General features: G+C 72.1%; 36 protein-coding genes and 1 pseudogene. 18 read left to right on the top strand and 19 right to left on the bottom strand.

The window, feature by feature from the left end:
• Positions 1–132 precede the first annotated feature (132 nt).
• On the bottom strand, positions 133–1380 hold the full coding sequence (locus tag IF67_RS0114095; protein ID WP_030985564.1) for a M6 family metalloprotease domain-containing protein: 1248 nt from the start codon (positions 1378–1380) through the stop codon (positions 133–135).
• A gap of 425 nt (positions 1381–1805) precedes the next feature.
• On the opposite strand from IF67_RS0114095, the gene IF67_RS0114090 reads away from it, so the two are divergent.
• Entirely contained in the window at positions 1806–2468 is a 663-nt protein-coding gene (locus IF67_RS0114090; protein ID WP_030985563.1) for a TetR/AcrR family transcriptional regulator, read from the top strand.
• Positions 2469–2661: 193 nt separating this feature from the next.
• Complete coding sequence (locus tag IF67_RS0114085; RefSeq protein WP_030985562.1) at positions 2662–4224, top strand: MFS transporter; 1563 nt, start codon at positions 2662–2664, stop codon at positions 4222–4224.
• Between the two features lie 197 nt (positions 4225–4421).
• Here IF67_RS0114085 and IF67_RS0114080 read toward each other — a convergent pair whose 3' ends face one another.
• The gene (locus IF67_RS0114080; RefSeq protein WP_030985561.1) at positions 4422–4919 is read right to left on the bottom strand and encodes a MarR family winged helix-turn-helix transcriptional regulator; all 498 of its coding nucleotides are present in this window, start codon (positions 4917–4919) and stop codon (positions 4422–4424) included.
• Positions 4920–5081: 162 nt separating this feature from the next.
• Between IF67_RS0114080 and IF67_RS0114075 the strand changes: the two genes are divergently transcribed.
• The gene (locus tag IF67_RS0114075; protein ID WP_030985560.1) at positions 5082–5849 is read left to right on the top strand and encodes a DODA-type extradiol aromatic ring-opening family dioxygenase; all 768 of its coding nucleotides are present in this window, start codon (positions 5082–5084) and stop codon (positions 5847–5849) included.
• Between the two features lie 85 nt (positions 5850–5934).
• On the opposite strand, the gene IF67_RS0114070 is transcribed toward IF67_RS0114075, so the two are convergent.
• Together IF67_RS0114070 and IF67_RS44870 are read right to left on the bottom strand one after the other, a co-directional pair.
• Positions 5935–6177, bottom strand: coding sequence for a hypothetical protein (locus IF67_RS0114070; protein WP_030985559.1), 243 nt, complete (start codon positions 6175–6177; stop codon positions 5935–5937).
• 369 nt (positions 6178–6546) lie between these two features.
• A pseudogene (locus IF67_RS44870) lies at positions 6547–6822 on the bottom strand (hypothetical protein); the annotation flags it as partial.
• Positions 6823–7221: 399 nt separating this feature from the next.
• Between IF67_RS44870 and IF67_RS0114060 the strand changes: the two are divergent.
• On the top strand, positions 7222–7701 hold the full coding sequence (locus IF67_RS0114060; RefSeq protein WP_051818033.1) for a pyridoxamine 5'-phosphate oxidase family protein: 480 nt from the start codon (positions 7222–7224) through the stop codon (positions 7699–7701).
• Between the two features lie 153 nt (positions 7702–7854).
• Here IF67_RS0114060 and IF67_RS0114055 read toward each other — a convergent pair whose 3' ends face one another.
• On the bottom strand, positions 7855–8442 hold the full coding sequence (locus IF67_RS0114055) for a hypothetical protein (RefSeq protein ID WP_030985554.1): 588 nt from the start codon (positions 8440–8442) through the stop codon (positions 7855–7857).
• Between the two features lie 145 nt (positions 8443–8587).
• On the bottom strand, positions 8588–9211 hold the full coding sequence (locus IF67_RS0114050) for a GNAT family N-acetyltransferase (protein WP_030985552.1): 624 nt from the start codon (positions 9209–9211) through the stop codon (positions 8588–8590).
• A 185-nt stretch (positions 9212–9396) separates the two neighbouring features.
• On the opposite strand from IF67_RS0114050, the gene IF67_RS0114045 reads away from it, so the two are divergent.
• The 5 genes from IF67_RS0114045 to IF67_RS0114025 all read left to right on the top strand — a co-directional run bounded on the left by IF67_RS0114045 (position 9397) and on the right by IF67_RS0114025 (position 15930).
• Positions 9397–10398, top strand: coding sequence for a sigma-70 family RNA polymerase sigma factor (locus tag IF67_RS0114045; RefSeq protein WP_030077569.1), 1002 nt, complete (start codon positions 9397–9399; stop codon positions 10396–10398).
• A 447-nt stretch (positions 10399–10845) separates the two neighbouring features.
• Positions 10846–11628, top strand: a complete 783-nt coding sequence (locus IF67_RS0114040) for a DeoR/GlpR family DNA-binding transcription regulator (RefSeq protein WP_030985549.1) — start codon at positions 10846–10848, stop codon at positions 11626–11628.
• The gene (gene pfkB / locus IF67_RS0114035) at positions 11625–12572 is read left to right on the top strand and encodes a 1-phosphofructokinase (RefSeq protein ID WP_030985547.1); all 948 of its coding nucleotides are present in this window, start codon (positions 11625–11627) and stop codon (positions 12570–12572) included. The genes IF67_RS0114040 and pfkB overlap by 4 nt, the downstream gene beginning before the upstream one ends.
• A 354-nt stretch (positions 12573–12926) precedes the next feature.
• Positions 12927–15074 (top strand): PTS fructose transporter subunit IIABC, encoded by a 2148-nt coding sequence (locus IF67_RS0114030; protein WP_030985545.1) that lies wholly within the window; start codon positions 12927–12929, stop codon positions 15072–15074.
• Between the two features lie 154 nt (positions 15075–15228).
• Positions 15229–15930 (top strand): hypothetical protein, encoded by a 702-nt coding sequence (locus tag IF67_RS0114025; protein WP_051818009.1) that lies wholly within the window; start codon positions 15229–15231, stop codon positions 15928–15930.
• 88 nt (positions 15931–16018) lie between these two features.
• Here the strand turns inward: IF67_RS0114025 and IF67_RS0114020 are convergent, their stop codons facing one another.
• Entirely contained in the window at positions 16019–16801 is a 783-nt protein-coding gene (locus IF67_RS0114020) for a TetR/AcrR family transcriptional regulator C-terminal domain-containing protein (protein WP_078889423.1), read from the bottom strand.
• 389 nt (positions 16802–17190) lie between these two features.
• Between IF67_RS0114020 and IF67_RS0114015 the strand changes: the two genes are divergently transcribed.
• Positions 17191–18660 carry an MDR family MFS transporter gene (locus IF67_RS0114015; protein ID WP_234341093.1) on the top strand — a complete coding sequence of 490 codons (1470 nt, stop codon included), beginning with the start codon at positions 17191–17193 and terminating at the stop codon, positions 18658–18660.
• Positions 18661–18844: 184 nt separating this feature from the next.
• Here the strand turns inward: IF67_RS0114015 and IF67_RS0114010 are convergent, their stop codons facing one another.
• Positions 18845–20191: a L,D-transpeptidase gene (locus IF67_RS0114010; RefSeq protein ID WP_030985537.1), complete on the bottom strand. Its 1347-nt coding sequence runs from the start codon at positions 20189–20191 to the stop codon at positions 18845–18847.
• A gap of 82 nt (positions 20192–20273) precedes the next feature.
• Complete coding sequence (locus IF67_RS0114005) at positions 20274–21593, bottom strand: CaiB/BaiF CoA transferase family protein (protein WP_030985535.1); 1320 nt, start codon at positions 21591–21593, stop codon at positions 20274–20276.
• 271 nt (positions 21594–21864) lie between these two features.
• Between IF67_RS0114005 and IF67_RS0114000 the strand changes: the two genes are divergently transcribed.
• Positions 21865–22197: a hypothetical protein gene (locus IF67_RS0114000; protein WP_030985534.1), complete on the top strand. Its 333-nt coding sequence runs from the start codon at positions 21865–21867 to the stop codon at positions 22195–22197.
• A 30-nt stretch (positions 22198–22227) separates the two neighbouring features.
• Here IF67_RS0114000 and IF67_RS0113995 read toward each other — a convergent pair whose 3' ends face one another.
• Positions 22228–22842, bottom strand: a complete 615-nt coding sequence (locus IF67_RS0113995; RefSeq protein ID WP_234341089.1) for a hypothetical protein — start codon at positions 22840–22842, stop codon at positions 22228–22230.
• 85 nt (positions 22843–22927) lie between these two features.
• Here IF67_RS0113995 and IF67_RS0113990 point away from each other — a divergent pair, with 85 nt between their 5' ends.
• Entirely contained in the window at positions 22928–23644 is a 717-nt protein-coding gene (locus IF67_RS0113990) for a VIT1/CCC1 transporter family protein (protein ID WP_030985532.1), read from the top strand.
• Positions 23645–23681: 37 nt separating this feature from the next.
• Here the strand turns inward: IF67_RS0113990 and IF67_RS0113985 are convergent, their stop codons facing one another.
• The 4 genes from IF67_RS0113985 to IF67_RS0113970 form a co-directional block, all read right to left on the bottom strand.
• Positions 23682–24794: a P1 family peptidase gene (locus IF67_RS0113985; RefSeq protein ID WP_030985530.1), complete on the bottom strand. Its 1113-nt coding sequence runs from the start codon at positions 24792–24794 to the stop codon at positions 23682–23684.
• The gene (locus IF67_RS0113980) at positions 24787–25620 is read right to left on the bottom strand and encodes a L,D-transpeptidase family protein (protein WP_030985527.1); all 834 of its coding nucleotides are present in this window, start codon (positions 25618–25620) and stop codon (positions 24787–24789) included. Before IF67_RS0113980 ends, IF67_RS0113985 begins: the two co-directional genes overlap by 8 nt.
• 439 nt (positions 25621–26059) lie before the next feature.
• The gene (locus tag IF67_RS0113975) at positions 26060–27217 is read right to left on the bottom strand and encodes a low temperature requirement protein A (RefSeq protein WP_030985525.1); all 1158 of its coding nucleotides are present in this window, start codon (positions 27215–27217) and stop codon (positions 26060–26062) included.
• A gap of 108 nt (positions 27218–27325) precedes the next feature.
• Positions 27326–28354: a methyltransferase gene (locus tag IF67_RS0113970; RefSeq protein ID WP_030985523.1), complete on the bottom strand. Its 1029-nt coding sequence runs from the start codon at positions 28352–28354 to the stop codon at positions 27326–27328.
• Positions 28355–28566: 212 nt separating this feature from the next.
• Here IF67_RS0113970 and IF67_RS0113965 point away from each other — a divergent pair, with 212 nt between their 5' ends.
• Both IF67_RS0113965 and IF67_RS0113960 read left to right on the top strand, forming a co-directional pair.
• Positions 28567–29946: an amidohydrolase gene (locus IF67_RS0113965; protein WP_234341087.1), complete on the top strand. Its 1380-nt coding sequence runs from the start codon at positions 28567–28569 to the stop codon at positions 29944–29946.
• A gap of 162 nt (positions 29947–30108) precedes the next feature.
• Positions 30109–31188 carry a MerR family transcriptional regulator gene (locus IF67_RS0113960; RefSeq protein WP_030985519.1) on the top strand — a complete coding sequence of 360 codons (1080 nt, stop codon included), beginning with the start codon at positions 30109–30111 and terminating at the stop codon, positions 31186–31188.
• Between the two features lie 55 nt (positions 31189–31243).
• Here IF67_RS0113960 and IF67_RS0113955 read toward each other — a convergent pair whose 3' ends face one another.
• The 3 genes from IF67_RS0113955 to IF67_RS0113945 all read right to left on the bottom strand — a co-directional run bounded on the left by IF67_RS0113955 (position 31244) and on the right by IF67_RS0113945 (position 34440).
• Positions 31244–32458 carry an NAD(P)/FAD-dependent oxidoreductase gene (locus IF67_RS0113955; protein WP_030985517.1) on the bottom strand — a complete coding sequence of 405 codons (1215 nt, stop codon included), beginning with the start codon at positions 32456–32458 and terminating at the stop codon, positions 31244–31246.
• Between the two features lie 87 nt (positions 32459–32545).
• Positions 32546–33655, bottom strand: a complete 1110-nt coding sequence (locus IF67_RS0113950) for a TSUP family transporter (protein WP_030985515.1) — start codon at positions 33653–33655, stop codon at positions 32546–32548.
• Positions 33640–34440: a GntR family transcriptional regulator gene (locus tag IF67_RS0113945; RefSeq protein WP_030985513.1), complete on the bottom strand. Its 801-nt coding sequence runs from the start codon at positions 34438–34440 to the stop codon at positions 33640–33642. Before IF67_RS0113945 ends, IF67_RS0113950 begins: the two co-directional genes overlap by 16 nt.
• 369 nt (positions 34441–34809) lie before the next feature.
• On the opposite strand from IF67_RS0113945, the gene IF67_RS0113940 reads away from it, so the two are divergent.
• On the top strand, positions 34810–36258 hold the full coding sequence (locus tag IF67_RS0113940; RefSeq protein ID WP_030985511.1) for an MBL fold metallo-hydrolase: 1449 nt from the start codon (positions 34810–34812) through the stop codon (positions 36256–36258).
• A 24-nt stretch (positions 36259–36282) separates the two neighbouring features.
• Here the strand turns inward: IF67_RS0113940 and IF67_RS0113935 are convergent, their stop codons facing one another.
• Positions 36283–37659: an MFS transporter gene (locus IF67_RS0113935; RefSeq protein ID WP_078889421.1), complete on the bottom strand. Its 1377-nt coding sequence runs from the start codon at positions 37657–37659 to the stop codon at positions 36283–36285.
• Between the two features lie 359 nt (positions 37660–38018).
• On the opposite strand from IF67_RS0113935, the gene IF67_RS0113930 reads away from it, so the two are divergent.
• From IF67_RS0113930 to IF67_RS0113920, 3 genes are all read left to right on the top strand, one after another.
• Positions 38019–38552 carry an AMP-binding protein gene (locus IF67_RS0113930; RefSeq protein WP_234341086.1) on the top strand — a complete coding sequence of 178 codons (534 nt, stop codon included), beginning with the start codon at positions 38019–38021 and terminating at the stop codon, positions 38550–38552.
• A gap of 760 nt (positions 38553–39312) precedes the next feature.
• Positions 39313–39882 (top strand): MepB family protein, encoded by a 570-nt coding sequence (locus IF67_RS0113925; protein ID WP_051818007.1) that lies wholly within the window; start codon positions 39313–39315, stop codon positions 39880–39882.
• A 55-nt stretch (positions 39883–39937) separates the two neighbouring features.
• Positions 39938–40186, top strand: coding sequence for a hypothetical protein (locus tag IF67_RS0113920; protein ID WP_030985504.1), 249 nt, complete (start codon positions 39938–39940; stop codon positions 40184–40186).
• 43 nt (positions 40187–40229) lie between these two features.
• On the opposite strand, the gene mscL is transcribed toward IF67_RS0113920, so the two are convergent.
• Positions 40230–40733 (bottom strand): large conductance mechanosensitive channel protein MscL, encoded by a 504-nt coding sequence (gene mscL / locus IF67_RS0113915; RefSeq protein WP_030985502.1) that lies wholly within the window; start codon positions 40731–40733, stop codon positions 40230–40232.
• Positions 40734–41281: the final 548 nt, after the last annotated feature.

Here is a 41281-nt window from a genome sequence, read left to right as displayed (position 1 = left end):
GGAGTAGGGGGTGGCGTGGGGAGGGGTGGTTGCGTCGGCGAGGGCATGCTGGGGTTTCTGCGGCCGGTGTGTGGCGGGTGTGTGGCAGGGGTGTCCGAAACCGGATAGGTGCCGTCCGGGTTCGGGGCTTTGTCAGTTGCGTGCCGGGGTCACCCGTACGCGGTAGGTGCCGTCCGGGTTCTCCGTCAGGACGGTGACGGCCGCGCCGCTGTGGGGGTCCGTGTAGGTATCGCCGGGGAGGAAGGTGGCGTCGGTCAGTTCCGGGTCGACGTACTTGTTGCCGCGGTAGCAGCCGCCGCTGTGCGGGGTGGCGTCCACGATGCGGAGCGGGCCGCGGCCCGAGGGGACGTGGGTGGCGACGCGGTAGACGAGGATCCCGGGCCGGCAGACCACGGGGTCGAGCAGGGCGCGGGTGCGGGCCTCGACGACCAGGGCGGTGCGGGGCGAGGTCGGGATGACGACGATCTTCGTGCCGCCGGGGGTGGCGATCGGGGTGAGGGTGTGTTCGCCGGGCGTCCCGTGGCGTGGTGCGCAGTGCACCTGATCGGCGGACAGCCAGCCGAGCTTCCACTTGTGCCAGCCGACGAAGTCGTTGCTCGGGCCCCAGTCCTCGTCCATCGGGTCCCAGTGCCCCACCGGGGGCGGGGCGTCGCGGTCGTCGGCGAAGTAGAGGTCGGGCAGGCCGAAGCTGTGGGCGTTCTCGTGGTTGAGGACGCGGAAGGCGCTCACCCCGGATTGCCGGCTCCAGATGAAGGATGCGTTCCGGAACGGTACCCGGTCGGCGGTCTTCAGTCCCATGTCGCCGCCGCTGAAGGTGACCGACAGGACCGTACGGGTCGCGGGCGGGCCCGCGTTGGGTGTGGCGATGACGTTGATGACGTCGTAGTCGCGGAAGTCGACGATGGGGTCGACCTCGCGGAGGACCTCGCGGGAGAGGGCGTGATAGCCGCCGTCCGAACTCGGGTCGAAGCTGGCGCCCCGCTGAATGCCGTACGCCGCGAGCGGCCGTGACATGTGGATCCACCGGAGCAGCGGCATGGGCTGGTAGGTCAGCCTGCCGTACGAGCTGGTGTGGAAGTAGTTCGTCGCGGCCGGGAAGAATTCGGCGAAGCGGGCTCTTGGGGACATCGTGGCGCGGGCGTCCGGGAAGTCGACGAAGAGGGTGAGGGCCCGTACGACGCCGGAGGAGCGGGCGAAACCGGCGGGGGTGTCCGTGGATTCGGCCACGTCGTCGTCGATGCCGCGCAACGCACACGGGCCGCTCGGCGCGGTGCCGGGCCCCGTAGGTATGGCGACGGCGCTGGGCGGCGAGCCCAGGGCTATGGCCGCGGCCGCGATGGCCGCGCCTGCGGCCAGAACCGCGGATACCTTGTGCTTCATATCGATCACCTTGTGTCGACAGGTGGCCGATCGCGCGCGGTGTTACATCAACTGGAGTCATGGCAGGGCCGGATGGGTCGCTGTCGGTCCTTCAGGTCGCTGTCGTTCCTTGATCGTTGCTCCTGGGGTGGCGTGTCGGGCGTGTCGGTCGGGCGTGTCGGTCGAGTGCGTCGCGTGCGCCGAGGGGTGGGTGAGGGTGTGGGCGAGGGGTGTGCTCCAGGTCACGTCGCGGCGTGAAATATCCGGGGAGGGGCTCCCCGTTTAACCAGACGTCCGGATGAAGCGGGGAGCGTCTCCCCGGTTCGTGCCGGTGCCGGCCTGCCGCCCGGCCGGTCGCCCGTCGAGTCACTCGACCGGGCGGGCGGGGCGGCGTCCGGGAATCCAGGCCTTCGGGAAGTGTCGAGAGTGGAAGGGAGTGAGCTGCCATGACTGCCGTCGTCGCATGCGCGAAGTCCGGGAAGAAGGGGCAGCAGCCCCGTCTGCGGGCCGATGCCCTGCGCAACCGGGAGCGGCTCATCGCGGCCGCCCGGGAGACGATGGTCGAGTTCGGGCCCGAGGTCCCGCTCGACGAAATCGCCCGGCGTGCGGGTGTCGGCAATGCGACGCTCTATCGTCACTTCGCGGACCGCCCCGAGTTGATCCACCACGTCACGCTCTCCGTCATGGCCCGTACCGCGGATCGCGCGGAGAGCGCCCTTGCCGAGGAGTCCGATGCTTTCCAAGCGCTGAGGCGCTTCGTCCACGCCGCGGTGGAGGAGCGGATCGGGGCGTTGTGCCCGTTGCTCTCCGACGGCGTCGACCGGGACCACCCCGATCTGATCGCGGCGCGTGAACGCCTGGAGGCGGCCGTCGAAGCCGTCATGGGTGCCGCGCGCGACAGCGGCCAGCTGCGTACCGACATCGCCGTCGGTGATCTGATGGTCGCGATCACCCAGCTCACCCGGCCGCTGCCGGGCAACAGCTGTACGAACTTCGACCAGTTCGTGCACCGTCATCTACAGCTGTTCCTGGACGGCTTGCAGGCGCCCGCCCGCTCCGAACTTCCCGGCGCCGCCGCCACTTTGGACGACCTGAGGCGCCGCTCGTAGAGCGGGCCGCGCCGCAGCGGCGTCATACGCCTCCCGTCTCGCACGCCCCTCGTCTGATCCGCCCCCTCGTCTCACACGTCCACCTTTCCTACGTCCCCACGCCCGTCCCGCATCCCCACGCCCGTCCCGCATCCCCACGCCCGTCCCGTTCTTCGCTCTTATTCGCTCACTGCACCACTAGGTGGATCCCGCCATGCCTGAAACAGCCACGTACGTCGATCCCCGGCGCTGGAAAGCGCTGATATTCATCGCTCTCGCCCAGCTGATGGTCGTGCTCGACGCGACCATCGTGAACATCGCGCTGCCCTCCGCGCAGGTGGATCTCGGTATCACCGACGCCAACCGGCAGTGGGTGATCACCGCCTACGCACTGGCCTTTGGCGGTCTGCTGCTCTTCGGGGGGCGCGTCGCCGACCTGTGGGGCCGGAAGCGGACCTTCATCATCGGGCTCATCGGATTCGCGGTCGCCTCCGCGCTCGGCGGGGCCGCGGCCAACCAGGAGATGCTGCTGGGCGCGCGTGCGCTCCAAGGTGTCTTCGGGGCGCTGTTGGCGCCGGCCGCGCTGTCGCTGCTGGCCGTGACGTTCACCGAGGCCAAGGAGCGCGCCAAGGCGTTCGGCATCTTCGGAGCGATCGCCGGTGGTGGCGGTGCCGTGGGTCTGATCCTCGGCGGGGTGCTGACCGAGTACATGAACTGGCGCTGGACCTTCTTCGTCAACATCCCGTTCGCCGTGGTGGCCGCGACCGGCGCCCTCCTCGTCATCCGCGAGCCCGCGGGGAGCCGCAACCCCTCCCGTCTGGACGTCCCCGGCGTCATCCTGGCCACGCTCGGCCTGGTCTCGCTGGTCTACGCGTTCACCCGCGCCGAGTCCGACGGCTGGCTGGCCGGTCCGACCCTCGGCCTGTTCGTGGCGGCGGCCGTGCTGCTGCTGGCGTTCGTGCTGGTCGAGTCCAAGGTGAAGGCGCCGCTGCTGCCGCTGCGGGTGGTCGCGGAGCGGAACCGCGCCGGTATCTATGCCTCGCTGGGCCTGGCCGTGATCGGCATGTTCGGCCTCTTCCTCTTCCTGACCTACTACCTCCAGATCGTGAAGGGCTACACGCCGGTCATGACCGGTCTGGCCTTCCTGCCGATGATCGTCGGCATGATCACCGGCTCGACGCAGATCGGCGCCCGGCTGATGACCCGGGTCCGGCCGCGGCTGCTGATGGCACCCGGTTTCACGGTCGCCGCGCTCGGCATGCTGGTGCTGACCCAGATCGACCTGGACACGTCCTACCCGGCGCTGATCCTGCCCGGCTTCCTGCTGATGGGTCTCGGCATGGGTACGGCGTTCATGCCCGCCATGTCACTGGCCACGCACGGGGTCCAGCCGCGCGACGCCGGTGTCGCCTCCGCGATGGTCAACACCTCGCAGCAGGTGGGCGGCGCGATCGGTACGGCCCTGCTGAACACCATCGCGGCGAGTGCCACCACCGCGTACGCGACTTCGCACGCGGCCGGTGCGCGCTCGGCCGACCTGCTCAAGCTCCAGTCGATGGTGCACGGCTACACCACCGCCATCTGGTGGGCGGTCGGCATCTTGGCACTGGCGGGCGTGATCGCCTTCACCTTCATCAACACCGGGCGGCCGGGGGGCGGTTCGCCGGCGGCCTCCTCCGGTGAGGGCGAGAGCACGGTTGTGGGTTCGTCCGAGAACCAGGGCCAGGGCGAGGGCCAGGGCCAGGGTGAGGTGCAGGTTCCGGTGATGGTGCACTGAGCCGGTGGGTGGCGGGAGCCGTAGGGGCACCCCGGCCGGGGTCGTGCCGGCTCCTCGCCGTCCTGGCTCGTGGGTGACGCGCACGGGGGTCTATCAGCGCCGTCCCGGGCTTGGTCCCGCTCCCGCTCCCGCTCCCGGTCCCGGTACCGGTCCCCTCATGCCCACTGGCGTCGGTCTCGTCCGGCTCCGCTGATCCGTCAGCGGAGCCAGGGGAGGTCGGCGCCTTTCGGCTGCAGGCCTTCGGTCATGACCTGGCAGATCTCGGCCAACTGGCCGACCTGCTCCGGGGAGAGCCGGTCGAAGATCGCGGCGCGTACGGCGGCGACATGCCCGGGGGCGGCCCTCTCCAGAACCCGCATTCCCTCGTCCGTGAGGTAGGCGTTCTGGCCCCGCTTGTCGGACGGGCAGTTCTCGCGTTGGACCCAGCCGTTGCGCTCCAGGCGCGCGATCGCATGGGAGAGCCGCGAGCGTGTGATCTTGGCGTTCTGAGCCAGCTCGGTCATCCGCATCCGGCGCCGCGGTGCACGGGAGAGCTGGACCAGCAGGCCGTAATAGACATGCGGCATCCTCGCGTCCCGCTGCAACTGACGGTCGAGGTGATCCTCCAGGAGCGTGGTGGCGTGGAGGTAGCACTGCCAGGCAAATTGCTCCTCATCGCTGAGCCAGCGCGGCTCAGTTGCGGATTCGATGCTCATACCATCCACTCTCTCACCACTTGGAGAGTTATTTAAGTTTTAACAACGTCAGGCTACACTGAGGCCAATGCTTGAAGTTTCAAGCATTGGGTCGCGTGACGACGGAAGGCGCACGCGCACCAACTACTGCCAGTGTGACGCTGTGGGGTTGTGATGTCCGTAATGCCGGCTCTCTATCTGAGCCATGGTGCGCCGCCGCTCGCCGACGATCCCTGGTGGCCGGGCCAGCTGGCCGCCTGGTCCGCGAAGCTGCCGCGTCCCCGGGCCGTACTGATCGTCTCCGCGCACTGGGAGGAGGCGCCGCTCGCGCTCGGTGCCACCCGGACGGTGCCACTGATCTACGACTTCTGGGGTTTCCCGGAGCACTACTACCAGGTGCGATACCCAGCCCCCGGTGCACCTGAACTGGCCGAGCGGATACGCGGGACGCTGCGTACGGCGGGCATGCCCGTGGTGGACCTCCCCGACCGGGGGCTCGATCACGGCGCGTACGTCCCGCTCGTGGAGATGTTCCCGGACGCCGACGTCCCCGTACTCCAGATCTCCCTGCCGACCCTCGATCCGCGCCGGCTCCATGAGATCGGCCGCAAGCTCGCACCGTTGCGCGAGGAGGGTGTGCTGATCATCGGCAGCGGCTTCTTCACGCACAATCTGGCCGCGCTGCGGCACGTCGACGGCGGTACGCCGGCGTGGTCGGCAGAGTTCGACGACTGGGGGCGCGAGGCCCTGGAGTCCCAGGATCTCGACGCCCTCTTCGACTTCGCGCACAAGGCGCCGGCCGGCCGGCTCGCCCATCCCCGCACCGAGCACTTCGCCCCGCTGTTCGTGACCCTGGGGGCAGCGGAAGCGCACGGGCAGCTGGGCGGCGGACGCAGTGTGATCGACGGGTTCTGGATGGGGCTGGCGAAGCGGTCGGTGCAGTTCGGCTGAGGGGTGGCGGGGGCCCGCCGTCTACCGGGCGCCGCCCGCCTGGCATCGGCCCGCCGCCCGCCGCCCGCCGCCCGCCGGGTGCCCGTCAGTCGTCCTCGTCGATCAGGGTGAGGGCGTTCAGGGCTGCCGACAGGGCGCGGGTGTCGCCGTCCTCGGAGGTCGCCGCCACGTCCAGAGCGGTGTCCGCGAACTTGATCGCATGCTCGTTGCCGTTGGCGACCGCTCGCTCGAAGACCTCCTCGGGTGTGATCGAGGCGGCGTCCGGCGCCGGGAGCGGGGTGTCCGCGGCGTAGATCGTGGTGACCGCCGACGTCGCCGCCCAGGCCACCGCGAACGAGCGCGCCCACAGCGTCGGCTACTGGGCCGCCCGGCATCTGCTCCTGCCCGTCGCCGTCCGCCCCGCGGGCGGTGCCACCCCGTCCGAGGCCCTGGCCGCCCTCCCCCGTATCGCCGAACAGCATGTGACGCCGGTGAACGGATACTCCCAACTCCCCGCCACCCCAGGCTGGTTGAGTACCGCCGAGTCCTTGCGCCTCCCCGATGACCCCGAGGCCGTACGCGAGGACCTGACCGCGCTCGTACGCGCCGCCACCCTCAACTACGCGGACTACGGCCACGGGAACGGCATCATGCTGGTGCACGCCGCCACCGCGCCGAACGCGGTGCTGCGCACCCTGCCCGCACTCCCCCGGGAGGCCTGGCGGGTGAAGTACGCGGTCCATTCGGTGACCCGGCTCGAATCGCCCAGTGCCTCCCGCCAGTTGGCGTCGGTGATGCGGCCGTGGGCGCGCGGCACGCCTTCCAGTTTGTTCTCGTAGCCGTCGAGCCAGCGGTGGACGGTGTGGGCCTGGCCGTTGCGGACCGTGGCTTCGACGGCCATCGGTCCGTGGTTGCTCAGATAGCCGTTGAACTCGGGGCCGGAGGTGTGCAGGCGGAGCAGGGCTTCGTCGAGTGTGCCGCTCGTCGTATCCATGGCTGGAGGCTGGGGCGGCGGGGTGGCGCGCGTAACGGGCTTCCGGCCTACACCGCTGGTCGTAAGGCCGCAGGTGGGGGCGGGAGTTGGGGGTGGGTGCGGGTGTTGCGGGCGGAAGGGGGGCGGCGGGCGTTGCCGCATGTCCGTATCCCTCAGTATCCCGCCGCATCTCTCAGCTTCCTGCCGTATCCACCGGATCCATTCCGGACAGAGGGCGTCGGGTATTGGGGGGAGGGTGCTGCCATGACGAGTGAGAGCGGACGAGGCGAGGGCGGCGCGGACTTCGAGGGCGGGGCGGAGTCCGAGGGCGTCGCTGACGTCGAGGGCGTCGCTGACGTCGAGGGTGGGGCAGGACGGGCCGGTGGTGGCGGCGAGGGGGGTGAAGCGGTCGGCTGGTCGGTGGTCCGGGCGGCGGTACCGGAGTTTGCCGGGCGGGTGCAGGAACGGTTCGGGGCGTACCGGCACCACGTTCTCGCCACCCTCCGCAAGGACGGCGCACCGCGGCTCACCGGCCTGGAGGCGGATTTCCGCTACGGGGAGCTGTGGCTGGGCATGATGGTGGGCTCGCGCAAGGTGCTCGACCTGCGGCGCGACCCTCGCTTCTCGCTGCATGCCAACCCGGGGCCTGGCACCGGCCTTTCGGGCGGTGACGTACGGGTGTCCGGGCGGGCCCTGGAGGTGACCGGCCCCGAGGTGGTCGCGCGCTATGCGGCGGTGGTGAAGCCGCCGGAGCCGTTCCATCTCTTCCGGGCGGAGCTGACGGAGGCGGTGCGTACGTACATCCAGGACTCGTGTGTGGTGCTGGAGAGCTGGGTACCGGGGCGGCCGCTGCGGACGATCCGGCGGACGTCCGACGATGCCGCGCTTCAGGTGGAGTGAGACGGCGCTACGGGTGGAGCGATGTGGCGCCACAGCGCAGCAGGGGCGGGACCAGGACCGGAGGCAGGCCCGCCGGTATGCGTACCGGCGGGCCTGCCCATCGGCATCCGGCACGCGTACCTGCGGGCCGGGCGCCGGGGGCGAGTTGCCGTCTCAGTGGGTGGCCACGGGGAGGTGGTGGGACCGGTCGCGATGGGACCGGTCGTGCTGGTGGGGGTGCGGCCGGTGTCTGCCGTGCGGCTCGCGGACCCGGTGGGTGCGGAAGATGTAGAGGGCGACGACGAACATCACGGCGCCCATGGTGAAGCCGAAGGCGCACGACTTCAGGATCGTTTCGCCGCCGAGGCTGTAGACCCAGCCGAGCGCACCGCCGAAGAGCGCACCGTAGGCGAGCGCCCGGGTTTCGGTGATCATGGACGACTGGAAGTGGGCCACCAGCAGCCCCAGTGCTCCGGACACCACCGCCGCGGCCAGTCCGTACAGCATGGCCGGGCCGCCCTTGGTGCCGTCGGTGTGCGTGCGGAAGATGGTGAAGCAGCCGAAGGCGAGTGCCGTGATGATCGGCAGCGACACGGTCGGCGGGATGCGCTTGGCCATTCCCGCCATTCCCGCCATTCCGGTCGGTCGCGAGGCCCCCTGCGGGCCACGGGCCTGGGCGTTCGCCGTCGCGCCGTGTTCGACGTCCACGGTGCCGTGTGAGCGGGCGGCCCTCGCACCGTGCCGGTGAGCGTGCTGGTCCATGACGGGCTCCTCTCGCTTGCCCCGCTGTCCCGCTGCCCCTTCCGTCCAGGCGACACCCGGGTGCCGTCGGCGTCAACTGGAGCGGCGGACGACGGAGCCGCAGAGGGCGCGGGGGAGGGCGCGGGGAGGTGGGTGAGGGGCGGGTTCAGCCCAGATCCTTCTGGTACCAGGCCACGTCCCAGTAGCGGCCGAATTTGCGGCCCACTTCCGTGTACGTACCGATGTGCCGGAAGCCGAAGCGGGTGTGGAGGCGGGTGGACGCCTCGTTCGGCTGGGTGATCCCGGCGTAGGCGCGGTGCACGTCCTGGTCGGCCAGTGCCTCGAACAGGGCCGTGTAGAGCAGCGTGCCGATGCCGCGGCCGACGGCGTGCGGAGCGCAGTAGGCAGTGACCTCGACGGAGGGTGCGTAGGCGGCCTTGGGGCGGAAGGAGCTGCTGGTCGCGTAACCGAGCAGCGCACCTTCTCCCGCCGTCCCCGGGGCACCTTCTCCCGCCGTCCCCGGGCCTTCCCCCGACCCGGCCTGCGGGTCGCTCTCCGGACCGTTGTGCGGGTTTTTGGTCCGATCTGTCACTTCGCGGGCAACCAGGAGGCGATGCGGGCCGTCTTGTGGGTAGGCGAGCAACCATGGGCGGCGCTGATCGGGAGTGAAGGGCTCCAGATCGAACGTGATGCACGTCTCACGGATGTAGTGGTTGTAAAGATCCGTGAGGGCCGGAAGGTCCGCTTCCGTGCCCGCCCTGACCTGCACTTCGCCCTGCTCACGTGGCATATGGCCTCCTCGGGTGGGGGCGCAGGGTACTGCATGATCAGAAAAATAGAGGGGCAGCGTGGGAATTCTGTCCGGATTCCAGCCGTTGTTTCCTTCGGACGGGCCACGCGGTGAGCATCGGCTTCGATGCCCCGATCCGGTCCGCCTTTGTCCCGCGACCGACTCATCGCAAAGGGAGCACACGCATGGCAACCCGTGCCGTCGCCCGACGTCAGGAGAGCAGCACTGGTTCTGACGGGGCCAACAGTGTTCGCGCCGTAGGCGGGGAGATCGCCGACCGCGACCTGGTCGGCATGTACCTCGACGAGATCGCGCGTACACCGCTGCTCGACGCCGCCAAGGAGGTCGAGCTGTCCCAGACCATCGAGGCGGGCGTCTACGCCCAGCAGATCCTCGACGGCGAGGTCACCGACGGTAATGCCGCAGGTGCCGGCCGCGAGGAGCTGGAGGCGCTGGTCGAGGAGAGTGCCAGGGCCAAGGACGTCTTCATCCGTTCCAACCTCCGCCTGGTGGTCGCGGTGGCCCGCCGTTATCCGCGCGCCGGGCTGCCCCTGCTGGACCTGATCCAGGAGGGCAACGCCGGTCTGGTGCGTGCCGTGGAGAAGTTCGACTACGCCAAGGGCTTCAAGTTCTCGACGTATGCGACGTGGTGGATCCGTCAGGCCATCACCCGTTCCATCGCCGACCAGTCGCGCACGATCCGGCTGCCCGTGCACCTCGTCGAGGAGCTGGGCCGCATCCGCCGGGTGCAGCGCGAGTTCAACCGCGAGAACGGCCGTGACCCGGAGCCGGCGGAGGTCGCCGGGGAGCTGGGCTCCACGCCCGCCCGTGTCACCGACGTACTCGACTGGGCGCGCGATCCGGTCAGCCTCAACATGTCGGTGGACGACGACGGCGACACCCAGTTCGGCGATCTGCTGGAGGACACCTCCGCGGCCTCGCCCGAGCAGTCCGTGCTCACGCTGCTGCGCAGCGAGGAGCTGGAGGACCTGATCGACCGCCTCGACCACCGCACGGCCTCGATCATCAAGGCCCGTTACGGCATAGAGGACGGCCGTGAGCGCACGCTGACCGAGGTCGGCAAGCAGCACGGCCTGACCCGTGAGCGGATCCGGCAGATAGAGAAGCACGCCCTGCTGGAGCTGAAGCGGATGGCGGGTGACACGGGATTCGACGCGGCCGCATGACCGGCGCGCGCCGCGGCGCGCGCCGAGATCGCTGGTGAGGCCTGTGCCTGTAGAGGACGAGCCCCGGTGCCCTTCGTGGCGTCGGGGCTCTGTTGTGTCCGGAGGCTTGCCGTGCCGGGCCGGAGGCTTGCCGTGCGGGTCCGCAGGTGTGCCGCCGGTGTCCGCAGGGTGCTGTGCCGCCGGGGTCCGCAGGTGCCGCGCCGCGGTGTCGCAGCTGTGCCGCCGGTGTCCGCAGAGGTGCCGCCTGCGTTCGTAGGAGTGCCGTCTGCGTCCGCAGGGGTGTCGGTGTCGGGAGTCCGGGGGCGAGGGCTCGGAGGGGGCGCGGCTCGGGGCACTCCGATGTCCGTTTGAGTCTGTCCAGAGTCCACTTACGTTTACTTCGCGGAGATCCGGGCGTAGCATCGCATTGAAACCACAGGTTCGGGCATGGAACGGACACAGACGCTGATGTATGCACCGGAACGCCAGCAGGAGATTCTGCGGCTCGCCCGTGAGGGCGGGCGGGTCGATGTGCTCTCCCTGGCGGAGGAGTTCCAGGTCACCGCCGAGACCGTGCGGCGCGATCTGAAGGCGCTGGACCGGGCCGGCCTGGTGCGCCGGGTGCACGGCGGGGCCATCCCGGCCGGCCGGCTGGACTTCGAACCCGACCTCGCCGAGCGGGACGCCGTCGCCGCCGACGAGAAGCAGCGCATCGCGCGGGCCGCACTCGCCGAGCTCCCCGGCGGTGACGGCGGCGCCGCCGGATCCGGGAGCGTGATCCTGGACGCCGGTACGACCGCCGTCCGGCTCGCCGCGGAGATCCCGTTGGAGGCCGAGCTGACCGTCGTCACCCACGGCCTGCCGGTCGCCGCGCGGCTGGCCGACCACCCCGGGCTCACCCTCCACCTCGTCGGCGGCCGGATCCGGCGCCGTACGCGGGCCGCGGTCGACGACTGGGCGCTGCGCGCCTACCGCGAGCTCAACGCCGATGTGCTGTTCCTCGCGACCAACGGCTTCTCGCTCGACGGCGGCCTGACCACTCCCGACCTTGCGGAGGCCGCCGTGAAGCGGGCGCTGATCGCCGCCGCCCGCCGGGTCGTCCTCCTCGCGGACTCCGCCAAATTCGGGCAGCAGCACTTCGCCCGCTTCGGCGAGCTGTCCGATGTGGACCTGCTCATCACCGACACCGGCCTGAGCCCCGACGACGCCCTCGCCATCGAGCGTGCGGGCACGGAAGTAGTACGCGCATGATCCTCACCGTCACCCCCAACCCCAGCCTGGACCGTACGTACGAGATCCCGGCGCTGGACCGTGGGGCCGTGCTCCGGGCCACCGCCGACCGGATCGACCCCGGCGGCAAGGGCGTCAATGTCTCGCGGGCGGTCGCCGCCGCCGGGGTCCGCACCCTCGCCGTACTGCCCCTGGGCGGCCCGGCGGGTGCGGCGCTGGCAGCGCTGCTGGGCGCCGAGGGCATCGAGGTGGCGGGTGTTCAGGTGGCCGGGCAGACCCGCTCCAACATCTCGGTCGCCGAACCCGACGGCACTCTCACCAAGATCAACGCGACCGGGCCCGAGCTCACCGCCGACGAGTCGGAGGCGCTGCTCACCGCGGTCGGCGAGCGCTCCGCCGGCGCCGACTGGATCGCCTGCTGCGGCAGCCTGCCGCGCGGCCTGGGGCCCGAGTGGTACGCGGAGCTGGTCGCCCGCGCCCACCGGGCCGGCGCCCGGATCGCCCTGGACACCTCGGGCCCGTCGCTGACCGCGGCGCTGCGCGAACGCCCGGACGTCGTCAAGCCCAACGCCGAGGAGCTGGCGCAGGCCGTCGGCCGCCCGCTCGCGACCCTCGGCGACGCGGTCAAGGCCGCCGAGGAGCTGCGGGCATCGGGAGCCCGCGCCGTACTGGCCTCCCTGGGGGCGGACGGCCAGCTCCTCGTCGACGAGGAAGGCGCCTTCTTCGGCAGCGCCCCGGTCGTCGCCGTCCGCAGCAATGTCGGCGCGGGCGACGCCTCACTGGCGGGCTTTCTCGCCGCGGGCGGTACGGGACCGATGGCGCTGGCCGCCGCGCTGGCCCATGGCGCGGCCGCCGTCCAGCTGCCCGGCAGCCAGATGCCGACACCGGCCGATCTGGACACGTCGGCGGTCAGGACCACCGACGCGGTGCCGCTCCAGCGCGCCCTGACGGAGCCGGTGTCATGACGGCCGCGCGCGAAGCCGCTGGTGTTGCCGCAGCGCGGCGAGTTGTTGCCATGCCTGACACGTGGCGAGTTGTTGCCGGGCCAGCCACGTGGCGAGTTGTTGCCGGGCCTGCCGCGCGGCGAGTTGTTGCCGGGCCTGCCGCGCGGCGAGTTGTTGCCGGGCCTGCCGCGCGGCGAGTTGCCGGCATGGCGGCCGCGCGCCGGGTTGTCGGCATGCCCCCTCGATCCCGCCCTCCGGCTGCTGCTGGGAGGCGCTCCAGCCATCCCCCGATCCGTCCCCGCCCCCCGATCCCTGCCCACCCCCCGTTCCGTCCCCACCGCCCCCACGGCGGTACCGCGCGCAAGGGAGCCCGCGATGAGTGAGCTGATCACCGCGGAACTGGTCGACCTCGACCTGTCCGCAGAAACGAAGGACGCCGCCGCACGGTCCCTGGCCGAGCGGATGGTCGCCCACGGTCGCGTCACCGACCTGGAGGGGTTCCTCGCGGATGTGGCCGCGCGCGAGGCCCAGATGCCGACCGGCCTGGACGGCGGGATCGGGATTCCGCACTGCCGCAGCACGCATGTCACGGAGCCGACTCTGGCCTTCGGACGCAGCGCCTCCGGTATCGACTTCGGTGCGCCGGACGGCCCGGCCGACCTGATCTTCCTGATCGCGGCCCCGGCGGGCGGCGACGCGGACCATCTGTCGATCCTCTCGACCCTCGCCCGGAGCCTGATGGACGAGTCCTTCACCGGCGCGCTGCGGTCCGCCACCGAACCGGAGCGTACGGCGGCACTGATCCGTGGCGACGAGCCGGCGGGGGAGCCCTCGGCCCAGGCCCCCGCCCCGGCCCAAGCCCCGGCCGAGCCCCCGGCTCCGGGCACGGAGGCGCGAGCGGAGACGGACGCACAGACGGAAAAGGACACACGGCCGGAGACGGCACCTGAGGCGGAAGAGACCCCCGCACCAGCGACCGAAGCCCCTTCCGAGGCCCCTCCGGAGGCACCTCCCGCGGCCGCCCCCGAGGCCCCCTCCGCGGCCGCCCCCTTCCGTATCGTCGCCATCACCTCCTGCCCCACCGGTATCGCGCACACCTACATGGCCGCCGAATCGCTGGAGAAGGCCGGGCAGGCCGCCGGTGTCGAGGTGTTCGTCGAGACCCAGGGCTCGGCCGGGTTCAAACGGCTCGACCCGCAGCTCGTCACGGACGCGGACGGCGTGATCTTCGCGCATGACGTCGAGGTACGGGAGAAGGAACGGTTCGCCGGGAAGCCGACGGTCGACGTCGGAGTGAAGGCGGGCATCAACCGCCCCGCCGAGCTCATCGCCGAGGTACGGCAGAAGGCCGAACGCGGCGAGGTGTCCGGCACCGCGCGCGCCGCCGCGCCCATGGACAAGGACGCCGAGACGGGCGACGGCTTCGCCACCCGCCTGCGCAAGTGGCTGATGACCGGCGTCAGTTACATGGTCCCGTTCGTCGCCGCGGGCGGTCTGCTCATCGCGCTCGCCTTCGCCATCGGCGGCTACACGATCAACAAGGCGCCCTCCGTCGCCGAGCACTTCCTCTGGACCGATGCCACGAGCTGGGCGGCGCTGCTCTTCCAGATCGGCAGCGTGGCGTTCGGCTTCCTCGTCCCGGTGCTGGCCGGATTCATCGCGTACGGCATGGCGGACCGGCCCGGCCTCGTCCCGGGCTTCGTCGGCGGTGCCATCGCGCTCACGATCAACGCGGGCTTCCTCGGCGGCCTGATCGCCGGGCTCATCGCGGGTGCGGTGGTGATGGCGATTCAACGGGTGGCCATACCGCCGGTGCTGCGCGGCATCATGCCGGTCGTGGTCATCCCGCTGATCTCGTCGGCGATCGTCGGCTTCCTGATGTTCCTCGTGGTGGGCAAGCCGATCGCCGCGCTGCAAAAGGGACTGACGGACTGGCTGTCCGGTCTCACCGGTGCCAACGCGATCATCCTGGGTGCTCTTCTCGGCCTGATGATGTGCTTCGACCTCGGCGGCCCGCTGAACAAGGTCGCCTACGCCTTCGCGGTCGGCGGCCTCGCCAACCCCAACGAGGGCAGCCTGAAGGTCATGGCCGCGGTGATGGCGGCCGGTATGGTCCCGCCGCTGGCGATGGCGCTGGCCACGACCGTCCGCGGCCGGCTCTTCACCAAGGCCGAGCGGGAGAACGGCAAGGCGGCCTGGGTGCTCGGCGCCTCCTTCATCACCGAGGGCGCGATCCCCTTCGCCGCCGCCGACCCGCTGCGCGTCATTCCCTCCGCGATGGCCGGCGGTGCGGTCACCGGAGCCCTGTCGATGATGTTCGGCTGCACCCTCCGCGCCCCGCACGGCGGCATCTTCGTCGTCCCCCTGATCGGCCAGCCGTTCCTCTACCTGCTCGCCATCGCCGCGGGTACGGGCGTCAGTGCGGCCCTGGTGATCCTCCTCAAGGGCCTGCGCAAGCCGCCGCACACCCGCGCGGCGGACTCGTCGGCCGACGGCGGGGCCGAGGTGACGGTCGCCGCCTGATCTCCGCTCCGCCCGAGCGTGCCGAGGCCTCCACCGACCCAGGTGGAGGCCTCGTCGGCGTTCCTCCCCCAAGCCCGTCCGGGACGTGTTCTGACGGGCCGTGAAGCAGGGTTACCCGTGCGTTAGCCGATCTTTAGCCGACGCGACGAGAGTCATGGATGTCACGCCGAAGGACGCCAGTCACCACCTCGGGGGAACCCTCATGTCGCTCGCCACCGCCACCCTGCGCCGCGGTCGTCGGCTCGCCGTCGCCTCGCTCGTCGCCGCCGCGGCGCTGTCGCTGACCGCCTGCCGGAGCGGGGACGACAAGGCGTCGGCCGCGCCCTCCGCCGTGAGCAGCCAGGCCGCGTCGGACGGCGGCTCCACGGCGGGCGACTCCACTTCCGGTGGAGCCTCGGGCGGTTCATCCACGGGCTCGTCCTCGACGGGTGGGGAGCAGGCAGGCGGTGGTTCCGGTGCCGGGGCGGGGAAGGGCGCCTCGCGTACGGGCACCAACGGGGGCCAGGCGTCCGCGACGGGCGGCTCCGGCGGGCAGGGTGGTGCCTCCGCCGGCCGTAAGGGCGTCAACGGCACCTGGGTCGGCAAGCTGAATTGGCTCACCGAGTACAAGCTCTCGGTGGCCCCGGAGAGCGGTCCGGAGCAGGCGTTCCACCTCCTCGACAGCACCAAGGTGCTCGGTGCGGCGGCGCTCTGCGAGGCCCCCGACGGCCGCGTCCACCTGGACAGCTCCGGCTACGGCACCGCTCCGTGCACCCTCGACGACGCGCGCAAGGCGGCCAAGCTCGGGTCCGTCGACGTACGGGTGACGGTGAAGGACGGCGTGGCCACGAAGATCGCCGAGCACTACCGCCCGTAAGCCCGCGCACGGAGCCCCGGCGACTCCCCTCAGCACCGTTCAGCGGCCGTCGGAACATCCGGCGGCCGCTGAGCCGTGTGCGGGCCGCTCAGATTCCCAGCCGGGCCGCGATGCCGTCGAGGACGCTGTCCAGGCCGGTTTCGAAGCGCCACTGCGGGTCGTCCTTGCGGGTGGCCTCGTGGAGATAGCGGTGGTAGGTGGGATAGCGCCCGGTGCTCATCAGGTAGCTCATCTGCGGGGCGAGGGCGACCCGCACCTCGTCGGGGCTGGTCCAGCCCTGCTCCCGCATCAGGCAGTGGTGCGCGCATTCGGCCGAAACCGCGCCGTGGACATAGGAGTTGACGGTGCCGAGCACGGCCATCATCGCGTCGACGTCGAGTCCGAGCCCGTCCAGGGCGGAGAGCGCCCGCTCGGCCGCGGCCATCCGGTTCGGGGTGAGCGCGCGCAACGACTGCGGTGAGGAGATCTGGATGAGCCAGGGGTGGCGCAGCACGATCTCCCGGGTGCGCAGCGCGTTGGCGCGCATGACGTCGCGCCAGTTCTCGATGTCGTCGGGGAGCGTGAGGTCCGCGTGGACCGCGTCCGTCATCAGGTCCAGGACATCGCCCTTGCCGGAGACATAGCGGTACGCCGCCATGGGGGCGACGCCCAGTTCGGTGGCCAGGCGGCGCATGGTGACGGCGTCGATGCCCTCGGCGTCGGCGATGCGTACGGCGGCCGCGGCGATCTTCTGCGGGGTCAGGGTGGCCCGCGGAGCCGGCGCCGGCCGGTCCAGGCGCTCCCAGAGGGAGACCGCTGCCGGGTCCGGCGCGTCCATGGCGGACCCGGACGGCTTCCGGCCCTCGGCTCCGGCTGGCTTCTTGCCGGCCATGGGCTCACTTCCTTCCCGGATCCTCCCGCTTCCCGGATCCTCCTGGAGCGACGCGTACAACGTATCAGCAGTAGACGCTGTACGCGCTGATGTGTACGTTGTATTTGCTCGATACGTCGTACACATGGTGCAGCGGAGAGGCGCGTCGTTGCCGGTTGCTGCGGAGAGACGGAAACGCGGAGCGAGGGGGCGCAGTGAGGGTGACCAACGGTTCGACCGAAGCGGCCGGCCAGGCCGTAGGGGCAGACCCGCCCGTAGGGGGCGACCCGGCCGTAGGGGGCGACCAGGCCGGAAAAGCCAGCAGGGCGGCCGGAGGGACGGACGAGGCGGCGCCCGGCGGACGGCCGCCGCGGTCGCTGTACTTCGGGGTGTTCGGGCTGCTGCTCGGAATGTTCCTGGCGATGGTGGACGGGCTGATCGTGGGGACGGCGCTGCCCACGATCGTCGGGGACCTCGGGGGGCTGGACCAGCTGTCCTGGGTGGTGACGGCCTATCTGCTCACCACCGCCGTGGCGACACCGATCTGGGGGAAGGCGGGGGATCTCTACGGCCGCAAGGGCACATTCATGGCGGCGGTCGTGCTCTTTCTGGCCGGGTCGATGCTGTCCGGGCTGGCGCGGGACATGGGGCAGCTCATCGCGTTCCGGGCCGTGCAGGGGCTGGGTGCGGGCGGGTTGATGGTCGGAGCGCTGTCGATCATCGGGGTGCTGGTGCCGCCCCGGCAGAGCGGCCGGATGCAGTCGATGATCGGCGCCATGATGCCGGTCGCGTTCATCGGCGGGCCGCTGCTGGGCGGCTTCCTCACGGACCATCTGAGCTGGCGGTGGGCGTTCTATGTCAATGTGCCGATCGGAGCGGTGGCGCTGGTGATCGTCGGGGGGTGGATCCGGCTGGGCCGCAGCGGGCGGAGCACGGCGCGGATCGACTACGCCGGCGTGGTGCTGCTGTCCGCCGCCATCCTCGCGCTGACCCTGCTGGCCAGTTGGGGCGGCGTCCGGTACGGCTGGGCGTCACCGCAGATTCTCGGGCTGGCGGCGGTGGCCGTGGTGGCGTCGGCCTGGTTCGTACGGGTCGAGCGGCGGGCGGTGGAACCGGTCATCCCGCCCCGGCTGTTCCGCAGCCGCAACTTCACCGTGGCGCAGATCCTGAGCTTTCTGGTCGGCGCGGTGATGCTCGGCGCGACCAGCTATCTGCCGCAGTACATGCAGTTCGTGCAGGGGCTGTCGCCGACGGACGGCGGTCTGCTGTTGCTGCCGCTGATGTTCGGGATGCTCGGCGTGCAGCTCGGCACCGGGGCGCTGATCAGCCGTAACGGCCGCTACCGGGTCTATCCGATCCTGGGCGGCGCGGTGTTGACCGTGGGCGTCCTGATCCTGCTGTCGCTCGGTACGGACACCGGGACGGCCCTGGCCTCCGCGCTCACCGTCGTCGCGGGGATGGGCATCGGGTTCGTCATGCAGAGCACCATGATCATCACCATGAACAGCGCGGAGCCCCGCGACATGGGCGCCGCCGGCGGCACGGTCACGCTGCTGCGTACGGTCGGCGGCTCGCTCGGAGTCGCCCTGCTGGGCGCGGTCTTCACCGGACGGCTGCACAGCGGGCTCGTCGACCGGGTGGGGGAGGGCGCCGCGGACCGGCTGACGGCGGGCGCCGGACAGCTGACGCCACAGGTGCTGGACGGGGTGGCCGTACCGGTACGGGACGCCTACCGGACGGCGGTCACCAGCGGGCTGCACGGCGTCCTGCTCGGCGCCGCGGTACTGGCCGCCCTCGGCTTCGCGGCCGCCTGGTTCGTACGGGAGGTGCCGCTGCGGAGTGCGGTGGACGCGGCCGACGGGGCCGGGCCGGCCGACTGACCGGGCCGGCCGACCGACTGACCGGGCCTCGTGACCCACCAGGCCCGGTGACCGACGGGCCCGGTGACCCCCCGGGCCCGGTGACCCACGGGAGCCGCAGGCAGGCCCGCACGCACAAGGCGGTGGCCGGCCCCTGTCAGGGACCGGCCACCGCCTTCGTCTGTGCGCCTCGGACCTTCGTCCGTCAGACCGCGCTGCCCGCCTGCCACTCGGACCAGGACAGGTTCCAGCCGTTGAGGCCGTTGTCCGGCTTGACGGTCTCGTCCTTCGAGTTCTTCACGATGACGACATCGCCGATCAGGGACTCGTTGAAGAACCACTTGCCCGGGGTGTCGCCCCCGCCGCCCTTGTTGTCCCGCAGGCCGACGCAGCCGTGGCTGGTGCCGGCCTGGCCGAAGACGGACGGGGAGCCCCAGTAGTTGCCGTGGAGGAAGGTGCCGGAGGCCGACAGCCGCATGGCGTGCGGGACGTCAGGGATGTCGTACTCGCCCTTGCCGTCCTTGTTCTTGAAGCCGACCGTCGAGCCGTCCATGCGGGTCTGCTCGAACTTCTCCGAGATCACCATCTGGCCGTTGTAGGTCGGGTTCTCGGGGCTGCCGCCGGAGATCGGGATGTTCTTGAGGGTCTTGCCGTCCCGCTTGACCGTCATGTGCTGGGTGTTCATGTCGACCGTGGAGACCTGCGAGCGCCCGATGGTGAAGGACACCGTCTTGGACTGCACGCCGGTGATGCCCTGGCCGCCCTTCACCCCGTCCAGGTCGATCTTCATGGTGACCTTGGAGCCGGCCTTCCAGTAGTCCTCGGGACGGAAGTCGAGGCGCTGGGTGCCGAACCAGTGGCCGACGACCTTCTGGCCGCTGCTGGAGGTCACCGTGATGTGGGACTGGACGTCCTTCTTGTTGGTGATCGCCTTGTCGAAGTTGAAGGACACCGGCATGCCGACGCCGACGGTCTTGCCGTTGTCGGGGGTGTAGCTGCCGATGAAGCTGTCGGCCGAGGACACCGTCGTGAACGTGGCGTTCTGGGTGGCGGCCCGGCCCTTGGCGTCCTTGCCCTTCGCCACGATCTTGTACTTGGTGCCGCGCTCCAGCTGGACGCCGGGCTTCCAGGACGTGCCGTCGGACGATATGGCACCGGCCACGTCCTTGCCGGAGTCGGCCTCGGTGAGCTTCACCTCGGTCAACTTGCCGCCGGTGGCCTTCACGCCGGTGTCGTTGATGCTGGCGTTGGTGGCGCCGTCGTCCGACGAGACCTTGATCTTGACGTCGGAGGCGTTCTTGGCGGCCGCGGCGTCCGCACCGGCCTGGCCGTTCTTGCCGTCGTCGTTGCCGCCGGCCGAGGCGTCCCCGCCACAGGCGGACAGGGTCAGCGCGCCCGCGGCGAACAGCGCCGTCACGGCGAGCGTGCGGCGCATCCGCCGGTTGCGGCGCGGCGCGCCCGGCGCCGACTGCTCGACCGAGGGGAGCAGCTGGTGCGGGGTGCGGGACCGAGCGGGCGCGAGGTTGTCCGGCGTTGTCACGAGCTGCTCCATAACAGGGGTGTTGTGTTTCCGTGCTGGTAAACAGCACGAGCGGGCAGATTTGGTTGCGGGTCCGGCTTCCTTGTGACGAAGGTCACATGTGCGGCGGTAGGGGGCGATCGGCCGGTCCCGATAGCCAGGTTCGCAGTGGCGTGCCGTGTTCGTCCAGGCGGGGTGGAGCGGCGGGTTGGGCCACCGGCGTCCCCGAGAGGCGGAGTGGGCTGGTGACTTGGGGGATGCGCCCCTCGCCGACGGGGGTCACCGGATCGAGTCCGAGCCGCGCCGCCAACGCCAGGGCTTCGGAGAGGGTATTGACCGGACCGCATGGAACCGACGCCGGGGCCAGTCGCGCGGCCCAGTTCTGCGGAGTGTCGGTGGCCAGTCGGTTTTCCAGGGTTTTGATGAGGTCTGTGCGGTTTTGTACCCGATCCTGATTGCGGGCGAACCGGACGTCGTCGGCGAGTTCCGGTACGCCCAGCGTCTGCGCCAGCGCCCGGAACTGACGGTCGTTCCCCACCGCCACGGCGAGCAGCTGTCCGTCCCGGCAGGCCAGCGTCTCGTACGGGGCGATGCTCGGATGGCGGTTGCCCATGGGGCCCGGGTCGTGACCGGTGGCCAGATATCCAGAGGCCTGGTTCGCCAGCGAGCCCAGCAGAGAAGAGAGCAGATTCACTTCCACCAACTGCCCCTGTCCCGTGCGGCCGCGGTGGTGCAGGGCCGCCAGGATGCCGGTGGCGGCGTCCTTCGCGGTCAGGACGTCCACCAGGGCGACGCCCGCCTTCAAGGGGGTGCCGCCGGGCTCGCCGGTGATGCTCATGAGCCCGCCGACGGCCTGCACCACGAAGTCGTAGCCGGGCAGCCGGGAGCCCGCGCCGGACCCGAAACCCGTGATGGTGCAGTGCACCAGGCCCGGGTTGGCGGCGCGGGTGGCGGCGTGGTCCAGGCCGTACTTGGCGAGCGAGCCGGGGCGGAAGTTCTCGATCAGTACGTCGGCCCGCCGGGCCAGCTCGCGGGCCGCGGCCGCGTCGTCCGGGTCGCCGAGGTCCAGGGCCAGGCCGCGCTTGGAGCGGTTCGCGGCGTCGAAGTACGCGGCCGTCCCGCTCCGCTGCGCTCCGCCTTTGCTCTCTGTTGTGTCCTCGGAAGCAAAGCCGGCCGCGAACGGCGGGCCCCAGGCACGGGTGTCGTCACCCGTGCCGGGCCGCTCGACCTTGATCACCTCGGCGCCGAGGTCGGCGAGCGTCGCGGCGGCCAGCGGGCCGGCCAGCGCCCGGCTGAAGTCCGCGACGAGGATGCCGTCCAGGGCGCGGGCGGGCGGCTCACCGGGCGGGGCGGCGCCGAGGGGCCCGGTGGCGGTGGCCGTCGGGTCGGCGGGCTCCGTGTCGGCGTCGGGGGACGGCCGGTGCGGCTGCGGCACGTGCGTACTCCTCATGTCGCGGACGAAGTGCCGTCATCGTCCGGGACGATCTTCGCCGGGGGAAGCCTCCGGGCTGTCCAACGGGGTGGGGTGCATCCTGCCGGGGCGGCCTCTTGGGCGGTCGCTGTGCGGCCTCGTGACGGGAATGTAGCGAAATGTCATAGGAGATGCGTCACTTCGGGACTTAAGTCCCAAGATCCCCTGTCGGAAGTCCTGAGGTGTGGTGTCTACTGGCTCTGCCCCCAGCGCCTTACCCGTCCGGGAGGACCGCATGCTCCCCTCCGCTTCGATTCTCCAGCAGATCGGCCTCGGCGTGCTGCTCGCTGTGGCCATCGTCTGGGCCGTCGGGCTGGCCAGACTCCTGCGCCGGGGGCGGTACGAGGCGGCCATGTGGCGTGACCAGCGGGAAATGCGGGCACGGTACGCGCTGCGTGGGCGGTTCGCACCGCCCGGCCCCGAAGAGCTGCCCGCACACCCGGAACTGCTCGGTTCCGTGCCGCGGCAGACCGGCCCGGCCGGCCCGCCGTCGGAGTGCGTGGAGCTGAGTGCCGCCGAGCGCGCGGCGTTCGCGGGGCTCGTACGGCAGCTGACCAGCCGCAGTTGACCCGATGGCCGGCCGTGGCCCGGCCCGGTCTCAGCGGACCGGTCCCAGCCGCAGCAGGGCCAGTGCGGTCAGCATCTGCACCGATACCGCGGCCGCCGACTTCCACGTCGACAGATGGTGCTGGCCCCGTATGAGCAGTACGGCCAGGACATAGCCGAACCCCCAGGTCGTCCAGGTCGCGGCCTGCACGAAGGTGGCGTCGGTCGGCAGCCAGGCCGCGATCGCCATCCGCGGCAGATCCGTCACCCAGAACAGCACGATGAACAGGCTTGCGGTCGGCGCGAAGCGGCCTATGCCGCCGAGCGTCCGGGCGATGGCGTGGGCGACCGAACCCAGCGCCAGACTGGCGGCCAGCACGCCCGCCTCGCCCAGCCCGAGAAGCTTCAGCGCCGCCGCGTGGTCGACGGCCCACTGGGTGTGGAACGCGTCCACCGACAGCACCCCGATGCCGCCGCTGATCAACGACAGCAGCACCGCCGCGCTCCAGGCGCTACGGTCCCGCGCCTCGTCCAGCACCTCCACCGGGCGGTACCAGAGCCCGAATATCAGCCGGTGCCACCACAGGCGGCGGCGTGGCCCCGGCTTGCGCGGTGCCGGCTGGACGAGCGTGGGCGGGGGAGGCGGGGAGGGGGGCGGTGCGGACATAAGGCCGTTTCTACCACCGGCCGATCCAGGGCGAGATGGGGGCGTCGGGCCACGGCACGGCTGCTGTGGATGAGACCCTCGGCCGATGACCTTGCAGACACCGGAGCACGACGAGGCGCACGGCGGCGGTCTCGGCAGCCGGCTCAACTGGCTGCGTGCCGCGGTCCTCGGCGCCAACGACGGCATCGTGTCCACCGCCGGACTCGTCGTCGGAGTGGCCGGAGCCACCGATTCCCGCAGTGCCCTGCTGACGGCGGGGCTGGCCGGACTGCTCGCCGGCTCCATGTCGATGGCGGCCGGTGAATATGTGTCGGTCTCCACCCAGCGTGATTCGGAGAAGGCCGCGCTGGCACAGGAGAAGCGGGAGCTGGCGACCGAGCCGCAGGCCGAACTCATCGAACTGACAGAGCTGTTGGCGGGAAAGGGCCTGAACGAGCGCCTGGCCCGGGAGGTCGCGGAGGAGCTCACCGCGCACGATGCGCTGCGCGCCCACGCGGAGGTGGAGCTGGGCATCGATCCCGACGAGCTCACCAATCCCTGGCACGCGGCCGGTGCAAGCTTCCTCGCGTTCACGGCGGGGGCGTTGTTGCCGCTGCTGGCGATCGTGCTGCCGCCGGCCGCACACCGGCTGTGGATCACGGTGGTTGCGGTGCTGGCGGCGCTGGCGCTGTGTGGCTGGAGCAGTGCCCGGACGGGGGCCGCGCCGGTGGGGCGGGCGGTGCTGCGCAATGTCGGGGGTGGCGCGCTGGCGATGGGCGTGACCTACGCCGCGGGGTCGGCGCTGGGGGCCGTCGGGGCGTGAGCGGTGGGTGCCGCGGGTGGCGGCGGCTGCCCGTGGGTCAGACGGTCCCGTAGAGATCCCGGTACGACGGGAAGACGCCGCCGGGGCCGTCCACCGTTTCCGCTGCCTGGGCGGCGTTCACCACGGCGCGGGTCAGGACGTCCGCGCCGGCGGCCAGGATCTCGTTGAGGGCACCGGCCTCGGCGTGTACGCCGAAAGCGCGGTCGCCGTGGGCCCCTTCGGGGGTGAGGGGGCGGGCCGCGGTGGACAGGGCGAAGACCGTGTCGCCGTCGGAGAGGAGATGGACGGGGCGGATGGCACGGGCCAGACCGTCGTGTGCGGTCCCGGCGAGCTTGTGGGCCTGGGCGCGGGTGAGGGTGACGTCCGTGGCGACCACGGCGAGGGTGGTGTTGAGCGGCGGGCGGACGGAGGCGGCCGAGCGGGCCCGGGATGTTTCCCTGGCCTCGGCCAGCCGGCGCAGGGCGGTGGCGTGCACCTCGGGGGAGGGCAGGGCGGCGGGGTTCTCGTACAGACGGCCGTAGAGGGCGCCGGTGCGCGGGTCGGTGACGGAGCCCGCGACATTGACGGCGGCCAGTGCGGCGACGGTGCCGCCCGAGGGGAGCACCGCGCTCGCGGTGCCGATGCCGCCCTTGAGGCCGCCGGCCACCGCGCCCGTGCCGGCGCCCGTGTTGCCCTGGGCGACCGGGGCGCCGGGCCCGGTGTCCGCCGCGGCCGCGGCTGCCGCCCGGCCCAGCACGGCGTCCGGCCGGGCCCGCCAGTCGCCGCCGCGCCCCAGGTCGAAGAGGGCTGCGGCCGGCACGACGGGTACGACCTGCGCGGGGTCGGGGCCGACCCGGAAGCCGCGGCCCCGCTCCTCCAGCCAGGCGGCGACACCGGACGCGGCGTCAAGGCCGAAGGCGCTGCCGCCGGTCAGCACGACCGCCTCGATGCGCTGGACGAGGTTGCGCGGGTCGAGCGCGTCGGTCTCCCGGGTGCCGGGGCCGCCGCCGCGTACGTCGACGGCCGCGACGGCACCGCCCTCGGGTGCCAGGACGACGGTGGTGCCGGTCAGGTAGCCGCCGCCGGCCCGCTGGGCGTGGCCGACCCGGAGGCCGAGGACGTCGGTCAGGGCGTCCTGCGGCCCCGCGGGGTGCGGCGGGTGCTCAGTAATCGGCCGGTCCCATCACGATGACCGGGTGCAGCTCGGGGTCGAGGGTGCGCAGCAGCTCGCGCATCACCTTGGGCTTGAGGCTCACACAGCCCTGGGTGGGGCCGTCGTGGTCGACATGCAGCCAGACGCCGCCGCCCTTGGCGTCGCCCCACGGGCGCTGCGGGTCCAGGGGAGAGGTGCCGGACTCCCGGTTGTAGTTGATGGCGATGACGTAGTCGAAGGCGCCTGCCAGTGGCTCGCCCTCCACACCGGTGCCGCCGGCGACGAAGCTGCTGTTGTGGTCGTAGGGGAGTTTGGTGTCCCCGGGGGCGGCCAGCAGGCCGCCCGCGTCGGTGAGGGGGAAGACACCGATGGGGGAGCGCAGATCGCCGTAATGGTGGTCGTCCGTCCAGCCGCGGGCGGCGTTGTGCGCGGGCCAGGTGGGACCCGGCTCCCAGTCGTCGGAGCCCTCCTCACGGGTGTACAGGACGACCCGGGACTCGAAGGAGTCCATGTCCTTTCCCGTGACCACCAGCACCTGTCGTGAGTTGGCCGGTATCCGCTTCCGGGCGGCGTCGCCGAGGCCCGGGATGGGCCGTCCGGCCGGGGGATTCGGTGCGGCGTTCGGGGCGGATTTCGCGGCGGACACAGGGATGCGTGGCGTGTCCGGACCGGAAGCCGTCGTGGACGTGGTGCTCTTGGCGTCGGTCCCGCTGTTGTGGTCGTCGCCCGAAGCCGGCCACGCCCACAGGGCGGTGCCGACCAGGGTGGAGAGGGCGAGACCGCCTACGGCCTTGCTGCGCCGGGACAGTCTCGTCCGCACGCGGGACTGAGCGTGGCGGGCCATGGCTGGCGTCTCCTCAGGTACGGACGGTGGTCGTTTCCGGGGTTTCCTGCGGCTCTTCCACAGGGGAACCCCTGTCATAAAAAGGGCAATCTGCACCCTACCGCTTCAGTATCGGCGCGCCTCCGCTGGACCTGGTGAACAGGGGGAAACACCGGCATGAAGTGGCAGGAAGTGGGGTCCATTGGTGGGTAATTGACGGGGTATGGGGTGCCGGTGGAGGTGACGGCTCCGCTGGTGGTGGCCCCTCACCTGGCCGAGGGGTGAAGATGGCCGAATCTGATGCAGGATCAGGGCGGTTGCGGGGGTTTGCACGGCCGTTCGGCACACTAATGGGGGACGGGGAGAGGGGTGTCCGCGAGCCTCGCGGAGCCTGTGCCGGCACCGTCTGCGAGATCGATGGCGCAGCGCTCGCCGAGATGGGTGACAGAACGGGCTCCTTCTACTCCACCGGTGCGGTGCCCTGACGGGTGGTGAGGGCGACGCCGGTCGCGACCGTGACGGAGGCCACCAGTCCGGCCGCCAGGACCGCCCAGTGCCCGGCGAAGGTGCACGCCAGGACCGCGAGCGACGACACCGGCAGCACCAGCTGCTGGGCCGGGCCGCGCTTCTGGTGCCGGGAGTGGATCAGCCACACCGTGAACATGAACAGGGCGGCCGGCACCGTGACGCAGGCGGCCGCCGCGAACGCCGACAGATGCGCCTTGCCGGACGCCTCCTCCACCGCGATCTCGATGCCCGCGCCGACCGCTGCCGCCGAACCGAAGACCAGGTAGTGGCCGTAGCCCCACAGGAACGCCTGACGGTTCGAGCGCAGGTGGAGGTGGATGGGGACCGCGAAGTAGATCCAGTACGCCGCGAAGACCAGCAGCAGTCCGCCGCCCGCGATCGGCAGCAGGGTGCTCAGTTCGTCGTTCTCGTCCAGCGCCGACTGCACGGCGAGGGTGGCCGCCGCGATCGTCTCGCCCAGCACGATGATGGTGAACAGGCCGTAGCGCTCGGAGATGTGATGGGGATGCCAGGCCGTCTGCCGTTCCCGTTCGGCCAGTGTGGGGACGGCCAGCTCCAGCAGCCCGACGACCACGAACACCCAGGGCACGTCCCCCTTGGGCAGCACGATCAGGCCCAGCCAGCCGACCTGGCACACCGTCACCCCCAGGGCGTAGCGCAGTGCGGTGCGCCGCTCGGCACCCCGGCCGGCCCGTGCGGCCCGCAGCCACTGGGTGACCATGGCCAGCCGCATCAGCACGTACCCGAACCAGATGACCGTGAAGTCGCTGTGGGCGAAGGCCCGCGGCACGCCGGCGGCCAGCACCAGCACCCCCGCCATCTGGACGAGTGTCACCACGCGGTAGAGCACGTCGTCGGTGTCGTACGCCGAGGCGAACCAGCTGAAGTTCATCCAGGCCCACCAGATGGCGAAGAAGAGCATCAGGTAACCGGAGATGCCGTGCCCCGGGTGGCCCTCGGCCAGCGCATGCGCCAGCTGACGGCCGGCCTCGGCGATCGCCACGACGAAACACAGGTCGAAGAAGAGCTCCAGCGGCGTGGCGGTGCGGTGCTCCTCGTCGCGGCGGCGCGCACGCATGAGGACCAGCACGTCAGCTCCTCTCGTCGGCCGATGCGGCCGCCCTCAGTACAGCGCGGGCGGGCGGGACCGCCGATGAGGGGAGCGGGGTGCGGCGTGTCGTGTCGCCCCGTTTGGCGGCTACTCGGCGACCGCCTCCACGATCGAGGGGAAGGCCGGTGTGGGCAGCACCCGCGTCAGCCGGAAACCGCCGGCCGACAGCAGTGTCGCGAACTCCTCCGAGGTCCGCTCCTGCCCGTCGACCGTCATCAGCGCGACGTCCAGGGTCTTGCCGAAGTGCGGGGCGTTGCCCGGCGGCAGTACGGCGTCGATGACCAGCAGACGGCGGCCGGCCGGCATGGCCCGGTGGCAGGTGCGCAGGATGCGCAGACAGGCCTCGTCCGGCCAGTCGTGCAGGACGTGCTTGAGCACATAGACGTCACCGCCCTCCGGTACGGACACGAAGAAGTCGCCCTCCTGGGTGCGCCAGCGGCCCTTCAACTCGTCGCCGTCCAGGAGGTGATGGGCCAGCGGCGGGGCCTGGTCGAAGAGCACACCGGTCAGTTGCGGATGGCGGCGCAGCGCGGCGCGCAGCAGCCCGCCGCGGCCCCCGCCGACGTCCACGACCGTGCCGGTCCCGGGGAACGGATACACGGCCGCCACCGCCTCGTCCACGGGGGCGGACAGCGACGACATCCCGTCGTCCAGGAGCCGGCGCGCCGCCGGATCCGACAGCAGATGCTCGAAGAGGGGCGCCCCGAAGAGCCGCTCGAAGGACGCGCCGCCGTGCCGTACGGACTCGGGGAGGGCGGCCGTGGTCCGCAGGAACAGCTCGTCGGTCATCATCATGACGGCGGGATGCAGCGAGTCGGGGACGTCGGTGCGCAGGGGCGCCGCGGCCGGCGTCAGGTGGTAGGCGCCCGCGGTGTCCTCCCGGAAGATGCCGCGGGTGGCGAGATAGCGCAGTACGCGGCGCAGATGCGGGGCGTGGGTGGCGGTGGCGGCGGCCAGCTGCTCGGCGGTGCGCGGGCCCTCGGCGAGCTGGTCGGCGATGCGGTGGTGCGCCGCGGTGCGCAGGGCGGCGGAGAAGACATGTCCCATGGCCTGGTCCATCAGGTGTGCCGTGAGGTCTCGGGGCTCGCCGGTCGGTCGGTTGGGGGAAGTGGCCAACGTCAGCCTCCAGTCATCGGCTTGGGCGTGCTGGTTCCGGTCGCAGGCAGGATGAGCCACGGTTGCAGTCGTCGGCTCCGGTGTCACGGACGGGCGGTGGAACACCCGCGAAGTCCGGCCAGGGAAGGGCGGAGTGCCCCTACGGGACGGCTCCGGGGCGGGTGGGGGGCCGGGCCTCGGTGCGGGGTGGTGATTCATGGTCGAATGCGTGTATGAGCGACAGCGACACGACAGGCAAGACCGGCCCGACCGATGACGCCGAGCACCGCGACGACTCCGCCCCCGCCCTCGTCCTGGCCCCGCTCGACGAGCGCCTCGCGGACCTGGTGGCCCTCTACGAAGACCTGCACCGCCACCCCGAACTCGGCTTCCAGGAGACCCGTACGGCCGCCGAGGCCGCCCGCCGGCTGACCGGCTGCGGCTATGACGTGACCACCGGCATCGCCAAAACCGGCGTCGTCGGCGTGCTGCGCAACGGCCCGGGACCCGTGGTCCTGCTGCGCGCCGACATGGACGCACTGCCCGTCACCGAGAACTCCGGCCTGGACTACGCCTCCACGGTCCCCGGCCGGATGCATGCCTGCGGGCACGACGTCCATGTGACCTGCCTGCTGGGCGCCGCCGATCTGCTCGCGGCGGGCCGCGCCCACTGGTCCGGCACGCTGGTCGTGCTCTTCCAGCCCGCCGAGGAGGTCGGCAGCGGCGCCCGCGCGATGCTCGACGCCGGCCTCTACAGCAGGGGCCTCGTCCCGACGCCCGATGTGGTGCTGGCCCAGCATGTCGCCCCCTTCGGTGCCGGGCTGATCGCGTACTGCCCCGGTCCGTGCATGGCCGCCGCGGACAGCCTGGAGATCACCTTCCACGGCATCGGCGGTCATGGCTCCCGGCCCGAGACCACCGTCGACCCGATCCTGATGGCGGCGTGCTTCGTGCAGCGGGTGCAGTCCGTGGTGGCCCGTGAGATCGCGCCGAAGGACCGTGCGGTGGTCAGCGTGGGTTCCTTCCACGCCGGGGACACCGCCAATGTCATCCCCGACCGCGCGGTCGTCCGCCTCAGCGTGCGCACCTTCGACGAGACGGTGCGCACGGCCGTACTCGCCGCCATCGACCGCATCGCGCGCGCCGAGGCCGCCGCCTCCGGTGCGGACCGCGCCCCCGAGACCGAGGTCCTGGACTCCTTCCCCGTCACCGTCAACGACGCCACGACCCTGCGGCAGGTCAATGCGCAGTTCACCGGACTCTTCGGTGAGCAGCGGCTGTTCGCCTACGAGCCGGCGACCGGGAGCGAGGACGCCGGACTCCTGGCGACCGCCGCCGGGGCACCGCTCTACTACTGGTGGCTGGGCGGCTGGGACCCGGAGGAGTTCCGTACGGCGCTGGCGGCCGGGCGGCTGGCGCAGGACATCCCGTCCAACCATTCGCCGCACTTCGTACCGGTGGTCCGGCCGACCCTCACGATGGGCGTCGAGGCGCTGACCGCCGCCGCGCTCAACCAGCTCGCTCCGGCGGGCACGGAGGACGGGGCGGAGACGACGGGCGCGACCGGCGGGGCGGAGCCGAAGGGACAGGCCGGTCGGGGCGGGCGGCGGTAACGCGCCGGCCGGGGCGGGCGGAGGTGATGGAACAGGCAGGTCGGGGCGGGGTGGCGGCAAAGGTTTGACCTTGTCCTTGGGGGAAGCCCCAGCATCGGCCGTGCCGGGCGAGGTGCCCGGTACGAGGAGGGCGGACGGGTGGGCGGACGGGCGACCGCAGGCATGGGCAAGGCGCCCTACGGGGACGGTGAGCTGCTGACCATCGGGGCCTTCGCACGGGCCTCCCGGCTCTCGCCGAAGGCGCTACGGCTCTACGACGAGCTCGGCCTGCTGACCCCGGCCCATGTCGACCCGCGCAGCGGCTACCGCCACTACGCACCCGCCCAGCTGGAGCGGGCCCGGCTGGTGGCCTGGCTGCGACGGCTCGGCATGCCGCTGGCCCGCATCCGCGAGGTGTGCGAGCTGGCGCCGGCCGCGGCAGCCGCGGCGGTCACCGCGTACTGGGCGCAGGTCGAGGCCGACACCGCCGCCCGCCGGGACCTGGCCGCCTTCCTCGTCGACCAGCTGTCCAGGAAGGACACCGTGATGACCGAACCGCGTGCCCCTTTGACGATGCGCTGCGCCGCCCTCACCGACCGGGGGCTGGTGCGCCCGGCCAACCAGGACGCCGCCTACGCGGGACCGCGGCTGCTGGCCGTGGCCGACGGCTACGGCCCGAGCGGCGGCCCCGCCGCGACGGCCGCGATCGAGGCGCTCAAGGACCTGGAGAACCAGGACCTGACCTCGGCGGATCCGCTGGCCGCCCTGGAGGAGGCGGCCCATCGCGCACACCGCGCCGCCCCGTCGGCAAACGAGGCCTCCGGCAGCACCCTCACCGCGCTGCTGCGCTCCGGCTCGCAGCTGGCGCTGCTGCACATCGGGGACTCGCGCGCCTATGTCCTGCGCGACTCCGGCCTCTTCCGCGTCACCCATGACCACAGCCTGGTCCAGTCGCTGGTCGACGAGGGCCGGCTCACCCCCGAGGAGGCGTCGTCGCACCCGCAGCGCGCACTGCTGCTGCGATCGCTGGAGGGCGGCACCGCGTTCGCCCCTGACCTGCAACTGCTGGCGGCGCGGCCCGGCGAGCGCTATCTGCTGTGCACGGACGGCCTGACCGGCGTGCTGCCGGCCGAGACGATCCGGGACGTGCTGACCACGGCCGACGACCCCGACCAAGCCGTACGGGACCTGATCCGGCTGGCCCGCGAGGCGGGGGGACCGGACAACGTGGGGTGCGTGGTGGGGGAGTTGGCGGCGGCGTAGGGCGAGCGTGAGCGCGGCGGCGGGGCTGGGGCCCCGCCGCCGCGTTCGGCCGTCGTCAGGCCAGGCCCTTGAGCATCCCCTTGAAGTAGAGCTGCGGCAGCCCGTAGCGCTTGAGGAACCACATATCGGTGCGCTCCCGGGTGGTGTCGATGAACGGGATCGACGGGGTGGGCTCCAGGTCGTAGTCGAACTCTGCGAGCAGCATCTTGTGCCGGGCGGTGACCAGGGGGCAGGAGGTGTAGCCGTCGTAACGGGCGGTGGCGGGGCGTCCGCGCAGACCGGCGAGGAGGTTGGCGACGACGACCGGAGCCTGCTTGCGGATCGCGGCACCCGTTTTGGACGTCGGCAGATTGGCGACGTCGCCCAGGACGAACACATGCGGGAAATCGGGGTGCTGGAGGGTTTCCCGGTCGGCTTTGACGTACCCGTACGGGGAGGCGGGGTCGGCGAGCGGGCCGTCGGCCAGCCATGCGGGGGCGCGCTGCGGCGGTACGGCGTGCAGCAGGTCGTAGCGGATGGTCTCGTCCGTGCCGGTGGTGTGGTCGGTGATCACCGCCTCGCGCGCCGCGCCGTCGAGCCGGGTCATCTCGGAGCTCAGCCGCACCTCGATGCCGTACCTCCTGGCCGTCTCCGTCAGCGCGCGGGAGAAGACCGGCACCTTGAACATCGCGGGCTCCGGAAGCACCAGGATGGTGCGGATCGCGTCCAGTACACCGCGCTTGCGCCAGTGGTCGGCCGCCAGGTACGCGATCTTCTGCGGGGCGCCGCCGCACTTCACCGGCCCGGACGGCATGGTGAACACGGCCGTGCCGCGCCGCATCCGGCGGATCAACTCCCAGGTGAGCGGGGCGAGATCGGGCCGGTAGTTGCTGCTCACCCCGCCGTGTCCGAGGGCCCCGGCCAGGCCGGGCACGCCGTCCCAGTCCAGATGCAGGCCGGGGCTGAGGACCAGCCGCCCGTAGGAGAGGACCCGGCCGGATGCGGTGGTGACCGTACGGGCGGCCGGGTCGACGGCGGTGGCGCGCTCACGCAGCCAGCGCACGCCGGGCGGCATGACGTCGGCTTCGGTGCGCAGTGCGGCGCGCAGCGGGGCCTGGCCGCCGCCGACCAGCGTCCACAACGGCTGGTACCAGTGCGTTTCGGAGGGCTCCAGCAGTGCGATGTCCCGGAGTCCGGCGCGGCGTAACCGGGCGGCGACGGTGATGCCTGCGGTGCCGCCGCCGACGATCAGGACCTGGTGGTGGGACGGGGCGGCGGGTGCGGGGGCCATGTGCTTCCTCCTGGTGGGTGGGTCGAAAGGATCGGTGGAGTGGTGGGTGGACGGAAGGGGCGGGTGGCGTGGTGCGGGCCGGGGCGGTCAGGGGGCCCAGAGGCGGGGGAGGGCGGTGGCCGCCATGGAGACGGCGAGGACGGTGACGAGGCAGGCGAAGGCCGTGGTCAGGGCCTGTGGGCGCAGGCGGGTGGTGAGGCGGTTGCCGAGGTGGCTGCCGACCGCCGCGCAGGCCGCGAAGCCCGCCAGCAGCGGCCAGTCCAGGGCGCCGGTGCCGGCCCGGGTGCCCAGCGCCGTAAGGGAGTTGATGAGGATGACGAGGAGGGAGGTGCCGATCGCGGCCGGCATCTCCAGGCCCAGGACCAGGGTGAGGGCGGGGACGACGACGAAGCCGCCGCCGACCCCGAAGAAGCCGGTGAGCAGCCCGACGGCGGAGGCGGTCACGGCGAACCGGACGGGACGGGTGGGACGGGCAGGACGGGCGGGGCGCAGGGGATGCGTGGGGCGGGGCTGCGGGTGAGGGGCGGGACCGGCGCGGCCAGCGGAAGGGGCCGGACCCGGGGTGTCCCGGAAGGGTGCGGGCTCAGGGGTGTCCGGTAAGGGCATGGGCTGGGTGAGATCTCGTAGGGGCACGGGCTCTGTGGCGTCCCGTATGGGCGCGAATTCCTCCGGGTCCCGTAAGGGCGCGGGTTCCCCAGGAGCCCGTGACGGCCGTGAAGGCACCTGCTCCGCCGGGTCCCGTAAGGGCACAGCCCCCGTCGGGTCCCCTGAGGGCGCGGTCTCCGTGGGCACCCGTAAGGGGCGCGGGCCGGCCGACGTCCGGCGCTCGCGCAGCCCCCGTGACAGCAGCATCGCCGCCACCACGAGCAGCAGACCGGCGAAGGCAGCCATCAGCACTGCAGGATCCAGCGCCGCGCTCCACCGGGACCCGAGGTAGCTGCCGGCCGTACCCAGTGCCCCGAAGGCCGCACCGGCCGCCCACCGGACCCGCCCGGCACGGGCATGGCAGACCATCCCGGTCACCGCGCCGACCGTGACGACGATCAGCGCGCCCGCGGTCGCCTCGTGCGGCGACTGCCCCAGCAGATAGACCAGTGCGGGCACCGCCAGCACGGAGCCGCCGCCGCCGAGCGCACCCAGCAGCACCCCGATCAGCAGTCCGCACGGCACCGCCGCGGCGGCTATGAGGACGGACACGAGGCCCGCGGCGCAAGGGCGACGGCCGGGCTTGCGTCGGACCACTCCGCGACGAAGGTGAACCGGTCTCCGCGGACCACCGTCTCGCGCCACTCCACCGGCCGCTCCCCGGCCCGCCCCAGCCGTTCGATGGTGAACGCCGCCTCCCGGTCGGCGAGCCCCAGCAGCCACGCCTGCCGGATGTCCGGCAGGAACGGCTGGATCCGCTCGCGGCCGCCGGTGACCTTCACCCCGCAGCGGCGCGTCAGTTCGCCGTAGAGCGAGGTGTGCCCGAAGTCGGCGTCCAGCAGCGGCTCGGCGACCTCGGCGGGCAGATATGCGGTGTCGTGGGCGAGCGGTTCGCCGTCCGCGAGCCGCAGCCGCTCCAGTACGACCAGCGGGGCGTCCGACATCAGTCCCAGATGCCCGGCGATCGTCCCGTCCGCGGTCCGCTCCAGCCGCAGTACCTCGCTGCGCTGGTCCACGCCCTGGCCCTCCAGCTCGCGGAAGAGGCTGTAGAGAGAGCCCAGCGGCTGCTGTATGCGACGGGTGTCCAGCCGGCTGGTGCGGCCGCGTTCGGCGATCACCAGGCCGTCGGCGCGCAGCTTGCGCAGCGCCTCCCGGACGGTGTGCCGGCTGACCTCGTACTCGCCGGTGAGCCGGTGCTCGGCCGGGAACTCCGCGCTGAACTCGCCGGTTTCCATCCTGCGGCGCAGATCGTCGAAGAGCTGGGCCCACAGGGGCAGCGGCGAGCGCCGGTCCAGGGGGCGCGGGCCGTGCGCGCCGTCCGGCGGCTCGGTCGTCATGGTGGGTTCCTCCGCGGGCGTACGGGATGGTGAACGTGCGGTCGGTGATGCCGGGTCAGCCGGGGCGAGGCCGCGTGGGACGACACACCTGGCACGACGTCACCCGTGACCCTGAGGTGCGACGTCACGTGTGACGCCTGGGGCGAGGTCGTGTGTGTGCGTCCGAGGCGAGGTCACTCGCATTCGCCTGATGGGCGGTCATATGGGAGGCGATTTGGGCGGTCATATGGCTGCCGGGCGGCGACCCCGGCTTGTTCGCCCGCCACCCGGCTCCCTAATGTACGTACATCCGTGCATCCGCACAACGCACTCTGCCCGAGCGGGCCCCAGCCGCCGCGCACGGGCCCCGCGCACCCCTGGAGGCCGACCGTGCACTTCGCGCAGTACTACCTCGACTGCCTTTCCCAGGCGTCGTATCTGATCGGCGACGAGACCACCGGACGCGCCGTCCTCGTCGACCCACGCCGCGATATCGACGACTACCTGCACGACGCAAAAGCCGCCGGCCTGCGCATCGAACTCGTCATCGAGACGCACATTCACGCCGACTTCCTCTCCGGCCACCTCGAACTCGCGCGGGCCACCGACGCCGCGATCGCCTTCGGGGAAGCGGCCGAAACCGGCTTCCCCATACGGCGGTTAAAGGACGGCGAGCGCATCTCGCTCGGGGCGGACGACACCGAGGGGGTCACCCTCACCGCCCTCGCCACCCCCGGCCACACCCTCGAATCCATCTGTCTGGTCATCCGCGAACACCCCGACGACGACGTGCCGTTCGGCGTGCTCACCGGCGACACCCTCTTCGTCGGTGATGTCGGCCGCCCCGACCTGCTCTCCGCCGCCGGACACTCCCCGCACGACATGGCCGCCCGTCTGTATCGCTCCCTGCACACCAAACTCCTGGCCCTGCCGGACGCGACCCGGGTCTTTCCCGCACACGGCGCCGGTTCCGCCTGCGGCCGCAGCCTGTCCACCGAGACCAGTTCCACCATCGGCGACCAGCGCCGCCTCAACTACGCGCTCCAGCCCATGCCGGAGGCCGACTTCGTCCGCCTGGTCACCGCGGGACAGCCCGCCACACCCGGGTACTTCGCGCACGACGCGGCCCTCAACCGCGACGGCCACCCCCTCCTGGACCCCCGCCCGCCGGCCGCCCTCACCCTGGACGAGGCGCTCGCGGCCCGCGACCGGCAGGGCGCCGTCCTCCTCGACTGCCGCCCGTCGGCCGCCTACACCCGCGCGCACCTGGCCGGTTCGCTCCATACGAGCCTGGACACCCGGTTCGCGGAGTACGCCGGCAGCGTGGTCGCCCCGGGCACCCCCCTCGTGCTGATCGCCGACCCCGGTACGGAGCAGGAGGCCCGCCTCCGCCTCGCCCGCATCGGCTACGACCGCGTCCTGGGCCATCTGTCCGACCCGGCCGCCGTACTGGAGCGCACCCCGGCCCTCACCCGGCGCAGCCGCCGCGTCCGTCACGATGAACTCGCCCTGGAGCAGTCTCAGTCGGGCGGCGCCGCAGCGGTCGGTGCACCCGCGCCCGACGCCCCAGGGCCCGACGCCCCAGCGACCGACATCCAGTTGATAGACGTCCGCAACCCGGCCGAGTACGAGGCGGGCGCCCTCCCCGGCGCCCGCAACATCCCGCTCGCCGGCCTCTCCCACCGTCTCACCGAACTGGACCCGGCCCGCCCGGTGGTCCTGTACTGCCGCAGCGGCGGCCGGTCGGTGATCGCGGCGGCACTGCTGGAGGCGCGCGGGTTCGGCGATGTGTGCGATGTGCTGGGGGGATACGAGGCGGTGGCGGCGGCCGTGGGGTGAGCGCGCCACCGGTGGGCCGCCGCCTCAGCCGCGACGCCGCAGCCGGTGGCGCCCGCGTCCCCGTACGAGCACCAGGGCCGCGGCGGTGGCCAGGCAGGCGGCGGCGGGGAGAGCCAGGGACGGGCGGCCGCCGCTGCTTGTCGTGGCAGTACCGGTGAGGGCGAGCCCGACCCCCGCCGTGGCTGTCATCACGGCCTTGGTCACGCCGGACGCCTCCCCCGCGCGTTCGCGGCGTACGGCCGCCTGGGTGCCGGTGAGGGCCAGCCCGCCGGCCACGCCCAGCGCCGCCGCGGCCCCCGTCGAGGCCGGCAGCAGGGCGGATGTGTCCGCAGCGTGCTCGCAGGCCCCCAGCGCCGCCGCGGCGGCGGCCAGGCAGAGCGCCATCACCGGCACGGCCGCCGCGGGGCGCACCCGGCCGGCCGTCGGGCCGCCGACGGCCAGCGCGGCGGCCGGGGCGAGAAAGGCCACCCCCGCGGCCGGCCCCGACCACCCCTCGGCCCGTCGGAGCATCAAGGGGACGACGTACAACAGCGCCACGATCGCGGAGTTGGCGACCGCACCGGCCACGGTCAGCGCCACGTAAGGGCGGTTACGGAACAGCGCGAGGTCCACCAGCGGGGCGGGAGAGCGCCGCTCGGCCCGTACGAACAGCGCGCCGAGCAGCGCCGCGCCGGCCAACCAGCCCCAGGCCGCGGCGTCTTCCAGCCAGCGGGCCAGACAGGCCAACGCGCCCGTGGAGGTGACCGCTCCGGCGGTGTCGAGGGAAGGGCCGGCATCCGGAGCGCGGGACTCCGCCGCCCGGCGGGCGCACAGCGTGGCGGCCAGGGCGAGCGGCACCGTCAGCCAGAAGACGGCCCGCCAGGACACCGACCGGGCGAGCAGGCCGCCGAGGAACGGCCCGCAGACGGTGGCCAGTCCGGCCAGCCCCAGCGCACGGCCCGTCACCCGGCGCGCACGCGCGGGCGGACAGACGTCGGTCAGCAGGGCCAGCCCGGCCGGCATGATCAGCGCGCCGCCGGCGCCCTGCCCCACCCGCGCCGCCACCAGCAACGGCAGCGACGGTGCCAGCGCGCACAGCACGGAGGTGACACCGAAGAGCGTCAGTCCGAGGATCAGCATCCGGCGCCGCCCGTAGAGGTCGCCGAGCCGGCCGGCGGCCGGCATCAGGGAACCGGCGGCCAGCAGATAGCCGCTGACGACCCAGGGCGTGGCGGTGGCCGAACCGTGCAGGGCGTCGCGGACGACGGGGAGCGCCGGGTTCAGCGCGAAGGAGTCCCACTGGACACAGAAAGCGCCGGTGGCGACGGCCGCCAGCGCCCAACGGGCCTGCGGAGCAAGGCGGGTGTGCGGGCCACAGCGGGTGTACGGGCCAAGGCGGGGGTGCGGTTCGGGTTTCGGCATGACGGTTTCGGGCCGCCTCTCACGGGTCCGGCTCTCGCATCTGCGGAGGGAAACGGAAAAAGGGAGGGGGAGAGGGGGATGAAGTGCACCGGAGAGGGGCAGGACGCCTGGGGCGCAATGCGCGCACCGGCCGAAGGGGCTGTTGCGGTGAGCCGAGCGGCCCGGCGCGATATGCCGAGGGCCGGGTGCGGTGGAGCCGGAGTCCCGGCGAGGCGGCGGAGGAGCGGCCGCGGTGAGCCGGGGAGGCCCGGCGCGAGTGCGGCCGCGCGGGTGCGGGAGAGGCGGGCGCAGGCCTCATACAGCGGACGTTCAGCGAACGTTGATCGATGATCTACATCCTGATCCGCATGTTGCGCCGTATGACCTCAGAGCATGCAGATGACGCCCGGGAAGTGCAAGAACCGGAGGCGTCGCGAATCGCCCTCACCTGGAGCGGGGAGCCCGGACACCAGGAGGAGTTGACGCACGGCATGCTCCTCGACCAGGCCGAGCGGGCCGCGGCCACGCTCACCCGGCTCGGGGTACGGGCCGGTGACCGGGTCGCGGTGCATCTGCCCCTGGTGCCCGAGTCGGTGATCGCCACGCTCGCCTGCGGCCGGCTGGATGCGATACGCACCACGCTGCCGGTCTCGTTGACGGTGCCCGAACTGGTCGCACGGACGCGTGAGTCCTCGGCCCGGGTGCTGATCACGGCCGATGCGGCGTTCTGGGACGGGGCCGTACGGCCGGTGAAGGCGCTGCTCGACCATGCGCTGGCGCGGGGCGCGGCCGCGGGGGGCACGCCGGACCGCACCGTGCTGGTGGTGAACCGGTGCTCGCGGCCGGTCTCCTGGAAGCCGGGCCGCGACCTGTGGTGGCACGAAGCACTGGGTGTCCGGACCGTCACCCGCTGACGGGGCCGGCCGCCCCGGGGACGGACGGTCCGCGCCCCATGAAAGGGCGCATCCTTCACCTCCGAGGGCACACCCCTTCACCCGCTAAGGCCACAGAACAGGCCAGGTCCCTCATCCGTGCCTAGCGTGGGATGCGTGCCACAGCACTCAGATGCCCCACCTGCCCCGGCTGCGGACGCGGAGGCACCAGTGGCGCCGCCTCGGCCGAGGCCTCCGGTGCTCCATGCGACGCCGGTGGGCTCGGCCGTTGTGTTTCTCGTGATCCTCGCCATCGCCCTGGGCGGCCGCCTGTTGCCGCACCTCCATCCCGTACAGCTTCCCGAGGCCGCGCTCATCGCCTTCCTCGCGCTCGGCATCGCATTCCGCCCTACCGCCCGGGTCAACGCACCGGCCGCCCGTCGACTTCTCCGACCGGGCCGCCGCACCCTCCCCCGACCGGAAAGGCCGCCGTCCCATGCCCCGCCATGAGTACGCACACCCCCGCCACCCCCTGCCCGGCTCCGACCGGAACCGGCCCTTCAGGCGCAGCCACGCCGCACAGAGCCCGCCGACCCGCCCCCGGGACGGCCACCGCCCGCACCCCATACCCACGCACGACAAGGGCCGCTAAGGGGAGACACCCCTTGGGCGGAGACGCCCCGAGACGCGTCATAGACGCGCCCCTGGTGCGGAAGCGTGCACCGCCTGTCTCCCGCGCGCCCCACTCGGCTGCCGGTATCCCGCCGCCCTGTGCGACGGCCGGCAATGACACGATGGCGCAATGACGACAAAACCCACGGACTCCTCGGCACACTGCCCCGCAGATCCTGAGCCGTGGACGGGTGGGGAAACGCTGCACGAGGACCTTCGCGCGGCGAGGACGAGGGTGTACGAACCGTGTGGCTTCACCTGCTCCCGGCCGGTGCCGGAAGCAGAGAGCGCCGAGTACGCGGCACATGAGTTCACTCTCGACGGTTCCGCCGTCAGGTTCCGGGTGGCCAAGACGACGCCGACGAAGGTCGGTCAGTTCGTCACGGTGTGGAAGCGGCGCCCCGGAGGGCCCATCCAGCCGTTCGACGCCGAGGACCCGGTCGATCTCTTCGTCGTCAGCAGCCGCCAGGACCGGCAGTTCGGGCACTTCGTCTTTCCGCGCGACGTGCTCGCTGAGCGGGGCATCGTTTCCCGCAACGGCTCGGGCGGCAAGCGGGCGTTCCGCGTCTACCCGCCGTGGGTGGAGACCGCCAATCGCCAGGCCCGCAGTGCACAGGCGTGGCAGGTGGACCACTTTCTGCCGATCGGTGCGGACGGCTCCCTCGACCAGGCCCGTGCCCGGGCGCTCTATCACCCGTGACCGACGGGCCCCGTGCCGAGCGAGAGCGCTCGCGGCGCGCCCGTACCCTGGAGGGGTGAGCACCACCCCCGACTCCGAGTCGGCCCCCGCACCCGAGGACGCGTCCGAGGCCGCGCAGGCCCCCGCGCCCGCGCCGGCCGTACGCCCGGCCCGCAAGCCCGCGGCGAGGCTGATCTTCGACGACCCGCTGAACCAGCAGTCCTCGGACGACACCGACCGGGGCTGGGGCGAGCGCCCGAGCGGCAGTGACAGCGCTGCCGACCTGGCCCGTTTCCTCGACGAAAAGCCGCCCCACCACCTCTGAGCGAGGCGAGGGGGCGGCGTGTGCCGGCCGCCGTGGGCGCCCGCTACTGCTGGGTCTTCTGCGCGCCGATGATCCCCGCGGTGGCGGACGGGTCGGACGGCGAGCCGGTGCGCTGCGCGATCAGCGCATCGCGGATCTCGATGAGCAGCTCGACCTCGGTCGGGTTCACGGGGATGCCGTCGACGCCCCTCTTGGCCGCCTGGCGTTCCTTCCACTTGTTGATGGGAAGGATCATGAGGAAGTACACGACCGCGGCGGTGATCAGGAACGTCAGGGCGGCGCTGAGCACCGAGCCCCACAGGATGTAGATACCGCTGGTGAATTCGCCCGTCTTCCGGTTCACGCCGCAGTCGGTCAGGCAGGCCTTGTAGTTGTCGAGGTTCTGCGAGCCCAGGGCACCGATGATCGGGTTGATCACGCCCTTGACCACGGCGTTCACGATGTTCGTGAAGGCAGCACCGACCACGACCGCGACCGCGAGTTCGATGACGTTGCCGCGCATCAGGAATTCCTTGAACCCCTGAAGGACGCCCTTGCTCTCGCTCACCTGACAGCCTCTTTCCACGCTCACTACGGATGGTGCATAAACACTCAGCACCGCAACTTACGACAGGGTGGGGCGGAGGTGTCCAGTCGTGGACCACGTGATCTCGGGGCACCGGTCACCGCCCTCCCGCCGCCGTGGCCGACGGACAGCCGGGGGCGGGTGCGGCTCGTACGGCACCGTACGACGCTCCGCCGGCCAGTACTGCGGCGGCCGTCGCCAGGCCGGCGGCCAGCAGCCGCCGCCGCGCGCTCCGTCCTCCCCGGCGTCGGCGGCCACCGGCCCGTACCGGCGGGAAGTGCGGCACTTCACAGGGCGGGGGAGCGGGGAGCGGCGGCGAGAGGAAGGCGGGGTCGGTGTGGTGAGGGGGCGGGGAAGAGGCACGGGGCATGGTGGGCACCGCCTGTGGTGAGGGGTTCGGACGAACCGGCGATCACCACCGTGCCGGAATCCGCTCCGGCCCGCTCCGGGCTGTGGACGACCCCGCCCCTGGGGACAACCCGGCCACCCGGGAGAGGGAGGCCGGGCCGTCCGTCGCGGCGTTCGGGGCG

The sequence above is a fragment of the Streptomyces sp. NRRL S-1813 genome, assembly GCF_000719605.1.
Lineage (GTDB): Bacteria > Actinomycetota > Actinomycetes > Streptomycetales > Streptomycetaceae > Streptomyces > Streptomyces decoyicus.
Note: the sequence above shows the minus strand (reverse complement) of the source record. Positions and strands in the feature narration are given on the sequence as shown.

Excerpts from the sequence above, each read along its gene's own strand:
- IF67_RS0114025 (WP_051818009.1), top strand. The coding sequence starts at position 15,229 with ATGGATGTCACGCCGAAGGACGCCAGTCACCACCTCGGGGGAACCCTC.
- IF67_RS0113945 (WP_030985513.1), bottom strand. The coding sequence starts at position 34,440 with ATGACGACCGAGCCGCCGGACGGCGCGCACGGCCCGCGCCCCCTGGAC.
- IF67_RS0114085 (WP_030985562.1), top strand. The coding sequence starts at position 2,662 with ATGCCTGAAACAGCCACGTACGTCGATCCCCGGCGCTGGAAAGCGCTG.
- IF67_RS0114050 (WP_030985552.1), bottom strand. The coding sequence starts at position 9,211 with ATGCCACGTGAGCAGGGCGAAGTGCAGGTCAGGGCGGGCACGGAAGCG.
- IF67_RS0114075 (WP_030985560.1), top strand. The coding sequence starts at position 5,082 with ATGCCGGCTCTCTATCTGAGCCATGGTGCGCCGCCGCTCGCCGACGAT.
- IF67_RS0113965 (WP_234341087.1), top strand. The coding sequence starts at position 28,567 with ATGAGCGACAGCGACACGACAGGCAAGACCGGCCCGACCGATGACGCC.
- IF67_RS0114040 (WP_030985549.1), top strand. The coding sequence starts at position 10,846 with ATGTATGCACCGGAACGCCAGCAGGAGATTCTGCGGCTCGCCCGTGAG.
- IF67_RS0113980 (WP_030985527.1), bottom strand. The coding sequence starts at position 25,620 with ATGGCCCGCCACGCTCAGTCCCGCGTGCGGACGAGACTGTCCCGGCGC.
- IF67_RS0114055 (WP_030985554.1), bottom strand. The coding sequence starts at position 8,442 with ATGGACCAGCACGCTCACCGGCACGGTGCGAGGGCCGCCCGCTCACAC.
- IF67_RS0114095 (WP_030985564.1), bottom strand. The coding sequence starts at position 1,380 with ATGAAGCACAAGGTATCCGCGGTTCTGGCCGCAGGCGCGGCCATCGCG.
- IF67_RS0113995 (WP_234341089.1), bottom strand. The coding sequence starts at position 22,842 with ATGTCCGCACCGCCCCCCTCCCCGCCTCCCCCGCCCACGCTCGTCCAG.
- IF67_RS0113930 (WP_234341086.1), top strand. The coding sequence starts at position 38,019 with ATGACCTCAGAGCATGCAGATGACGCCCGGGAAGTGCAAGAACCGGAG.
- IF67_RS0114030 (WP_030985545.1), top strand. The coding sequence starts at position 12,927 with ATGAGTGAGCTGATCACCGCGGAACTGGTCGACCTCGACCTGTCCGCA.
- IF67_RS0113955 (WP_030985517.1), bottom strand. The coding sequence starts at position 32,458 with ATGGCCCCCGCACCCGCCGCCCCGTCCCACCACCAGGTCCTGATCGTC.
- IF67_RS0114045 (WP_030077569.1), top strand. The coding sequence starts at position 9,397 with ATGGCAACCCGTGCCGTCGCCCGACGTCAGGAGAGCAGCACTGGTTCT.
- IF67_RS0113990 (WP_030985532.1), top strand. The coding sequence starts at position 22,928 with ATGACCTTGCAGACACCGGAGCACGACGAGGCGCACGGCGGCGGTCTC.
- IF67_RS0114010 (WP_030985537.1), bottom strand. The coding sequence starts at position 20,191 with ATGGAGCAGCTCGTGACAACGCCGGACAACCTCGCGCCCGCTCGGTCC.
- IF67_RS0114080 (WP_030985561.1), bottom strand. The coding sequence starts at position 4,919 with ATGAGCATCGAATCCGCAACTGAGCCGCGCTGGCTCAGCGATGAGGAG.
- IF67_RS0114000 (WP_030985534.1), top strand. The coding sequence starts at position 21,865 with ATGCTCCCCTCCGCTTCGATTCTCCAGCAGATCGGCCTCGGCGTGCTG.
- IF67_RS0113925 (WP_051818007.1), top strand. The coding sequence starts at position 39,313 with ATGACGACAAAACCCACGGACTCCTCGGCACACTGCCCCGCAGATCCT.
- IF67_RS0114090 (WP_030985563.1), top strand. The coding sequence starts at position 1,806 with ATGACTGCCGTCGTCGCATGCGCGAAGTCCGGGAAGAAGGGGCAGCAG.
- IF67_RS0113935 (WP_078889421.1), bottom strand. The coding sequence starts at position 37,659 with ATGCCGAAACCCGAACCGCACCCCCGCCTTGGCCCGTACACCCGCTGT.
- IF67_RS0113960 (WP_030985519.1), top strand. The coding sequence starts at position 30,109 with ATGGGCAAGGCGCCCTACGGGGACGGTGAGCTGCTGACCATCGGGGCC.
- IF67_RS0114020 (WP_078889423.1), bottom strand. The coding sequence starts at position 16,801 with ATGGCCGGCAAGAAGCCAGCCGGAGCCGAGGGCCGGAAGCCGTCCGGG.
- pfkB (WP_030985547.1), top strand. The coding sequence starts at position 11,625 with ATGATCCTCACCGTCACCCCCAACCCCAGCCTGGACCGTACGTACGAG.
- IF67_RS0114015 (WP_234341093.1), top strand. The coding sequence starts at position 17,191 with ATGTTCCTGGCGATGGTGGACGGGCTGATCGTGGGGACGGCGCTGCCC.